We start from the raw sequence: 41,483 nt of genomic DNA, 5'->3' as shown, positions 1-41,483 counted from the left end.
CCCGCCTCCCGTGTCGGGCGGGGTCGGGGTGCCCCCCCCCACCCTCTCGGCGCTGCCGCGGTCCGCCCCCCCCCCCGGGGGGGGGGGGGGCCGGCCCCCCCCCCCCCCCCCCCCGGGGCGGTCGGATCAGGACGCCGTGCCGGCCATGGCCCGCACCAGGCCGAGCGGCCGCATGTCGGTCCAGTTCCGCTCCACGTACTCCAGGCAGGCGGCGCGTGTGGCCTCGCCGTGCACGGTCCGCCACCCGGCCGGGACCTCCGCGAACACCGGCCACAGGGAGTGCTGTCCCTCATCGTTGACGAGCACGTAGTAGGACGCCTCGTCGTTCTCGAACGGATTCGCCACGGTTCCACCTCGTACGTCGGCATCTGCGGTCCCTGCGATCCTCGGGGCACGCCCTATACGAATCCTGCGGCGGCAAGGAGCGTCCTGTGGCCGGGAGTTGCCAGCCACCGCTCCGTCCGCGCGAGCGGGAACGTGGAAGTGCCCTCCGCCGGACGACGGAGGGCACTTCGCACACGGTGCGGCCGGGCGCGGGGCCGGCTACCGGACCAGCGGCTCCCACCAGGCACGGTTGTCCCGGTACCACCGCACGGTCTCGGCGAGGCCCTCGCGGAAGTCCTTGCGGGGCGCGTACCCGAGTTCTCGGCGGATCTTGGTGCAGTCCACCGCGTACCGGCGGTCGTGGCCCTTGCGGTCGGCGACGTACTCGACACTGCTCTCCCAGTCGGCGCCGCAGGCGTCGAGGAGCAGGGCGCTGAGCTCCTTGTTGGAGAGCTCGGTACCGCCGCCGATGTTGTAGATCTCGCCCGCCCGGCCCCCGGTGCGCACGAGTTCGATGCCCTGGACGTGGTCGTCGATGTGCAGCCAGTCGCGCACGTTGCCGCCGTCGCCGTACAGCGGGACCTTCCTGCCGTCCAGCAGGTTCGTCACGAACAGCGGGATGAGCTTCTCGGGATAGTGGTGGTGCCCGTAGTTGTTGGAGCAGCGGGTGACCCGGACGTCCAGGCCGTGGGTGCGGTGGTAGGCCAGGGCGAGCAGATCGCTGGAGGCCTTGGCCGCGGAGTAGGGCGAGTTGGGGGACAGCGGCTGGGTCTCCGGCCAGGAGCCGGACTCGATCGAGCCGTAGACCTCGTCGGTGGAGACGTGCACGAATCTGCGGCCGCCCGCCCGGTGGGCCGCCTCCACCAGGGTGTGCGTACCGAGCACATTGGTCCGCACGAACGCGGCGCCGCCCTCGATCGACCGGTCCACATGCGATTCGGCCGCGAAGTGCACCACCTCGTCGTGCTCGGCCATGAGCTCGGCGACGAGCGGGGCGTCGCAGATGTCGCCCTCGACGAAGGCGAAGCCGGGGTGGGCGCGGACCTCGTCGAGGTTCGCCGGATTGCCCGCGTAGGTGAGCAGATCGAGCACGGTGACGGAGACGTCGCCCGGCCCCTCGGGGCCGAGCAGGGTGCGCACGTAGTGGGAGCCGATGAAGCCGGCGCCGCCGGTGACGAGAATTCTGCTGCTCATGACGAGATCTGCACCTTGCTGTGATCACCGAGCACGAGCCGGTGGGCGGAGGGGACGCGGGGAGCCGGTGTCACCTCGACGTCGCGGCCGATGAGGGAGGCCTCGACACGACGGACACCACGGACCGAGGAACCGCGCAGGACGATGGAGTACTCGATCTCGCTCTGTTCTATGCGGCAGTTGGCGGACACCGAGGTGTAGGGGCCGATGTAGGCGTCGCGCACCACCGTGTCCTCACCGATCACCACGGGCCCCACGATCCGGCTGCCGCTGACCTCCGCGCCCTCCTCGATCACCACCCGCCCGATGAGTTCCGACCGCTCGTCGACCCGGCCGTGCACGTACGGTTCGAGCGTGTCGAGGACCGAGCGGTTCACCTCCAGCATGGCGGCCGCGTTCCCGGTGTCCTTCCAGTAGCCGGAGATCGCGGTGGACCGCACGGTCCTGCCCCGGTCGATCAGCCACTGGATCGCGTCGGTGATCTCCAGCTCCCCGCGCCAGGAGGGCTCGATGGAGCGGACCGCCTCGTGGATCGCCGGGGTGAAGAGATAGATGCCGACCAGCGCCAGATCGCTCTTGGGCCGGATGGGCTTCTCCTCGAGGCCGACGACCTGGCCGCGGTCGTCGAGCTCCGCGACCCCGAAGGCGGACGGGTCGTCGACCCGGGTGAGCAGGATCTGGGCGGCGGGCCGCTCGGCGCGGAACGCGTCGACGAGATTCCTGATCCCGCCGACGACGAAGTTGTCACCGAGATACATCACGAAGTCGTCGCCGCCGAGGAACTCCTCGGCGATGCCCACCGCGTGGGCGAGCCCGAGCGGGGCCTCCTGCGCGATGTAGGTGACCTTCAGACCGAACTGGGCGCCGTCGCCGACGGCCTCCCGGATCTCCTCGGCCGTGTCGCCGACGATGATCCCCACCTCGATGATGTCGGCCTCGGCGATCGCCTCCAGACCGTAGAAGAGCACCGGCTTGTTGGCCACCGGCACCAACTGCTTGGCCGAGGTGTGGGTGATCGGACGCAGGCGGGTGCCCGCGCCGCCGGCCAGGACCAGAGCTTTCATTGAGCTCTCCCTATCTTGCTGTCGAGTCGCTCGGGGGCGGTGCATCGGTCCGGGGTCCGGGACCGCGTGGTGTCAGGCGCCGACGGTCCCGATGAGCCGGCGCACGATCGCGTGCCGCCCTGCGTCGTGACGGCGCAGGAACTCCCGGAGCCGCTCGGCGTGCCGGTCGCTGCTGCACTGGAGGGGGTGGACGACCGTGAAGCCCCCGTCCTCCGGCACGTACGAGAGTTCGCGCAGCATGGGCACGGCGGGGTCGGTGACGAACTCCGCCAGGCCGGTCAGGGCCTCGTCGGCGCTCATGCCGCGCGGAGTCACCAGCTCACCGGCGTCGGCGACCGCGCGGTAGAAGCGGAGCATCTCGCCCGCGAAGCAGGCGCGCAGCTCGTCCTGCACCGCGGGTGTCTCGATGGCCTCGGTGAGCTTGGTGCAGGCCGCCTCGTCGGGCAGGGTGCCCAGGTCGAGCCGGTGGCTGACGGTCATCGTCCGCCGGCGTGAGGTGTCGCGCAGCAGCATGCGGACCGTGCGGTCCAGCACCGTGGTGAAGCGCTCCCCGGCATCGGCGAGCCGCAGCCACAGGTCCCAGTCCTCCATCCCGATGTGGTCGGTGGTCCAGCCCCCGACGCTCTCCGGGAGCCCGCGCACGTGGCCGACGCGGGACGGCTCGTACAGCGGCCACAGGAGCTGCAGCTCCGGGTGCCACAGGCCGTTGAGCGGGTGCGAGCGGTACTCCTCCCCGCCCTGCTCGTTCATGCCGATGCTCGCCGTCGCCACGAGGCGCGCCCCCGCGTCGAACTCGCGCTGCAGCACGGCCAGATGGTCGGGCAGCCACTCGTCGTCGTAGTCGAGATAGGCGATGGCCGGGGCCGTGGAGGCGGCCAGGCCGATGTTGCGGGGGCCTCCGGGATGGCCGTGCCGTTCCGTGCGGATCAGCTGGACGCGCTCGTCCTCGTAGGACAGCACCACGTCGTCGGTGTCGTCGGTGCAGCCGTCGGACACCACGATCAGGCGCCAGTCCTCGAAGGTCTGGGCGAGCACACTGTCGATGGTCGTGCGGATGGCCTCGGACCGGTTCCAGGCCGGACAGATCACATCTATCGCTGCCGTGCTCAAGGGCTTCCTCGCAGACTCCTCAAGACGGCCGTCGTGCCGTCCCCGGTACCTTCGGAGCCCTGCCTACGCAGCGCCTATACGCACTGCGCCGGCCGGCCACCGGGCACGGCGGCGACGTCAGGCGAAGACGACGGTGCGGTGCCCGTTGGGCAGGACGCGGCGCGCGCTGTGCCACTGGACGGCCCGGGCCAGCGCCTGCGCCTCCACGTCGCGGCCGATGGCCACCAGCTGTTCCGGGGTGACGGCGTGGCTGACCCGGCGGACCTCCTGCTCGATGATCGGCCCCTCGTCGAGGTCGCCGGTCACGTAGTGCGCGGTGGCGCCGATCAGCTTCACCCCGCGGGCGTGCGCCTGGTGGTAGGGCTTGGCGCCCTTGAAGCTCGGCAGGAAGGAGTGGTGGATGTTGATGATCCGGTCGCTGAGCCGCTTGCAGAAGTCGTCCGAGAGGATCTGCATGTAGCGGGCCAGCACGACGAGTTCGACCTGCTCCGCCTCGACCAGATCGAGCACCTGCTGCTCCGCGAGGGCCTTGCCGTCCTTCGTCACGGGGATGTGGTGGAAGGGGACTCCGTACGAGGCGACGAGGTCGCCCAGGTCCGGGTGGTTGGAGACGACGGCGGCGATCTCCACCGGCAGCGCCCTGGTGCGCGAGCGGAACAACAGGTCGTTGAGGCAGTGCCCGAACTTGCTGACCATCAGCACGATCCGCATGCGGTCGTCGGCCCGGTGGATCTGCCAGTCCATCTGGAACGAGTCCCCGACGGCACCGAAGCTGGCGCGCAGCTTCTCGACGGTCACGGGCGCCTCGGCACAGAACGCGACCCGCATGAAGAACCGTTCCGTGTCGTGGTCGCTGAACTGCTGGCTGTCCTCGATGTTGCAGCCGGTCATGAACAGGTAGCTGGACACGGCGTGCACGATGCCTTGCTTGTCGGGGCAGGACAGCGTGAGGACGTACTGCTCGGCGGGCATGGGCGTCTCCGATACGTGGGGGCCGTCGCGTGGTGAGGCGGGGCCACCCAAGCCGCAGCGTCCATTTTTTTCATACGTGCGCACGGGAGGGGCGGCACCCTCGGGTGCCGCCCCTCCCGTGCCCGGTACCGGACACGGCTACCGGTAGTTCACGAACTGCAGAGCGAAGTCGAAGTCCTTGCCCTTCAGGAGCGCGATGATGGCCTGCAGGTCGTCACGGCTCTTGGAGCTGACCCGCAGCTCCTCGCCCTGCACCTGCGCCTTGACGCCCTTCGGGCCCTCGTCGCGGATGATCTTCGCGACCTTCTTGGCGTTCTCCTGGGAGATGCCCTCCTCGATGGAGGCGAAGATCTTGTACTCCTTGCCGGACAGCTGCGGCTCGCCGGCGTCCAGGGACTTCAGCGAGATGCCGCGCTTGATCAGCTTGGACTGGAAGACGTCGAGGATGGCCTTGACCCGCTCCTCGGAGTTGGCCTCCATCAGGATCTTCTCGCCGGACCAGGAGATGGAGGCGCCGACGTTCTTGAAGTCGTAGCGCTGCGAGATCTCCTTGCCGGCCTGGTTGAGGGCGTTGTCGACCTCCTGCCGCTCGACCTTCGAGACGATGTCGAAACTGGAGTCGGCCATGTCCTGTGGCTCCTTGTATCGGGGTTGTGGCGACGGCGGACCCGGCATCGGCCGGGCCCTGGGCGGGTGCGCACCGCTGAGCCGCACCCGGTGCAAAGCCTAGCCACCGCCCCGTCCCCGCCCGTCGATCAATCGGGTGGCGAAGCACCCCCGTCCATCGGGTATTGTTTACGTCGTTGCCAACGAGCACCGCCGAGAGGCGAGGCCCAGGCAGCAAACCCAAGGCGGTGTGCCCGAGCGGCCAAAGGGAGCAGACTGTAAATCTGCCGGCTCAGCCTTCCCAGGTTCGAATCCTGGCGCCGCCACACTTGGGGAGACCCCCTCGGGACTACGGAAGCGTAGTCCCGAGGGGGTCTCTGTTTGTCCGGAGCCCGGCCGGTGGAGCCGCGGCGGCACCCGCGCCCGGACCGCGGCGCCGGCACCGGTCCCCTTTCCCTCTTTTTCGAATTCCTTGAATGTGGAACGGTCGCTTTCGCGGTGAATGCCGAGCCGTCTCCATGTGGCCATGTTCCGTATTTCTCTGCTCCAGGCGAATGAATGAGCGCGAGGCGGACGTGACGTTTCTTCGGGTGATCGAGTTCAGTGCATTTCGACGGGCCGCACGCGGCTGCTCGTCGCTTCACTGTGCGTATGGGAGAAATGATGATCCGCAAGGTTCTGGCCGGCGTCGCGCTCACGACCGCCGCCGCGGCTGCCACCGTCGGTGCCGCCGGGGGCGCCTCCGCCACCACCGGTGGCCCGCAGGCCGAGACCATGACGAGCGCCGCCGACGCCAACGACGCCGCGCGCGCCGCCGGTGAGACCGGCTTCGCCACCGGCTCGACGGAGTTCGCCACCGACCACGGTGACGTCACCATCGCCGGCGACCCCGGCGGCGTGGCCAACGCCTACGGCGCCCCGTTCGTCAACGTCGACCTGCGCTGCGCCGTCCCCGCCACCCAGGGCGTCGGCGGCAACGTGCTCGGCGGCCCCGTCGCCGCGTGCGACACCGCTCCCGTCGACCAGTTCGACGCTCCCGAGCGCATCCTCTGACCCGCGGTCCAGGACCCTTCCCTTCCTGACCGGCAGGTGACCACGGCGGCGGGGTCCGCCGGGTCCGTGTCCCTCCTTGCACGGACCCGGTGGGCCCCGCCCACCCGTCGCCCTCGGTACGGAAACGCCGTCCACGGGGTGACGTCGAGTGAAGTCGTCGTCGCTCTCCAGTTATCGATGAGGACCCCAATCAGGAGGTCTTTCATGTCTGGCCTGCTTCCCAAGCACCTCAAGTCGCTCGGCACCGTCACCGGCGCCGCGCTGCTCCTGCTCGCCGCGCCCGCCGCGGTCGGCGCCGCCGAGCCGTCCGAGTCCGTCACCGTCGCCCCGACCGGCACGGTCGCCGACGACGGCACCGTGACGCTGTCCGGCACGTACCGCTGCACCGCCGGCCTCGCCCCCGTCCTCGTCTCGTCCTCCGTGCGCCAGACGCCGGACGGCCCACGGCACGGCATCGGCGGGAGCCTGGCCGACTGCGACGGCCGCGAACACACCTGGCGCAACACCGGCCAGGTCCCCGCCAGCACGTTCGAACCGGGCGCCGCGCAGGTCGAGGCGACGGTGATGGAACTGCGCCCGCAGGGCGGACTGCCCCTGCCGCACTTCCACGCCTCGCGCGACCAGGACGTGACGCTGACCGCCGCCACGGACTGACGGCGGCGACCACCGAAGAGCGCCGCCACCCCATTGCGCGCACCGATTCCCCGGACGCGGAATCGGCCGACGGGGAAGTGAATGCGGAGGCGCCGCCGCGCCTCGGTGCTTTACTCCCCACGCATTCGGTGTGCACCGAATTCGGAAGGCCGGACGGGCTCCGCGGTCCTCAATGTCGCGGAGCCCGAAAAACTGCGGCGACCGACCGCCTTTCTCAGCGGCGCAGCTGCACGTACCCCTCGCGCAGCGGCCCGCCGACCCGTTCCAGGACCTCGGCCACGGCCGCGGCAAGCGGCGCCGGATCTCCGCGTTCCGCGACGGTCCGGTGACCGTCGAGCAGGGCTTCCCCGAGCCGCGGATCGGCGGCGAGGAGCCGGCGGGGCAGCCAGCGGCCGATGCCCGTCCAGGCGCCGAGGTGCGCGGTGAGGAGATCCGACGCCTCCCAGAGCAGGAAGTCGGCCGTGGCGAGCTGCTCGTACCGCTCGGCGGGATCCGTGTCCACGAGGTCGTCCAGGAAACAGGTCGCCACATAGCGGCCGCGCTCCCACTCGGCCGGTGTCAGCGCGGGCGGCCCGGCGGCGAGCAGCTCGCGGGCCGTGTCCCGTACCCGCGCGACATGGCCGTGCGGGTCGAGGAGCGGCAGGCCCTGGCCGTAGACGAAGACCATCGTGCCGCGGCGCAGGGCCCGGTCCTGCCGCAGGACCATCGGAATGTCGGCGAGCGTGTGCAGGAACAGCTCGGCCAGGCGGCCCTCGTGGCGGATCAGCTCCCGGCGGCTGACCTCCGTGTCCGGTACCAGGATCGCCAGGTCCAGATCGCTGTGGGCGCGCGCCCGGCCGCGCGCGGCCGAACCGCCGAGCACGGCGCCGAGCGCGTCCGGGTGGAGCTCCGCGAGGAGCCGGTGCGCCTGGGCGATCAGGTCGGGCGGACCCGGTTGCGGCGATGCGTGATCATCCATGCCGCACGGGTCTACCGGGCCGCCCACGACCCCGTCCAGGCGTCGCCCGCTTCCCGCACGCGAAACCCCGTACGACTCCGTCGTCCGGGCGTCGCACGTCTCCCGCACGCGAAACCCCGCACGACTCCGTCCAGGGGTATCACCGTGTACCCGCGACGATCACCGCGCAGACTGAACCCATGCCGACCACAGCGCGCCGCCGAAACTGCCCCGAGTGCCGTCGCGACATCGCCGTCGTCGCCGGCCGCTTCGCCCGCCACGACCCGCCCGGCGCACGCGACGCGGGCGAGCTCGTCTCCTGCCCGGGCTCGCGCCGCCAGGCCCAGCTGGGGGCCGTGCAGGACGCCCTGGACGGGTACGTCGTCCCGCACGTGCCCGGGCAGATGCCGCTGTTCTGAGAACGGCGGTACGGGGATCAGTTCCCGGCGACCGACTTCACCGCCACCGAGACCGGCGCGGATCCGGAGACCAGCTCCAGGGTCAGCCCGGCCGTCGCGGGAGTGTCCACCAGCTCCGCCAGGACCGCGGCCACGTCGTCGCGCGGCACGGTCCCGCGCCCGGTCGACGCCTCCAGCCGTACGAGGCCTTTGCCCGCGTCGTTCGTCAGCGACCCGGGGCGCAGGATGGTCCAGTCCAGGCCGGTACGGCGGCGGACGTCGTCGTCGGCCGCGCCCTTGGCCCGCAGGTACGCGTCGAAGATGTCGTCGCCCTGGTGCGCCGCGTCCGCGCCCATCGACGACACGATCACGTACCGGCGCACCCCGGCCCGCTCCGCCGCGTCCGCGAACAGCACGGCGGCGTCCCGGTCCACGGTGTCCTTGCGGGCGACCGTGCTGCCCGGGCCCGCACCGGCGGCGAAGACGGCCGCGTCGGCGCCCTGCAGATGCGCCGCGACCTCCTCCACGGACGCGGACTCCAGGTCGCACAGCACCGGCTCCGCGCCGGCCGCCCGCAGGTCGTCGCCCTGCTCGGCCTTGCGGATGATGCCCGCGACCTCGATGCCGCGCGCGGCGAGCAGACGCTCCAGCCGCAACGCGATCTGACCATGACCACCAGCGATGACAATGCGCATGATTCCGACCGTACGCCGAGGTCGGGCGGTTGACCGCGCAACCATCTCGAACCCTGCGCGGGACGCGCGAAACAGGCGGCACGCGCGAGCAGTTGCCGAGCCGTCAGAACCGCCTACGCGGGCCCGCCGCCGTACTTGGCCGCACGCCCCTGCCGCGGCAGGTCCAGGGCCACCGCGGCCGCCGAGTCGCAGTACTCGCGCACCGCACTGGTCCGGGCCACCACCCGCCCCCGGTGCACCACGATCCGGCTGTACGCGAGCGACAGCGCCCCCGCGAGCCGGTCGCCCCGCACGGCGAGCAGCTCGGCCGGGAACCCGGCCTCCACCCGCACCTCCGGCAGCCCGAGCGCCGCCCGCGCCGCCGAACTCACCGCGTCGTACGCGTCGTCGGGCCGCAGCCCGTACCGCGAGGCCAGCAGATAGGCGGCCTCCAGCGGATCGCCCCGGCCCACCGGATTCGACACGTCCCGCATCGCCCCGCTGCCCGCGGCCACCCGCACCCCGGCCGCCCGCAGCAGCCGGACCGGCGCGACACCGCGCCCGTCCACCCCCGCGCAGCCGCCCTGCGGCAGGCAGGCGACCGTCACCCCGGCCGCCGCGAGCCCGTCGACGGCCCGCCGCACGGCCTGCGCGGGCATCCTCGCCAGACCGCCGAGCGGGCCCACGACGACCCCGGTGCGCAGCCCGCCCGCGGCGGCCGCGAGCCGCCCGAGCCGCGCCGGATCGGCGCCGTCCGTGTGCAGATCGACGGGGCAGCCGTGCTCGGCGGCGACGTCGAGCACCGCTTCCACGTAGCCGGTCGGATCGGGGTCCAGGTCGGGGCAGCCGCCCACCACGGAGGCGCCCATCTTCAGCGCGTCGCGCAGCATCGCGAGCCCGTCCGCCCCCGCGACCCCGGTCAGCAGCCGCGGCATCGCCACCGTCCGCAGATCCGCGAGCCCCACCAGCGAGCGGCGTGCCTGCAGCACGGCCTCCAGCGACCCGAGGCCCTCCATCTCGCCGAGTCGCACATGCGAGCGGACCGCGGTGGCCCCGTGCCCGAGTTGCAGCAGGGTGGCCTCGGTGGCCCGGCGCTGGACCTCCTCGGCGTCGTGGGACACCGGGCCGTCGCCGTCCGCCGACAGGGCGGTGTCACCGTGCGCGTGCGGCTCCGCGGGCGCGGGCAGCAGCAGGTAACCGCTCAGGTCCACGCGCGAGCCGTGCCCGGTGAGGCTGCCGGCCGTGCCGACCGCCTCGATGCGCCCGCCGCCCAGCCGCACGTCCACGGTCCTGCCGTCGGTGAGCCGGGCGCCGCACAGCAACAGGCCGGAGCCGTCGGGCGCGTCGTCGGGGGAGCCGGGGGAGCCGGGCGCGGGGGGCTGCTGCGGTGGACTGTCGGGCATCGCGCTCCAGAAGCTCGGGAAGCCGGATCTCGGAAAGCCGGATCTCGGGAACAAGATCATGCGGAACGGGTCGAGCCTAGGACGGCGACGGGCGCGCTTCGAGGAGCGCCGCAATAGTCGTACTGATGGGGTCTCAGGGGCCCCTGGGCCAGTCGGGACAGGGGCTCGCCCTTCCCGGTGGCCGGGCCCGCGAAACGGATTTGGGCGATCGGCGCGCAACCGTGTAATGTCTTCCTCGCTCGCCCCAATAGCTCAGTCGGTAGAGCGTCTCCATGGTAAGGAGAAGGTCTGCGGTTCGATTCCGCATTGGGGCTCTGGTACACACACCGCTCGCGGTGCGCGTATCAAAGCGGTGTAGCTCAGTCGGTAGAGCAAGCGGCTCATAATCGCTGTGTCACCGGTTCAAGTCCGGTCACCGCTACTGACAGTAGCCGATTGTGGGGTCGGTCCTTCGATCGGCTACTCTTTTATGCGTTAAACCCGTCCCATCCGTTCGTCAAGGAGCACTCACGTGGCTGCCACCGACGTCCGCCCGAAGATCACGCTGGCCTGCGTGGAGTGCAAGGAGCGGAACTACATCACCAAGAAGAACCGGCGTAACAACCCGGACCGTCTTGAGATGAAGAAGCACTGCCCGCGTTGCAATGCGCACACCGCGCACCGCGAAACGCGATAAATCAGGCTCGTACACGAGGCCGTCCCCGTCAGGGGGCGGCCTCGTGTCGTTGAATCCCCCAATACAGGAGGTGCCGAGTCCATGGCGCTCGACCAGTCCTTCGTGGGGCGGAGCTACCCGCCCACCGCTCCGTACGAGGTCGGCCGGGAGAAGATCCGCGAGTTCGCCGAGGCCGTGGGGGACACCAATCCCGCCTATGCCGACCGCGCGGCGGCCCGGGCGCTCGGCCATCCCGACGTGATCGCCCCGCCTACCTTTGTGTTTGCCATCACGTTCAAGGCCGCGGGTGACGTCGTTCACGATCCTGAGCTGGGGCTCGACTACAGCCGGGTGGTGCACGGTGACCAGAAGTTCGCCTACACGCGTCCGGTGCACGCCGGGGACCTACTCTCCGTGACATCGACCATCGAGGGCATCAAGTCGCTGGCGGGCAACGACATCATCGATGTGCGCGGTGAGGTGCACGACGAGAACGGTGAGCACGTCGTGACGGCGTGGACCAAGCTCGTCTCGCGTGCCGCAGAGGGGGCCTGACCATGGCTACGACCATCAAGTACGCGGACGTCGAGGTCGGTACCGAGCTGCCGGCGCAGACGTTTTCGGTGACGCGCGCCACGCTGGTGCAGTACGCGGGTGCCTCCGGTGACTTCAACCCGATCCACTGGAACGAGAAGTTCGCGGTCGAGGTCGGTCTGCCGGACGTGATCGCGCACGGCATGTTCACCATGGCCGAGGCGATCCGTGTGGTCACCGACTGGGCCGGCGATCCGGCCGCGGTCGTCGAGTACGGCGTGCGGTTCACCAAGCCGGTCGTCGTGCCGAACGACGACAAGGGTGCCGAGATCGAGGTCAGCGCCAAGGTCGCCGCCAAGCTCGACGACAGCCGCGTCCGGGTCGACCTGACCGCCCTGTGCGCCGGACAGAAGGTGCTCGGAATGTCGCGTGCGGTCGTCCAGCTGGTCTGATCGCCGCCTTCCTGTGCGTGAGTAAGGGGCGTCCTCCATGGGAGGGCGCCCCTTACCCGTGTCCGGAGGCGGGGGGGGAGGGGCTGACTCAGGGGTTGACTCAGGTAGTGATTGGCCACTAACTTCGTACCCATGGTCAGGATGAGTGCGGAGGAACGGCGCGAGAGCGTCATCCGTGCGGCGATCACCGAGTTCGCCCGGGGTGGGTACAACGGCACCTCGACCGAGGCGATCGCCAAGCGGGTGGGTGTCTCACAGCCGTACCTCTTCCGGCTCTTCCCGGGCAAGCAGGCCATCTTCCTCGCGGCGGCCCGGCGTTGCTGCGAGAACATCACCGAGGTGTTCCGCAGGACCGCCGAAGGGGTCGCGCCCGAGGAGATCAAGGAGGCCATGGGGGGCGCCTATCTCTCCCTCATCGCCGACGACCCGGACATGCTGCTCATGCAGATGCAGATCTACGTGGCCGTGGCCGCCGCCGAGGCTTCGGGCGAGGCGGCGTTCGGCGAAGAAGTGCGCCGCCTGTGGGCGGAGATGTACGACACGGTCCTGCTGGCCATGGGGGCGGACGTCGAGGGGACGACGCAGTTCCTCGCCCACGGAATGCTGATCAACGTCCTGGTGTCGATGGGCTTCCCGCCCGAGCACCGGGTCTGGGTCGGCTGCGGCGAACCGTCCTGACGTGACAGAGCGCGTGATGCGGCCGCTTTTTCACGGCCGTAAAAGTTAGTCATCAATAACTAACCATCTGGCAGCACACAGGGAACACGCAGAGGAACACTGGGGGAAGCGATGTCACAGCAGCAGGCACAACGCGGGGGAGCCGTCTGGGCCCTCGTCATCACCAGCGTCGCCGGGTTCATGGCGGCCCTGGACAATCTCGTCGTCACCACGGCCCTGCCGTCCATCCGCCAGGACCTCGGCGGTGCCCTCGACGATCTGGAGTGGACGGTCAGCGCGTACACGCTCACCTTCGCCGTCCTGCTGATGTTCGGCGCGGCACTCGGCGACCGGTTCGGGCGCCGCCGGCTCTTCCTGATCGGCATCACCGTCTTCACCGGGGCCTCCGCCGCCGCGGCGATGGCCACCGGGATCGACGCGCTGATCGCCGCCCGCGCGGTGCAGGGCGTCGGCGGCGCGATCATGATGCCGCTCACCCTGACCCTGCTCAGCGCCGCCGTACCGGCCGCCAAGCGCGGGATGGCGTTCGGCATCTGGGGCGCGGCGAACGGGCTCGCGGTCGCCTCCGGGCCGCTCATCGGCGGCACCCTCACCGAACACGTGTCCTGGCACTGGATCTTCTGGCTGAACGTCCCGGTGGGCCTCGCCCTGCTGCCCCTCGCCCGGCTCCGCCTCAAGGAGTCGTACGGCACCGGCGCCCCGCTCGACCTCACCGGCACCCTGCTCGCCAGCGGCGGCCTGTTCGGCATCGTCTACGGCCTGGTCCGCGCGCCCATCGTCGGCTGGAGCGACACCGTCGTCCTGACCGGGCTGTTCGCGGGAGCCGCCCTGCTCGCCGGGTTCGTGCTCCACGGCATCCGCGCCAAGAACCCGATGCTCCCCATGCGGCTCTTCCGCTCCCGCGCCTTCGCCGGGATCAATGCCGCGAGCATGCTGATGTTCCTCGGCATGTTCGGCTCGATCTTCCTGCTCAGCCAGTTCCTCCAGGGCGTCCTCGGCTACTCGCCCACCGAGGCGGGCCTGCGGATGCTGCCCTGGACGGGCATGCCGATGCTGGTCGCGCCGATCGCCGGATACCTCTCCGACCGGATCAGCGGCCGCACCATCGCCGCCGCCGGACTCTTCCTCCAGGCGCTCGGGCTCGCCTGGTTCGCCGTCGTGATCTCGGCCGACGTCTCCTACGCGGCCCAGCTGCCGGCCCTGATCGTCAGCGGCGTCGGCATGGCCCTGTACTTCGCCCCGGCCTCCAACCTGGTCATGGCCAGCGTCCGCCCCGAGGAGCAGGGCATCGCCTCCGGCTCCAACAACGCGCTGCGCGAGGTCGGCGGCGCGCTCGGCATCGCGATCATGGCGTCGATCTTCTCGGCGCAGGGCGGCTACGACTCCGCGCGGAGCTTCGTGGACGGCATCCGGCCCGCGCTCTGGGTGGGCGCCGCCCTGGTGGCCGTCGCGGGCGCCGCCGCCCTGGCCATCCCCGGCACCCGGCGCACGGCCGACGCGGCGCCGGAGCCGGTGGAGCCGGGACCGGTTCTCGAGAACGCCTGACAGCAGCACCTCGTACGGAACCGGTACTCGCCCGCAGCCCCCGCTCGCAGTCGAAGGAGCACGTCATGCCGACCCTGCCCTGGACCACGCCGAACCCGCCGCCCGCCGGAGCCGAGGTGCTCGTCTTCGCCTCGCGCTTCGAGACCCGCACCCTGTGGGGCGCCCTGAAGTTCTTCGCCCGTACGCCCGCCGTCTGGCGCCAGGTGGGGCGCGCCCCCGGCGCCTACGGAGCCACCCTGAAGGCGGCGCCCCTCAAGCGGACCTTCTGGACGCTCTCCGCCTGGGAGTCGCCCCGGGCACTGAAGGACTTCGCGGCCTCCGCGCCGCACGGGCCCGCCGCCGGGGGCCTGCGCGGACAGATGAAGGACTCCGAATTCCTCACCTGGAAGGCGCCCGCCGGCGACCTGCCCCTGGACTGGGAGGACGCCCTGCGGCGATTCCGGTGAGACCCGGCACGCAGGACACGGCCCCGTCGGCGCGGCGGGGCCGTTCTCGTACCCTGGAGCGCGTGCAGGAACTCCACGACGCCCCTCTCGCCCCCCTGACCACCTTCCGGCTCGGCGGGCCCGCCACCCGGCTGATCACCGCGACCACCGACGCCGAGGTGATCGACGCGGTGCGCGAGGCCGACGCCACCGGCACCCCGCTGCTGATCATCGGCGGCGGCAGCAACCTCGTCATCGGCGACGCCGGTTTCGCGGGCACCGCCCTGCGGATCGCCACCAAGGGCTTCGCACTCGACGGTACGAAGCTGGAGCTGGCCGCCGGAGAGGTGTGGACGGACGCCGTGGCGCGCACCGTCGAAGCCGGCCTCGCGGGCATCGAGTGCCTCGCCGGGATCCCGGGCTCCGCGGGCGCGACCCCGATCCAGAACGTCGGCGCGTACGGCCAGGAGGTCTCCGCCACGATCACCGAGGTGATCGCCTACGACCGCGCGGCGGGCGAGACCGTCACCGTCGCCAACGCCGAGTGCGCCTTCTCGTACCGGCACAGCCGCTTCAAGGCCGAACCCGACCGCTATGTGGTGCTGCGCGTGCGGTTCGAGCTGGAGGACGCGGGCGGTCTGAGCGCGCCCGTCAAGTACCCGGAGACCGCGCGCACCCTCGGCGTCGAGGCCGGCGACCGGGTCCCGGCCGCGACCGCCCGCGAGACCGTCCTGAAGCTGCGCGCGGGCAAGGGCATGGTGCTCGACCCCGAGGACCACGACACCTGGTCGGCCGGGTCGTTCTTCACCAACCCGATCCTCACGGACGAGGAGTTCGCGGCGTTCCACGCGCGCGTGGCCGAACGCCTGGGCCCCGACGCGAAGGCGCCCGCGTTCCCCGCCGGGGAAGGGCTGACGAAGACCTCCGCCGCCTGGCTCATCGACAAGGCCGGCTTCACCAAGGGCTACGGCACCGGCCCGGCCCGCATCTCGACCAAGCACACCCTCGCCCTCACCAACCGCGGCGAGGCCAGCACCGAGGACCTGCTGACGCTGGCCCGCGAGGTCGTGGCGGGCGTCAGGGAGGCCTTCGGCGTGACGCTCGTCAACGAACCCGTGACCGTCGGCGTCCGTCTCTGAGCAGCGGTTTTTCAGGGATTGACCGGATGAGGGTCCGCCCCTGATAGTGACGGCGTCGACGAGCTGTTCGACACGCACATCAGGGGTGGGGACCACAGATGCAGGACACCAGCGGGCAGATCGCGCTGCCCGCGTACGAGCGCGCCGAACGACTGTTGCGCGCGGGGGAGTTGAAGGCGGCCAGGGCCGAGGCGACGGCCGGCCTCGACGCGGACGCACCGCAGCCGGGCCTGTACCTCGTGCTCGCTCGCGCCCACGCCGCCGAGGACGACGACGACCACGACACCGCCGCGGAGCGCGCCTACCGGGCCGGGCTCGACGCCTTCCCGGACGACCTGGACCTGCTCGCCGGGTACGCCGAGTTCGCGCTGGCGGCCGACGGGCTGGAACACCCGGGGCGGCTGGCGCGCGGACGCGCGGCGGCCGAACGGCTGGCCGAACTGGCCCCCGACTCCCCGCAGGCACGGCAGGCCGGCAGCGCCCCCGGGCCCAAGCCGCCCTCCGAGGCGCGGATCCAGCGCCATGACGTGCGTACCGTGCTGCTCCGGGGCGTCGACCCGAAGGCCGCGGCCGAGGAGGCCGCGCAGGCCGCCGCCGCATGGCCGCACGACCGGCGCCTCGCCGTGCGCGCCGCGACGCTGGACGAGCTGGCCCGGCCGGTCGCGGCACCCGCGCGCGCGGTGCTGCGCCACCCGTACCCGGCGGCGCTGCTCCTGGCCGTCGCCGCCTCCGCGCTGATCCTCACGGTGACGGCGCTCGAACTGCCGTCCTGGCTGCTGCTCGCCGTCTTCCTGCTGACCGCTCCCGTGCGCCAGGAGCAGGCCCTGCTGCGCCGCGCCCGCCGCCGGGCACTGGCCGCTCTGCCGGTCGAGCACCGCGAGCCCGCGCCGGGCGCGCCCGGGATCCCGCCGGTGAGCCCGCGGCAGAAGGCGGTGGCGGCCTGCGCGGCGCTCATCCTGGTGGCGTCGGCGGGTGCGTCGGCCACGTGGGCCTACGCCCGCAGTGTGGCGTACCCGCACTACGAGGCCGTGGCGCCGCGGACGTTCCACGGTCTGGGCCAGGTCGGCGAGAGCCCCGCGCTGAGCGTCTACGCCGCGTTCATGTCCGACGACGCGATGGCCCCGCAGGGGAAGCGGCTGTTCGCGGCCTACGGGGAGGAGGGCGCCCGGCTGCCCGCCGTGGTGCTGTTCGGCGCCACGGGTGATCTGCACGATGTCGAGCCCGGGGACATCACCGGACTCTTCGGCGAGGGCATCGAGATGACCGGCGCGCAGGTGACCGGAACGTGGCACCCGGCGCCGGGACGCCTGGGCGGCCGCGTCGACTGCCTGACGTTCCAGCCGCTCCTCGCGGGTGAGGCGCAGGGCGCCTGCACCTGGGCGGACCACGGCAGCTTCGGCACGGTCCTGGTCAGCGCCGAGGGCATGAGCCACGCCGACATCGCGCGCACCGCCGCGGAGCTGCGCCGGCAGACCCTGACGCCGGGGGACGCGGGCGGGGCGTGAGCCTCAGTACGCCACCCCGACCCCCTGCTTCACCGTCGCCGGATCGTCCACCATCGCCAGCATCGCGTGCGCCACGTCTGCCCGCCCCGCGAAGCGGCCCGCGCGCGGGAAGCCGCCCACGACGGTGCGGTACACGCCGGTGAGCGGCTTGTTCTGGAGCCGGGGCGGCCGTACCGAGGTCCAGTCGGTCGCGCTGCTCGCCAGCTCGGCCTCCATGGCCGTCAGGTCGGTGTAGATGTCCTTCAGGAGCGCGCCGATGAGCTTGCCGCCGAGCCGGTCGACGAGCGGTGAGTCCTCCGGCGTCGGGCCCACCGGCGCCGCGCTCACCACGAGTAGCCGGCGCGTGTCCGCCGCCTCCATGGCCCGCAGGACCGACCGCGTGAGCGTCGCCGCGATGCCCGCGTCCGCGCGCCGGCGGGCGCCGAGCCCGGAGAGGACCGCGTCCCGTCCGGCCACCGCGGGCCGCAGCGACTCGGGGTCCGACAGGTCGCTGCGGACGACCGACAGGCGCTCACCGGTCACGGTGAGGCGGGCCGGATCGCGCACCACCGCCGTCACCTCGTGCCCGGCCGCCAGGGCCTGCTGGACGATCTCCTGTCCGATGCCACCGGTCGCGCCGAAGACCGTGAGCTTCATGGCGTACCTCCAGGTTCGCTCACCCGCAGAGGGTGGTGGGTGAGTACTCACTCACCCCTGTTCCACCCTTAGAGTGAGTGAGTACTCACCTCCGCGTCAAGGTTGGTTGGAACCCGCATGGACCAGAAGCCGGCCCGCGTCCGCATCGTCGAAGCGGCCCACGAACTCATGCTGAGCATCGGCCTCGCCCGCACCACCACCAAGGCGATCGCACAGGCGGCCGGGTGCTCAGAGGCGGCGCTCTACAAGTACTTCGCCAACAAGGAGGAGCTGTTCGTGACGGTGCTCAACGAGCGCCTTCCGAAGCTGGGTTCGCTCCTGGACCGCCTCCTCGCGGAAGGCGCGGGCGACTCCGGCCGCACCGTCGAGGAGAACCTCAGGGACATCGCCCTCGAAGCGGCCCTCTTCTACGAGCAGACCTTCCCGATGGCCGCGTCCCTGTACGCGGAGCCGAAGCTCAAGCGCCGCCACGAAGAGGTGATGCGCGAGCTGGGCAAGGGCCCGCACCGGCCGATCCAGGGCCTCGACGCCTACCTGCGGGCCGAACAGCGGGCGGGCCGCATCGGCGCGGGCGCCGACACGTACGCGGCCGCGTCCCTCCTCCTGGGCGCCTGCGCACAGCGCGCCTTCGCCTACGACATGTCGCCGGACGGCAAACCGCCGCAGCCCGTCGACGAGTTCGCTGCGCACATCGCGCGCACGCTGCTCACCGGGATCGCCTGACGGCGTCAGGCGGCCAGCCACTCCTCCACGCCGCTCAGGAGCTTCTCCTTGACCTCCTCCGGCGCCGCCGAACCGCGGACCGACTGCCGGGCCAGCTCGGCCAGTTCGGCGTCCGTGAAGCCGTGGTGGCGGCGCACCAGCTCGTACTGGGCGGCGAGCCGCGAGCCGAACAGCAGCGGGTCGTCGGCGCCGAGCGCCATCGGCACCCCCGCGTCGAAGAGCGTGCGCAGCGGCACGTCCGACGGCTTCTCGTAGACCCCGAGCGCGACGTTCGACGCCGGGCACACCTCGCAGGTGACACCGGACTCGGCGAGCCGCCGCAGCAGCCGCGGATCCTCGGCGGCGCGCACCCCGTGCCCGATCCGGTGGGCCTCCAGGTCGTCCAGGCAGTCGCGCACGGACGACGGGCCCGTCAGCTCGCCACCGTGCGGCGCGGAGAGCAGACCGCCCTCGCGCGCGATGGCGAACGCCCGGTCGAAGTCCCGCGCCATCCCGCGCCGTTCGTCGTTGGAGAGCCCGAAACCGACGATGCCCCGGTCCGCGTACCGCACCGCGAGCCGCGCCAGCGTACGGGCGTCCAGCGGGTGCTTCATCCGGTTCGCGGCCACCAGCACGCGCATCCCGAGCCCGGTCTCGCGGGAGGCGCTGTCCACGGCGTCCAGGATGATCTCGAGCGCGGGGATCAGCCCGCCCAGTCTGGGCGCGTACGACGTCGGGTCGACCTGGATCTCCAGCCATCCCGACCCGTCGGCGATGTCCTCCTCGGCGGCCTCCCGCACCAGCCGCTGGATGTCCTCGGGCTCCCGCAGGCAGGACCGCGCCGCGTCGTAGAGCCGCTGGAACCGGAACCAGCCGCGCTCGTCCGTGGCCCGCAGCTTCGGCGGCTCCGCCCCGGTCAGCGCCTCGGGCAGCCGCACCCCGTACTTGTCCGCGAGGTCCAGCAGGGTCGTGGGCCGCATCGACCCGGTGAAATGCAGATGCAGATGGGCCTTGGGCAACTGACGTACATCACGTCCTTCACGCTCCATCCCAAGATCCTGCCGTACGTACCTGTCGTACCGGTAGCGCCTTTCCACCTTCGGGGTCCCGCCCGAACGAAGAAACGGGCCGCCTCCTCGAAGAAGGAGACGGCCCGCCCGTGAAGATGTGACGCAGAGCACTCAGTCCTGGGCTTCGGCCAGCAGCTTCTGCATCCGGGAGACGCCCTCGACGAGGTCCTCGTCGCCCAGCGCGTACGAAAGCCGCAGGTAGCCCGGGGTACCGAAGGCCTCGCCGGGAACCACGGCGACCTCGGCCTCCTCCAGGATCAGCGCGGCCAGCTCGACCGAGGTCTGCGGGCGCTTGCCGCGGATCTCCTTGCCGAGCAGCCCCTTCACCGACGGGTACGCGTAGAAGGCACCCTCCGGCTCCGGGCAGAGCACGCCGTCGATCTCGTTGAGCATCCGCACGATCGTCTGGCGACGCCGGTCGAAGGCCTTCTTCATCTCCTCCACGGCGGTCAGGTCACCGGAGACGGCGGCGAGCGCGGCCGCCTGCGCCACGTTGGAGACGTTCGACGTGGCGTGCGACTGCAGGTTCGTCGCGGCCTTCACGACGTCCTTCGGGCCGATGATCCACCCCACGCGCCAGCCGGTCATCGCGTACGTCTTCGCGACACCGTTGACCACGATGCACTTGTCGCGCAGCTCGGGCAGGATCGCCGGCAGCGAGGTGAACTTCGCGTCCCCGTAGACGAGGTGCTCGTAGATCTCGTCCGTCATGACCCACAGCCCGTGCTCCACGGCCCAGCGGCCGATCGCCTCGGCGTCGGCCTCGCTGTACACGGCGCCCGTCGGGTTGGACGGCGACACGAAGAGCACGACCTTGGTGCGCTCGGTGCGCGCGGCCTCCAACTGCTCGACGGAGACGCGGTATCCGGTCGTCTCGTCGGCCACGACCTCCACCGGCACGCCGCCGGCGAGACGGATCGACTCCGGGTACGTGGTCCAGTACGGGGCCGGGACGATGACCTCGTCGCCCGGGTCGAGGATCGCGGCGAACGCCTCGTAGATGGCCTGCTTGCCGCCGTTGGTCACCAGGATCTGCGAGGCGTCGACCTCGTAGCCGGAGTCGCGCAGCGTCTTCGCGGCGATCGCCGACTTCAGCTCGGGCAGCCCGCCGGCCGGCGTGTAGCGGTGGAACTTCGGGTTCTTGCACGCCTCGATGGCCGCCTCGACCACGTAGTCCGGCGTCGGGAAGTCGGGTTCACCGGCGCCGAAGCCGATCACCGGACGCCCGGCGGCCTTGAGGGCCTTGGCCTTGGCGTCGACCGCGAGGGTCGCGGACTCGGAGATCGAGCCGACACGGGCGGAGACCCGGCGCTCGGTAGGAGAGGAACCACCAGCGGAAGGAGAAGGAGTTGCAGCGCTCATAACCCCATCGTTCCAGACCGGAAACCCGCCCGGCACACGGGTTTCGAAGACCACCGGATCCACCGTTGATCGACTTCCCGTCCTTGTTCGTTCGACGGAGGGCCGCGGAGCACGTACACTCACTGCTCGTTGGCCTTCACCGGCCGCACTTTCCGGCCGCACTCCGTGCGGATCGGCGGATGCGGTACGTTGGGGGAAACAAAGGGTCGTAGCTCAATTGGTAGAGCACTGGTCTCCAAAACCAGCGGTTGGGGGTTCAAGTCCCTCCGGCCCTGCTACACACACCTTCGCCAGGATGTGTGCGCATGTACGTACTGCATTGCACCGCCGTGCGGCTCAACCGGGCGCGGCACGGCCACGACCCGGAATCAGGTGAGGACGAGTGACGGACGCCGTGGGCTCCATCGACATGCCTGATGCTGAGGATGAGGCCCCCGAGTCGAAGAAGGCTCGAAAGAAGGGCGGCAAGCGCGGCAAGAAGGGCCCCTTCGGCCGTCTCGCGCTCTTCTACCGCCAGATCATCGCGGAGCTCCGCAAGGTCGTCTGGCCGACGCGCAGTCAGCTCTCGACGTACACGACCGTGGTGATCGTCTTCGTCGTCATCATGATCGGTCTCGTCACCGTGATTGACTATGGCTTCAGCCACCTCGTGAAGTACGTCTTCGGCTGAGCCGAAATGCGGAGGGCGCCTCTTCGGCGCCCCTTTCGCGTGTTCCACCCCCTTGTATCCAGGAAGAAGCAGCCACCGTGTCTGACCCGAACCTGAACGACGCCGTTGAGCCGCGCGCGGACAACGCGGAGTCCGTGGAGGACCAGCTCGACATCGTCGAGGCGGCGGACGCCGAGGACCCGGACCAGGCCGAGGCTGCCGACATCGCCGCCGGTGAGCCCGCCGAAGAAGCCGCTGTCGAGGTCGAGGCCGCCGACGCGGACGACGCCGAGGGCGACGACGACACCGAGACCGACGAGGCCGACGAGGTCGAGGCCGCCGACGAGGAGCCCGAGGAGGAGCAGGAGCCGGTCGACCCGGTGACCGCCCTCCGCGACGAGCTCCGCGGTCTGCCCGGCGAGTGGTACGTCATCCACACCTACGCGGGCTACGAGAAGCGCGTGAAGGCGAACCTGGAGCAGCGTGCCGTCTCGCTGAACGTCGAGGAGTTCATCTACCAGGCCGAGGTGCCCGAGGAAGAGATCGTCCAGATCAAGAACGGCGAGCGCAAGAACGTCCGGCAGAACAAGCTGCCCGGTTACGTTCTCGTCCGCATGGATCTGACGAACGAGTCCTGGGGCGTCGTCCGCAACACCCCCGGCGTCACCGGCTTCGTGGGCAACGCGTACGACCCGTACCCGCTGACCCTGGACGAGATCGTCAAGATGCTCGCCCCGGAGGCCGAGGAGAAGGCCGCCCGTGAGGCCGCCGAGGCCGAGGGCAAGCCGGCTCCGGCCCGCAAGGTCACCGTCGAGGTCCTGGACTTCGAGGTGGGCGACTCGGTCACCGTCACCGACGGCCCGTTCGCCACGCTCCAGGCCACGATCAACGAGATCAACGCCGACTCGAAGAAGGTCAAGGGCCTCGTCGAGATCTTCGGCCGCGAGACCCCGGTCGAGCTCAGCTTCGACCAGATCCAGAAGAACTAGCCGCAACCGGCACCTTCTGGGCACACCGCTTCCGAACAGGTCAGATGGGCTCCCAAAAGCCTGTCTGACCTGCTCGGTTTTTAGCCGCGCATGGATACCCGTTATCGTTGTGCGGTATGCCTCCATCCGGATGATCTGGACGATCATCGTGCACGGGTGGCGGCTGAACACTCTCACTAAGACCCGGAGAGAGAGCACATGCCTCCCAAGAAGAAGAAGGTCACGGGGCTCATCAAGCTCCAGATCCAGGCCGGCGCTGCCAACCCGGCCCCGCCGGTCGGCCCCGCGCTGGGCCAGCACGGCGTCAACATCATGGAGTTCTGCAAGGCCTACAACGCCGCGACCGAGTCGCAGCGTGGCTGGGTCATCCCGGTGGAGATCACGGTTTACGAGGACCGCTCGTTCACCTTCGTCACCAAGACCCCGCCGGCCGCGAAGATGATCCTCAAGGCCGCTGGTGTCGAGAAGGGCTCCGGCGAGCCCCACAAGACCAAGGTCGCCAAGATCACCGAGGCGCAGGTCCGCGAGATCGCCACCACCAAGATGGTCGACCTCAACGCCAACGACCTGGACGCCGCGTCGAAGATCATCGCCGGCACCGCCCGTTCCATGGGCATCACGGTCGAGGGCTGACGGCACCTCTCGTAGCCCCTCGTAGGCAGAACACCGTGGTAGGGCCTGCTCGGCCCGCACCACGACTCCTCAGACATACACAGGAGCAGTAGTGAGCAAGCGCAGCAAGACTCTCCGCGCTGCGGACGCCAAGATCGACCGGGACAAGTTCTACGCCCCGCTCGAGGCGATCCGTCTCGCCAAGGAGACCTCCGCGACGAAGTTCGACGGCACCGTCGAGGTCGCCTTCCGCCTGGGCGTTGACCCGCGCAAGGCCGACCAGATGGTCCGTGGCACCGTGAACCTCCCGCACGGCACCGGCAAGACCGCCCGGGTCCTGGTCTTCGCGACCGGTGACCGTGCTGCGGCCGCGGAGGCCGCCGGCGCCGACATCGTCGGCTCCGACGAGCTCATCGACGAGATCTCCAAGGGCCAGCGCCTGAACGAGTTCGACGCCGTTGTCGCCACCCCGGACCTCATGGGCAAGGTCGGCCGCCTCGGCCGCGTGCTCGGTCCGCGTGGCCTGATGCCGAACCCGAAGACCGGCACCGTGACCCCGGACGTGGCCAAGGCCGTGAACGAGATCAAGGGCGGCAAGATCGAGTTCCGCGTCGACAAGCACTCGAACCTGCACTTCATCATCGGCAAGGTGTCCTTCGACGACACCAAGCTGGTGGAGAACTACGGCGCGGCCCTCGACGAGATCCTTCGTCTGAAGCCGTCCGCCGCCAAGGGTCGCTACATCAAGAAGGCCGCCATCGCCACCACGATGGGCCCCGGCGTTCCGGTCGACCCGAACCGCACCCGCAACCTCCTCGTCGAGGAGGACCCGGCCGCGGTCTGAGCCAATCAGGCTCGCTGAAGTCGGCGACGGGCCCCGCACCTCCTTCGGGAGGAGCGGGGCCCGTTCCTCTTTTCCCGCCCTTCCCCGCGCGCGGCTGCGCTAGCGTCGCGGTGATCGACCCGGGGGAGCGGATGAGGCACGGACGACTGGTGGTGCTGGCCACCGTGGGCGCACTGCTCACGGGCTGCGGCGGCGCACGGCATCCCGGCGCGGACGAGGCGGCCGGCGCGCTGCGCATGGCCCGCCAGAAGGTCGCCGCGGCCGGCTCGGCCCGCGTCGACGCGACGATGCGCACCGGCGGCGCCCTCTCCTCGCGCTCCACCGGCGCCCTCAGCTGGTCACGCGGCGTCGAGGGCACGGTGACGGTGCGGGTCACCGGCGGCGAACTGGCGGCCTCCACGAGGAAGCTGGGCGGCGACCCGTCCCAGACCCGCTTCCTGCCCGACGCGTACTACACGCGGATGACGGACACGTTCGCCGCCGGGCAGGACGGCAGGCACTGGATCCGGCACCCGTACGACAGGACCAGCGACCTCAGCCCGGCCGACGCCCTGAAGACGCTCGGCGCGGCCGACGACGTCCACCGTGTGGGACGGGCGACCGTACGCGGCACCGCGACCACCCACTACCGGGGGACCGCCGGGAAGCAGCGCCTGGAGGTGTGGGTGGACGCCCGCCACCTCCTGGTCCAACGCGCCTACCGCGAGGGCGATTTCACCGTCACCGTCCACTACAGCGACTACGGTGCCGCCGCCACGGCCGAGCGGCCGCCCGCCCACGACACGGTCGACTTCGCCGACGTGGCCGCGGGCGGCTGAAACCGGACGGCTGTCCGAGGCGTCCCCTAAGGTGCGATGAGTACACGTGTTCTAAGGGGTGGTTCTGAGATGACTGTTGCCGTACGACGCACGGTCGGCGCCGTCGCCGCGACCGCACTGCTGTGCGCGGGAGCCGTGGCGTGCGGCGGCGGCTCCGGCGCGAGCGGCACGAAGTCCGCGTCCGGGACCGGCGGCCACCAGGCCGCGTCGCAGGCGGTCACGGCCGCGTACAAGAAGACCGCGGAGGCCGGGTCCGCCAAGGTCACGATGACGATGAGGACGCCGTCGTCGCTCGGCGCCGGCACCATGAAGCTCTCCGGCACCATGGGCTGGAACCCGACCGTCATGGATATGACCATGAAGGGCTCCGGCGCCGCCGCCGGCGGGATGGAACTGCCCGGCACCGTCCGCATGGTCATGCAGGACGACGTCATGTACGTGGACGGGGGCGCGGCCGCCGCCCGGGAGACGGACGGCAAGCGCTGGATGAAGCTGGACCTCGCCGGCCTCGGCGGGCAGGCCGGCGGCCTCGGCAGCATGGACCAGGACCCGGCGCGGCAGATCGCCGTCCTCCTCGACTCGCCCAACCTGAAGCACCTGGGCTCCGCCACCCTCGACGGCGAGCGGACCGAGCACTACAAGGGCAGGCTCACGGTCGAGGAGATGATGAAGTCGAACGACTCGCTGAAGGTCCTCGGCGCGGACGAGCGCGGCCGCCTCCTGAAGAGCGTCGAGCAGGCCGGCATCAAGGACTACGACACCGAGCTGTGGGTGAACAAGGACGACCTGCCGGTCCGGCTGGACGTCACGATGGGCAGCTCGCAGGGCCCCGTCGAGATGTCGGAGAGGTTCTCGGACTACGGGGCCGCGGTGCGGGCCGAGATCCCGCCCGCCGGTCAGACCTTCGACCTCATGAAGTCCTTCGGCAGGCTCGACAGGCTCGGCAAGGGCGGGCTCCAGGGCTGATTTGCTTGACGCGACCCCGGTCCCGTACTCTTCCACAGAAGCCAAAGACCGCTGGTCGTCGCTGTGTTCTCGCAAGAGGGTGCGGTGGCCGAAGGATCCGCTGAGACTGCGGACGACCCGCGCAGGTGACTGAGGAAGCGCTCCCGTACGGATTCGTTCGTACCGGTCGAGCCCACGCCCCAAGCGCCTGCGCTGGGGCGTTTTGTTTTGTCGGCCCCTTCTGAGCGGTCCTCATCACCCGGAAGGAGGCCGACGCTCTATGCCGACGCCCGACAAGGCTGCCGCGGTAGCCGAGCTCACGGACAAGTTCCGCAGCTCGAACGCCGCCGTGCTGACCGAGTACCGGGGTCTCACCGTGGCCCAGCTCAAGCAGCTGCGCCGTTCGCTCGGTGAGAACTCCGAGTACGCCGTGGTGAAGAACACGCTGACCAAGATCGCGGCCAACGCGGCCGGGATCGACACGCTCGACGACCTGTTCAACGGTCCGACGGCGGTTGCCTTCGTCACCGGTGACCCGGTGGAGTCGGCGAAGGGTCTTCGTGACTTCGCCAAGGACAACCCCAACCTCGTCATCAAGGGCGGTGTCCTTGACGGCAAGGCGCTGTCCGCCGACGAGATCAAGAAGCTCGCGGACCTCGAGTCCCGCGAGGTTCTGCTCAGCAAGCTGGCCGGCGCGTTCAAGGGCAAGCAGTCCCAGACTGCTCAGCTCTTCCAGGCGCTGCCCTCGAAGTTCGTCCGCACCGCGGAGGCGCTTCGTGCCAAGCAGGCCGAGCAGGGCGGTGCCGAGTAATTCGGCTCGCACCTTGACCGCCGCCTGAGGCGACGGTCGAAGCGGGCCGACAGTACGCCCGCCTACATGGACAACCGGCACCAGCCGATTTAGTGGAAGGATCGCCCATCATGGCGAAGCTCAGCCAGGAAGACCTGCTCGCCCAGTTCGAGGAGATGACCCTCATCGAGCTCTCCGAGTTCGTGAAGGCCTTCGAGGAGAAGTTCGACGTCACCGCCGCTGCCGCCGTCGCCGTTGCCGGCCCGGCCGCCGCCGGTGCCCCGGCCGAGGCCGAGGCCGAGCAGGACGAGTTCGACGTCATCCTCACGGGTGCCGGCGAGAAGAAGATCCAGGTCATCAAGGTCGTGCGTGAGCTGACCTCCCTGGGCCTGAAGGAGGCCAAGGACCTCGTCGACGGCACCCCGAAGCCGGTCCTCGAGAAGGTCGCCAAGGACGCCGCGGAGAAGGCCGCCGAGGCCCTCAAGGGCGCCGGCGCCTCCGTCGAGGTCAAGTAAGACCTCTGCGAGTCTGCTGACTCCTCTCCGGTGAAACTGCTCCCTCCGGAGCTGTAACACCGAGGTACCGAAGGGCGATCACCCAGTTGGGTGGTCGCCCTTCGGCGTTGGCTGGCTCGCAGGCCGAGGGTGCCTTGCACTGTCGGTCGCGCGGAGTATGGTGATCTTCGTTGTGCCTGGCGCCACCCCTGTTCGGCCAAGAGGGGGCCTTGACGAACAGCACGCAGCGCGCAATTCTCAGGACGCGTCGTCACAACAGGATCCGGTTCCGAGGCATGGATCGACGGCGAAGAGGGCAGTAAGGATGTGCGCTCCGCGTACAGGGCATGCCGCACACAGTGAACGGTTGAGAACAACGAGGGTGTCTAAAAACCCGCACTGGACATCAGTGGGCCTTCTGGCTACACTGTCCCTTTGCGCTGCCTGTTAGCTGCTCCCTGCCCGTCACCAGGGGCATGCCCTCGCTTGAGCACAGTGGACTGATTCGGCCCTGACCAGGGCTTGTCTTCCCTCTGCATGGCTTGGGACCGGTACGCGCGTAGTGAGTCCGAGCCCTCGGAAGGACCCCCTCTTGGCCGCCTCGCGCAACGCCTCGACCGCGAATACGAACAACGGCGCAAGCACCGCCCCGCTGCGCATCTCCTTTGCAAAGATCAAGGAGCCCCTCGAGGTTCCGAACCTGCTCGCGCTGCAGACCGAGAGCTTTGACTGGCTGCTCGGCAACACCGCCTGGCAGAGTCGGGTCGAGGCGGCTCTGGAGTCGGGTCAGGACGTCCCCACCAAGTCCGGTCTGGAGGAGATCTTCGAGGAGATCTCTCCGATCGAGGACTTCTCCGGGTCGATGTCGCTGACGTTCCGCGACCACCGTTTCGAGCCGCCGAAGAACAGCATCGACGAGTGCAAGGAGCGCGACTTCACGTTCGCCGCTCCGCTCTTCGTGACGGCCGAGTTCACCAACAACGAGACCGGCGAGATCAAGTCCCAGACGGTCTTCATGGGCGACTTCCCGCTCATGACCAACAAGGGCACCTTCGTCATCAACGGCACCGAGCGTGTCGTGGTGTCCCAGCTGGTCCGCTCGCCGGGTGTCTACTTCGACTCCTCCATCGACAAGACGTCCGACAAGGACATCTTCTCCGCCAAGATCATCCCGTCCCGGGGTGCCTGGCTGGAGATGGAGATCGACAAGCGCGACATGGTCGGTGTCCGCATCGACCGCAAGCGCAAGCAGTCCGTCACCGTCCTGCTCAAGGCTCTCGGTTGGACGACCGAGCAGATCCTGGAGGAGTTCGGCGAGTACGAGTCCATGCGCGCCACCCTGGAGAAGGACCACACCCAGGGCCAGGACGACGCGCTGCTCGACATCTACCGCAAGCTGCGCCCGGGCGAGCCGCCCACGCGTGAGGCTGCTCAGACGCTGCTCGAGAACCTCTACTTCAACCCGAAGCGCTACGACCTCGCGAAGGTCGGCCGCTACAAGGTGAACAAGAAGCTCGGCGCCGACGAGCCGCTGGACGCCGGCGTGCTCACCACCGACGACGTCATCGCGACCATCAAGTACCTGGTCAAGCTGCACGCCGGTGAGACCGAGACGGTCGCCGAGTCGGGTCGCGAGATCATCGTCGAGACCGACGACATCGACCACTTCGGCAACCGCCGTATCCGTAACGTCGGTGAGCTGATCCAGAACCAGGTCCGTACGGGTCTCGCCCGTATGGAGCGCGTCGTGCGCGAGCGCATGACGACCCAGGACGTCGAGGCGATCACCCCGCAGACCCTGATCAACATCCGCCCCGTGGTGGCGTCGATCAAGGAGTTCTTCGGTACGTCGCAGCTGTCCCAGTTCATGGACCAGAACAACCCGCTGTCGGGGCTGACGCACAAGCGTCGTCTGAACGCCCTGGGCCCGGGTGGTCTCTCCCGTGAGCGGGCCGGCTTCGAGGTCCGAGACGTGCACCCGTCGCACTACGGCCGCATGTGCCCGATCGAGACCCCCGAAGGCCCGAACATCGGTCTGATCGGTTCGCTCGCCTCGTACGGACGGATCAACCCGTTCGGCTTCATCGAGACGCCGTACCGCAAGGTCGTCGAGGGCGTCGTCGGCGACGACGTCGACTACCTGACCGCCGATGAAGAGGACCGCTTCGTCATCGCGCAGGCCAACGCGCCGCTGAACGACGACTTCCAGTTCGTCGAGAACCGCGTGCTGGTCCGCCGTCGTGGCGGAGAGGTCGACTACGTGCCGGGCACGGACGTCGACTACATGGACGTCTCGCCGCGCCAGATGGTGTCGGTCGCGACCGCCATGATCCCGTTCCTCGAGCACGACGACGCCAACCGTGCCCTCATGGGCGCGAACATGATGCGTCAGGCCGTGCCGCTCATCAAGTCCGAGGCGCCGCTCGTCGGTACCGGCATGGAGTACCGCTGCGCCACCGACGCCGGTGACGTGCTCAAGGCCGAGAAGGACGGTGTGGTCCAGGAGGTCTCCGCGGACTACATCACCATCACGAACGACGACGGCACGTACTCCACGTACCGCCTGCACAAGTTCTCCCGCTCCAACCAGGGCACCTCTGTGAACCAGAAGGTCGTCGTGGACGAGGGCGCGCGGATCATCGCCGGTCAGGTCCTGGCCGACGGTCCCGCGACCGAAGAGGGCGAGATGGCCCTCGGCAAGAACCTGCTCGTGGCGTTCATGCCGTGGGAGGGTCACAACTACGAGGACGCGATCATCCTGTCGCAGCGCCTCGTGCAGGACGACGTCCTCTCCTCGATCCACATCGAGGAGCACGAGGTCGACGCCCGTGACACCAAGCTCGGCCCGGAGGAGATCACCCGGGACATCCCGAACGTCTCCGAGGAGGTCCTCGCCGACCTCGACGAGCGCGGCATCATCCGCATCGGTGCGGACGTCGTCGCCGGCGACATCCTCGTCGGCAAGGTCACGCCCAAGGGTGAGACCGAGCTGACGCCGGAGGAGCGCCTGCTGCGCGCCATCTTCGGTGAGAAGGCCCGCGAGGTCCGTGACACCTCCCTGAAGGTCCCGCACGGCGAGATCGGCAAGGTCATCGGTGTCCGCGTCTTCGACCGTGAAGAGGGCGACGAGCTGCCGCCGGGCGTGAACCAGCTGGTTCGTGTCTACGTGGCGCAGAAGCGCAAGATCACGGACGGTGACAAGCTCGCCGGCCGCCACGGCAACAAGGGTGTCATCTCGAAGATCCTTCCGATCGAGGACATGCCGTTCCTCGAGGACGGAACGCCGGTCGACATCATCCTGAACCCGCTGGGTGTGCCGTCCCGAATGAACCCGGGACAGGTCCTGGAGATCCACCTCGGCTGGCTCGCCAGCCAGGGCTGGGACGTCTCCGGCCTCGGCGACGAGTGGGCCCAGCGCCTCCAGGCGATCGGTGCCGACCAGGTCCAGCCGCGTACGAACGTCGCGACCCCGGTCTTCGACGGTGCGCGTGAGGACGAGCTCGCGGGTCTGCTGGAGCACACCATCCCGAACCGCGACGGCGACCGCATGGTCCTCCCGTCCGGCAAGGCGCGGCTGTTCGACGGCCGCTCCGGTGAGCCGTTCCCGGACCCGATCTCCATCGGGTACATGTACATCCTCAAGCTGCACCACCTGGTCGACGACAAGCTCCACGCCCGTTCGACCGGTCCGTACTCGATGATCACCCAGCAGCCGCTGGGTGGTAAGGCTCAGTTCGGTGGCCAGCGCTTCGGTGAGATGGAGGTGTGGGCGCTGGAGGCGTACGGCGCCGCTTACGCCCTCCAGGAGCTGCTGACGATCAAGTCCGACGACGTCACCGGCCGCGTGAAGGTCTACGAGGCCATCGTCAAGGGCGAGAACATCCCCGAGCCCGGCATTCCCGAGTCCTTCAAGGTGCTCATCAAGGAAATGCAGTCCCTGTGCCTCAACGTGGAGGTGCTGTCCTCGGACGGCATGTCCATCGAGATGCGCGACACCGACGAGGACGTCTTCCGCGCGGCGGAGGAGCTCGGCATCGACCTGTCCCGGCGCGAGCCGAGCAGCGTCGAAGAGGTCTGACGGGAGTCCGGTGCGGGGGCTCAGGGATGAGCCCCCGCACCGACCCCGCGACCCCCGTTTCAGACCACAGACTTACAACCCTGAGAGGGATTGACGCATAGTGCTCGACGTCAACTTCTTCGATGAGCTCCGGATCGGTCTGGCCACCGCTGACGACATCCGTCAGTGGAGCCACGGCGAGGTCAAGAAGCCCGAGACCATCAACTACCGCACCCTCAAGCCCGAGAAGGACGGACTCTTCTGCGAGAAGATCTTCGGTCCGACCCGGGACTGGGAGTGCTACTGCGGCAAGTACAAGCGCGTTCGCTTCAAGGGCATCATCTGCGAGCGCTGTGGCGTCGAGGTCACGCGCGCCAAGGTGCGTCGTGAGCGGATGGGCCACATCGAGCTCGCCGCTCCCGTCACCCACATCTGGTACTTCAAGGGCGTTCCGTCGCGTCTGGGCTACCTGCTCGACCTCGCCCCGAAGGACCTCGAGAAGGTCATCTACTTCGCCGCGTACATGATCACGTACGTGGACGAGGAGCGCCGTACCCGCGACCTGCCCTCCCTCGAGGCGCACGTCCAGGTCGAGCGTCAGCAGGTCGAGAACCGCCGCGACTCCGACCTGGAGGCCCGCGCCAAGAAGCTCGAGACCGACCTGGCCGAGCTCGAGGCCGAGGGTGCCAAGGCCGACGTGCGCCGCAAGGTGCGCGAGGGTGCCGAGCGCGAGATGAAGCAGCTGCGCGACCGCGCCCAGCGCGAGATCGACCGTCTCGACGAGGTGTGGAACCGCTTCAAGAACCTCAAGGTCCAGGACCTCGAGGGCGACGAGCTGCTCTACCGCGAGCTGCGCGACCGCTTCGGCACGTACTTCGACGGTTCGATGGGTGCCGCGGCGCTGCAGAAGCGCCTGGAGACCTTCGACCTCGAGGAGGAGGCCGAGCGCCTCCGCGAGATCATCCGTACCGGCAAGGGCCAGAAGAAGACCCGTGCGCTCAAGCGCCTCAAGGTCGTCTCCGCGTTCCTGCAGACCAGCAACAGCCCCAAGGGCATGGTGCTCGACTGCGTGCCGGTCATCCCGCCGGACCTGCGTCCGATGGTGCAGCTGGACGGTGGCCGCTTCGCGACCTCCGACCTGAACGACCTGTACCGCCGCGTGATCAACCGCAACAACCGCCTGAAGCGCCTTCTCGACCTCGGTGCGCCCGAGATCATCGTGAACAACGAGAAGCGCATGCTCCAGGAGGCCGTGGACGCCCTCTTCGACAACGGTCGTCGTGGTCGCCCGGTGACCGGTCCCGGCAACCGCCCGCTGAAGTCCCTGAGCGACATGCTCAAGGGCAAGCAGGGTCGTTTCCGTCAGAACCTTCTCGGTAAGCGTGTGGACTACTCCGCGCGTTCCGTGATCGTCGTCGGTCCCCAGCTGAAGCTGCACCAGTGCGGTCTGCCGAAGGCCATGGCGCTGGAGCTCTTCAAGCCGTTCGTGATGAAGCGCCTGGTCGACCTGAACCACGCGCAGAACATCAAGAGCGCCAAGCGCATGGTGGAGCGCGGCCGCACGGTCGTGTACGACGTCCTCGAAGAGGTCATCGCCGAGCACCCGGTTCTGCTGAACCGTGCTCCCACCCTGCACCGCCTCGGCATCCAGGCCTTCGAGCCGCAGCTGGTCGAGGGCAAGGCCATCCAGATCCACCCGCTCGTCTGCACCGCGTTCAACGCGGACTTCGACGGTGACCAGATGGCCGTCCACCTGCCGCTCTCCGCGGAGGCGCAGGCCGAGGCCCGCATCCTGATGCTGTCCTCGAACAACATCCTCAAGCCCGCCGACGGCCGTCCGGTGACGATGCCGACCCAGGACATGGTCCTCGGTCTGTTCTTCCTCACCACCGACGGTGAGCTCCGTGACACCAAGGGCGAGGGCCGCGCGTTCGGCTCCACGGCCGAGGCGGTCATGGCGTTCGACGCCGGCGAGCTGGCGCTGCAGTCCGCGGTCGACATCCGCTTCCCGGTGGGCACCATCCCGCCGCGTGGCTGGACGCCGCCGGTCGCCGAGGAGGGCGAGCCGGAGTACCAGGCGGGCGACAGCTTCCGGCTGCGCACGACCCTGGGCCGCGCGCACTTCAACGAGCTGCTGCCCGAGGACTACCCGTTCGTCGACTACTCGGTGGGCAAGAAGCAGCTCGGCGAGATCGTCAACGACCTGGCGGAGCGCTACCCCAAGGTCATCGTGGCGCAGACGCTCGACAACCTGAAGTCGGCCGGCTTCTACTGGGGCACCCGCTCCGGTGTCACCGTGGCCATCTCCGACGTCGTCGTTCCCGAGGCGAAGAAGGAGATCGTCGCCGGGTACGAGGCGCAGGACGAGAAGGTCCAGAAGCAGTACGAGCGCGGTCTCATCACGAAGGAAGAGCGCACTCAGGAGCTCATCGCGATCTGGACCAAGGCGACCAACGAGGTTGCCGAGGCGATGAACGCGAACTTCCCGAAGACCAACCCCATCTTCATGATGGTTGACTCGGGTGCCCGAGGAAACATGATGCAGATGCGTCAGATCGCCGGTATGCGTGGTCTGGTGTCGAACGCCAAGAACGAGACGATCCCGCGTCCCATCAAGGCGTCGTTCCGTGAGGGCCTGTCCGTGCTGGAGTACTTCATCTCCACGCACGGTGCCCGTAAGGGTCTCGCCGACACCGCCCTGCGTACCGCCGACTCGGGTTACCTCACCCGTCGTCTGGTCGACGTCTCCCAGGACGTCATCATTCGCGAGGAGGACTGCGGCACCGACCGTGGTCTCAAGCTGGCCATCGCCGCGCGTGGCGAGGACGGCGTCCTGCGCAAGGCCGACGACGTCGAGACCAGCGTGTACGCCCGCATGCTCGCCGAGGACATCGTCGTCGACGGCAAGGTCATCGCGCCGGCCAACGTCGACCTGGGTGACGTGCTCATCGACCAGCTGGTCGCGCACGGCGTCGAGGTCGTCAAGACCCGCTCGGTCCTCACCTGCGAGTCCGCGGTCGGCACCTGTGCCTTCTGCTACGGCCGCTCGCTGGCGACCGGCAAGCTGGTGGACATCGGTGAGGCGGTCGGCATCATCGCCGCCCAGTCCATCGGTGAGCCCGGTACCCAGCTGACGATGCGTACCTTCCACACCGGTGGTGTGGCCGGTGACGACATCACCCAGGGTCTGCCCCGTGTCGTCGAGCTCTTCGAGGCTCGTACGCCGAAGGGTGTCGCCCCGATCTCCGAGGCCGCGGGCCGCGTCCGCATCGAGGAGACCGAGAAGACCAAGAAGCTCGTCGTCACCCCGGACGACGGCAGCGACGAGACGGCGTTCCCGATCTCGAAGCGTGCCCGTCTGCTCGTGGGCGAGGGCGACCACGTCGAGGTCGGCCAGAAGCTGACCGTGGGTGCCACCAACCCGCACGACGTGCTGCGCATCCTGGGTCAGCGTGCCGTCCAGGTCCACCTGGTCGGCGAGGTCCAGAAGGTCTACAACTCGCAGGGTGTGTCGATCCACGACAAGCACATCGAGATCATCATCCGGCAGATGCTGCGCCGTGTGACGATCATCGAGTCCGGCGACGCGGAGCTGCTGCCGGGCGAGCTCGTCGAGCGCTCGAAGTTCGAGACCGAGAACCGTCGTGTGGTCACCGAGGGCGGTCACCCCGCCTCCGGCCGTCCGCAGCTGATGGGTATCACCAAGGCCTCGCTGGCGACGGAGTCCTGGCTGTCGGCCGCCTCCTTCCAGGAGACGACCCGAGTGCTGACGGACGCGGCGATCAACGCCAAGTCCGACAGCCTCATCGGCCTCAAGGAGAACGTCATCATCGGTAAGCTCATCCCGGCCGGTACGGGTCTGTCCCGCTACCGCAACATCCGGGTGGAGCCCACCGAGGAGGCCAAGGCCGCGATGTACTCGGCCGTCGGCTACGACGACATCGACTACTCGCCGTTCGGCACCGGCTCCGGCCAGGCCGTTCCGCTGGAGGACTACGACTACGGTCCGTACAACCAGTAAGCGAGCAGGTGTGTGAACCGCAGGGCGGTCATTCCGACAGGAGTTCGGAGTGGCCGCCCTGCGGCGCGTTGCCGCATGATGGAGGGCACAACAGCTCAGCTCCGGGGGAAGTGGTCTCGTGTCGAATCCGCAATGGCAGCCGGCTCCCTGGCCGCCGCAGCAGAACCAGCAGAGCGCGATGCTGGCCGCGCACTCCGACCGGGAGCGGGCCGTCGATGTGCTGCGGGCCGGGTTCGCCGAGGGGCGGCTGCCGCAGCCGGAGTACGAGAAGCGGATCGAGCGGGCCTATCAGGCGCGCACCCTGGGGGAGCTGAGCACCCTCGTCGCGGATCTGCCGCAGGGGCCCGTGGGGCTGCAGCAGGCGCCCATGCCGGGGCCCATGGGGCAGGTCCCGCGGACCTTCCTGCCGGCCCCGGCGCCGCCCACCAACGCCAAGGCGATCGGCGCGCTGGCCTGTGGCGTGGGGACGTTCTTCTGCGGAGGCCTCACCGCGATTCCCGCGGTGATCCTCGGACACATGGCACGGGGTGAGATCCGTCGCACTCAGGAGCAGGGCGACGGGATGGCCGTCGGCGGCATCGTGCTCGGCTGGCTGTGGATCGCCGGGTGGGCGTTTCTCCTGGTCATCATCATGATCGCGGCCGCGAGCTCGAGCTCCGGCTGAGGAGGGCCGGGGGTGCGTTCCGGCCACGCTCCGGAAACCCCCGACTACCGGGACGAATACCGCACGCGGGGGCGAGAAGTCCGGCGTGTCGGAGTGGGCTGCATTTGTTTTGACCGAAGTCCGTGAGGTAGGTACGCTCAGACCTTGTGCCTGGGGTGTGCCTGGGCTCCTGTGCGTGTCATCTGCCGCACGGCGAGTCCGGATCAGTCCGCTCAGTCTGATCACGGCCACCGCAATCTGCCGCCTCCCGCTCTTGAGCGGGGGTCTGCAGTATTCGACACACCCGACCGCGTGGGTCGGCAAAGTTCCAGGTTAGCTTTACTACTCGGCACACAGAAACCGGAGAAGTAGTGCCTACGATCCAGCAGCTGGTCCGGAAGGGCCGGCAGGACAAGGTCGAGAAGAACAAGACGCCCGCACTCGAGGGTTCGCCCCAGCGTCGTGGCGTCTGCACGCGTGTGTTCACGACCACCCCGAAGAAGCCGAACTCGGCCCTCCGTAAGGTCGCGCGTGTGCGTCTGACCAGCGGCATCGAGGTCACGGCCTACATCCCGGGTGAGGGACACAACCTGCAGGAGCACTCCATCGTGCTCGTGCGCGGTGGCCGTGTGAAGGACCTGCCCGGTGTTCGTTACAAGATCATCCGCGGTTCGCTCGACACCCAGGGTGTCAAGAACCGCAAGCAGGCCCGCAGCCGCTACGGCGCCAAGAAGGAGAAGTAAGAATGCCTCGTAAGGGCCCCGCCCCGAAGCGCCCGGTCATCATCGACCCGGTCTACGGTTCTCCTCTGGTGACCTCCCTCATCAACAAGGTGCTGCTGAACGGCAAGCGCTCCACCGCCGAGCGCATCGTGTACGGCGCCATGGAGGGCCTGCGTGAGAAGTCGGGCAACGACCCGGTCATCACGCTGAAGCGCGCGCTCGAGAACATCAAGCCGACCCTCGAGGTCAAGTCCCGCCGTGTCGGTGGCGCGACCTACCAGGTTCCGGTTGAGGTCAAGCCCGGCCGCGCCAACACCCTCGCGCTCCGCTGGCTCGTCGGTTACTCCCGCGCCCGTCGCGAGAAGACGATGACCGAGCGTCTGATGAACGAGCTGCTCGACGCCTCCAACGGCCTCGGCGCTGCCGTCAAGAAGCGCGAGGACACGCACAAGATGGCCGAGTCCAACAAGGCCTTCGCGCACTACCGCTGGTAGTCGCTACCCACATCGAGACCGAGAGAAGACTGAAGCCTTATGGCTACCACTTCACTTGACCTGGCCAAGGTGCGCAACATCGGCATCATGGCTCACATCGACGCGGGCAAGACGACGACGACCGAGCGGATCCTGTTCTACACCGGCGTCTCGTACAAGATCGGTGAGGTCCACGACGGCGCTGCCACGATGGACTGGATGGAGCAGGAGCAGGAGCGTGGCATCACGATCACCTCTGCTGCCACCACCTGTCACTGGCCGCTCGAGAACGACGACTACACGATCAACATCATCGACACCCCCGGGCACGTCGACTTCACCGTTGAGGTGGAGCGCTCCCTGCGTGTGCTCGATGGTGCTGTGACGGTGTTCGACGGCGTCGCCGGCGTTGAGCCGCAGTCCGAGACGGTGTGGCGTCAGGCCGACCGTTACGGCGTGCCGCGCATCTGCTTCGTGAACAAGCTGGACCGTACCGGTGCCGAGTTCCACCGCTGCGTCGACATGATCGTCGACCGCCTCGGTGCGACCCCGCTGGTCATGCAGCTCCCGATCGGTGCCGAGGCCGACTTCCAGGGTGTCGTCGACCTCGTCACGATGAAGGCGTTCGTCTGGTCCGCCGAGGCCGCGAAGGGCGAGGCGTACGACATCGTCGACATCCCCGCCACGCACACCGAGGCTGCCGAGGAGTACCGCGGCAAGCTGCTCGAGGCCGTCGCGGAGAACGACGAAGAGATGATGGAGCTGTTCCTGGAGGGCACCGAGCCCACCGTCGAGCAGCTGCACGCCGCCGTGCGTCGCATCACCATCGCCTCCGGCAAGGGCGGCGACACCACCGTCACCCCCGTCTTCTGTGGCACCGCGTTCAAGAACAAGGGCGTTCAGCCCCTGCTCGACGCCGTCGTGCGCTACCTGCCGACCCCGCTCGACGTCGAGGCCATCGAGGGCCACGACGTCAAGGACCCCGAGGTCGTCGTCAAGCGCAAGCCGTCGGACGACGAGCCGCTGGCTGCCCTCGCGTTCAAGATCATGAGCGACCCGCACCTGGGCAAGCTCACCTTCGTCCGGGTTTACTCGGGCCGCCTGGAGTCCGGCACCGCGGTGCTGAACCCCGTCAAGGGCAAGAAGGAGCGCATCGGCAAGATCTACCGCATGCACGCGAACAAGCGTGAGGAGATCGAGTCGGTGGGCGCCGGTGACATCGTCGCCGTCATGGGTCTGAAGCAGACCACCACGGGCGAGACGCTCTGTGACGACAAGCAGCAGGTGATCCTGGAGTCCATGGACTTCCCGGCGCCTGTCATCCAGGTCGCCATCGAGCCGAAGTCCAAGGGTGACCAGGAGAAGCTGGGTGTCGCCATCCAGCGTCTCTCGGAGGAGGACCCCTCCTTCCAGGTGCACTCGGACGAGGAGACCGGCCAGACCATCATCGGTGGTATGGGTGAGCTTCACCTCGAGGTGCTCGTCGACCGCATGAAGCGCGAGTTCCGCGTCGAGGCGAACGTCGGCAAGCCGCAGGTCGCGTACCGCGAGACGATCCGCAAGGCCGTCGAGCGCGTGGACTACACCCACAAGAAGCAGACCGGTGGTACCGGTCAGTTCGCCAAGGTGCAGATCGCGATCGAGCCCATCGAGGGCGGCGAGGCGTCGTACGAGTTCGTGAACAAGGTCACCGGTGGCCGTATCCCGCGGGAGTACATCCCGTCGGTGGACGCCGGTGCGCAGGAGGCCATGCAGTTCGGCATCCTCGCCGGTTACGAGATGACGGGCGTCCGCGTCACGCTTCTCGACGGTGCCTACCACGAGGTCGACTCCTCCGAGCTGGCCTTCAAGATCGCCGGTTCGCAGGCCTTCAAGGAGGCCGCGCGCAAGGCGTCCCCCGTGCTCCTCGAGCCGATGATGGCCGTCGAGGTCACCACGCCCGAGGACTACATGGGCGATGTCATCGGTGACATCAACTCCCGCCGTGGCCAGATCCAGGCCATGGAGGAGCGCAGCGGCGCTCGCGTCGTGAAGGGCCTCGTGCCCCTCTCGGAGATGTTCGGCTACGTCGGAGACCTCCGCAGCAAGACGTCGGGTCGCGCGAGCTACTCGATGCAGTTCGACTCCTACGCCGAGGTTCCGCGGAACGTCGCCGAGGAGATCATCGCGAAGGCCAAGGGCGAGTAACTCACTCGAGTTCACGCTTTAGGCTTGACTCCGGAGCCCGACCGGGCATTCAGGGGCTCACGTCCCTGAATGCCCTCGGGCCCGGGCTTTCCAGCAAAGATCACCTGGCGCCGATGAAGCAAGGCGTACAGAACCACTCCACAGGAGGACCCAGTGGCGAAGGCGAAGTTCGAGCGGACTAAGCCGCACGTCAACATCGGCACCATCGGTCACATCGACCACGGTAAGACGACCCTCACGGCCGCCATTACCAAGGTGCTGCACGACGCGTACCCGGACATCAACGAGGCGTCGGCGTTCGACCAGATCGACAAGGCTCCTGAGGAGCGCCAGCGCGGTATCACCATCTCCATCGCGCACGTCGAGTACCAGACCGAGGCGCGTCACTACGCCCACGTCGACTGCCCGGGTCACGCGGACTACATCAAGAACATGATCACCGGTGCCGCGCAGATGGACGGCGCCATCCTCGTGGTCGCCGCCACCGACGGCCCGATGCCGCAGACCAAGGAGCACGTGCTCCTGGCCCGCCAGGTCGGCGTTCCGTACATCGTTGTCGCCCTCAACAAGGCCGACATGGTGGACGACGAGGAGATCCTGGAGCTCGTCGAGCTCGAGGTTCGTGAGCTCCTCTCCGAGTACGAGTTCCCGGGCGACGACGTTCCCGTCGTCAAGGTCTCCGCTCTGAAGGCGCTCGAGGGCGACAAGGAGTGGGGCAACTCGGTCCTGGAGCTCATGAAGGCCGTCGACGAGTCGATCCCGGAGCCGGAGCGCGACGTCGACAAGCCGTTCCTCATGCCGATCGAGGACGTCTTCACGATCACCGGTCGCGGTACGGTCGTCACCGGCCGTATCGAGCGTGGTGTCCTGAAGGTCAACGAGACCGTCGACATCATCGGCATCAAGACCGAGAAGACCACCACCACGGTCACCGGCATCGAGATGTTCCGCAAGCTGCTCGACGAGGGCCAGGCCGGTGAGAACGTCGGTCTGCTCCTCCGTGGCATCAAGCGCGAGGACGTCGAGCGCGGCCAGGTCATCATCAAGCCGGGTTCGGTCACGCCGCACACCGAGTTCGAGGCGCAGGCGTACATCCTGTCGAAGGACGAGGGTGGCCGTCACACCCCGTTCTTCAACAACTACCGCCCGCAGTTCTACTTCCGTACGACGGACGTGACCGGCGTCGTGACCCTCCCCGAGGGCACCGAGATGGTCATGCCGGGTGACAACACCGAGATGAAGGTGGAGCTCATCCAGCCCGTCGCCATGGAGGAGGGCCTCAAGTTCGCCATCCGTGAGGGTGGCCGGACCGTCGGCGCCGGCCAGGTCACCAAGATCAACAAGTAAGTCCGCTTACTTGCTGGGCTTGATGCCTGGTAGCTCCCGCGAGCTCTGAAAGGGCCCGTACGACTTCGGTCGTACGGGCCCTTTTGCGTGCCGCGACGGTGTTCAGGGAGCGATCGCCCAGCGCGCCGCGGCCACAGCGGCGAGGACGACACCCGGGGCGATCCAGGTCCAGCCGACGAGCCGGCGCAGCGGCCGGGGCAGCCACAGGCCGAGCAGGGCGACGCCGAACGCGACCGTGAGGAAGCAGGACAGCGCGACGCCCCGGTGGGCGGGCTCGTCCCACTCGCCCTGCGGCCGGATGGTCACGGCCCACCAGCAGAAGTAGCAGGACAGCAGCGTCAGGATGACGACCGGCACGGCGAGGATCAGCCGCAGGCGGCCGCGGTCGTCCCCGTGCGGTTCGTGGTCGCGTGGCATCGGGCCAGTGTGCGGGTCCGGCCCGGGGTGCGTCAGGCCTTTGCCCGGGACGGCCGCCACAACCACGGCCGGGCGTCCGGGGAGAGGCCCGCGGCGGTCGGTCCGTACCGGTCCGCCGTCAGGGACGGGCCGTCCAGGGTGACGGGGTCGGTGGCCGGGCGGAGCACGCGGCCGTTCTCCAGGAGCTGGACCCGGCCGTCGGTGCCGAGCCCGAGCAGATGCCCGCCCGCGGCCGCCACGGGCCCGTACCCGGGGAAGTCCACGGCCGGGCCGCCCGGGCTCAGCAGCCGCGCGGAGGCGGGCCCGCGGTAGTAGAGCCGGCCGTCCGCGACCGCCACCGGGTCGGCGGGGACGGGCAGGCCGGTGAGCGGGGCGGGGCCGTC

General features: G+C 69.2%; 41 protein-coding genes and 4 tRNA genes (1 of these 45 running past the window's edge). 31 read left to right on the top strand and 14 right to left on the bottom strand.

What is annotated here, in order from left to right; genetic code table 11:
- Positions 1 to 126 precede the first annotated feature (126 nt).
- The 6 genes from ABT127_RS33390 to ABT127_RS33365 all read right to left on the bottom strand — a co-directional run bounded on the left by ABT127_RS33390 (position 127) and on the right by ABT127_RS33365 (position 5,291).
- The gene (locus ABT127_RS33390; protein WP_351458339.1) at positions 127 to 345 is read right to left on the bottom strand and encodes an MbtH family protein; all 219 of its coding nucleotides are present in this window, start codon (positions 343 to 345) and stop codon (positions 127 to 129) included.
- 198 nt (positions 346 to 543) lie between these two features.
- A complete protein-coding gene (gene rfbB, locus ABT127_RS33385) occupies positions 544 to 1,518 on the bottom strand; it encodes a dTDP-glucose 4,6-dehydratase (protein ID WP_351458336.1) in 975 nt (324 codons plus the stop codon).
- A complete protein-coding gene (locus tag ABT127_RS33380) occupies positions 1,515 to 2,582 on the bottom strand; it encodes a glucose-1-phosphate thymidylyltransferase (RefSeq protein WP_351458333.1) in 1,068 nt (355 codons plus the stop codon). Before ABT127_RS33380 ends, rfbB begins: the two co-directional genes overlap by 4 nt.
- Before the next feature lie 72 nt (positions 2,583 to 2,654).
- A complete protein-coding gene (locus tag ABT127_RS33375; RefSeq protein WP_351458330.1) occupies positions 2,655 to 3,692 on the bottom strand; it encodes a glycosyltransferase family 2 protein in 1,038 nt (345 codons plus the stop codon).
- Positions 3,693 to 3,809: 117 nt separating this feature from the next.
- Entirely contained in the window at positions 3,810 to 4,664 is an 855-nt protein-coding gene (gene purU / locus ABT127_RS33370; RefSeq protein ID WP_351458328.1) for a formyltetrahydrofolate deformylase, read from the bottom strand.
- Between the two features lie 138 nt (positions 4,665 to 4,802).
- Positions 4,803 to 5,291, bottom strand: a complete 489-nt coding sequence (locus ABT127_RS33365) for a YajQ family cyclic di-GMP-binding protein (protein WP_111663810.1) — start codon at positions 5,289 to 5,291, stop codon at positions 4,803 to 4,805.
- Positions 5,292 to 5,514: 223 nt separating this feature from the next.
- On the opposite strand from ABT127_RS33365, the gene ABT127_RS33360 reads away from it, so the two are divergent.
- The 3 genes from ABT127_RS33360 (at position 5,515) to ABT127_RS33350 (ending at position 6,977) form a co-directional block, all read left to right on the top strand.
- Positions 5,515 to 5,596 (top strand) — tRNA-Tyr (locus ABT127_RS33360).
- Between the two features lie 325 nt (positions 5,597 to 5,921).
- Positions 5,922 to 6,323, top strand: coding sequence for a hypothetical protein (locus ABT127_RS33355; protein WP_351458324.1), 402 nt, complete (start codon positions 5,922 to 5,924; stop codon positions 6,321 to 6,323).
- 204 nt (positions 6,324 to 6,527) lie between these two features.
- Positions 6,528 to 6,977, top strand: coding sequence for a DUF6299 family protein (locus ABT127_RS33350; protein WP_351458321.1), 450 nt, complete (start codon positions 6,528 to 6,530; stop codon positions 6,975 to 6,977).
- Between the two features lie 214 nt (positions 6,978 to 7,191).
- Here ABT127_RS33350 and ABT127_RS33345 read toward each other — a convergent pair whose 3' ends face one another.
- The gene (locus tag ABT127_RS33345; protein ID WP_351458318.1) at positions 7,192 to 7,935 is read right to left on the bottom strand and encodes a nucleotidyltransferase domain-containing protein; all 744 of its coding nucleotides are present in this window, start codon (positions 7,933 to 7,935) and stop codon (positions 7,192 to 7,194) included.
- Between the two features lie 179 nt (positions 7,936 to 8,114).
- Here ABT127_RS33345 and ABT127_RS33340 point away from each other — a divergent pair, with 179 nt between their 5' ends.
- Complete coding sequence (locus ABT127_RS33340; protein ID WP_351458315.1) at positions 8,115 to 8,333, top strand: hypothetical protein; 219 nt, start codon at positions 8,115 to 8,117, stop codon at positions 8,331 to 8,333.
- Between the two features lie 17 nt (positions 8,334 to 8,350).
- Here ABT127_RS33340 and ABT127_RS33335 read toward each other — a convergent pair whose 3' ends face one another.
- Together ABT127_RS33335 and ABT127_RS33330 are read right to left on the bottom strand one after the other, a co-directional pair.
- Entirely contained in the window at positions 8,351 to 9,007 is a 657-nt protein-coding gene (locus ABT127_RS33335) for an SDR family oxidoreductase (RefSeq protein WP_351458312.1), read from the bottom strand.
- 113 nt (positions 9,008 to 9,120) lie between these two features.
- The gene (locus ABT127_RS33330) at positions 9,121 to 10,389 is read right to left on the bottom strand and encodes an amidohydrolase family protein (protein ID WP_351458309.1); all 1,269 of its coding nucleotides are present in this window, start codon (positions 10,387 to 10,389) and stop codon (positions 9,121 to 9,123) included.
- 241 nt (positions 10,390 to 10,630) lie between these two features.
- On the opposite strand from ABT127_RS33330, the gene ABT127_RS33325 reads away from it, so the two are divergent.
- The 10 genes from ABT127_RS33325 to ABT127_RS33280 all read left to right on the top strand — a co-directional run bounded on the left by ABT127_RS33325 (position 10,631) and on the right by ABT127_RS33280 (position 17,322).
- Positions 10,631 to 10,703: transfer RNA gene (locus ABT127_RS33325), tRNA-Thr, on the top strand.
- A 34-nt stretch (positions 10,704 to 10,737) separates the two neighbouring features.
- Positions 10,738 to 10,810, top strand: a tRNA-Met gene (locus ABT127_RS33320).
- Between the two features lie 90 nt (positions 10,811 to 10,900).
- Positions 10,901 to 11,065, top strand: a complete 165-nt coding sequence (gene rpmG / locus ABT127_RS33315; protein ID WP_003948671.1) for a 50S ribosomal protein L33 — start codon at positions 10,901 to 10,903, stop codon at positions 11,063 to 11,065.
- A gap of 81 nt (positions 11,066 to 11,146) precedes the next feature.
- Entirely contained in the window at positions 11,147 to 11,599 is a 453-nt protein-coding gene (locus tag ABT127_RS33310) for an FAS1-like dehydratase domain-containing protein (RefSeq protein ID WP_351458306.1), read from the top strand.
- A 2-nt stretch (positions 11,600 to 11,601) separates the two neighbouring features.
- Positions 11,602 to 12,030, top strand: a complete 429-nt coding sequence (locus ABT127_RS33305) for a MaoC family dehydratase (RefSeq protein ID WP_351458303.1) — start codon at positions 11,602 to 11,604, stop codon at positions 12,028 to 12,030.
- A gap of 132 nt (positions 12,031 to 12,162) precedes the next feature.
- On the top strand, positions 12,163 to 12,708 hold the full coding sequence (locus ABT127_RS33300; protein WP_351458300.1) for a TetR/AcrR family transcriptional regulator: 546 nt from the start codon (positions 12,163 to 12,165) through the stop codon (positions 12,706 to 12,708).
- Positions 12,709 to 12,819: 111 nt separating this feature from the next.
- The gene (locus tag ABT127_RS33295; protein WP_351458297.1) at positions 12,820 to 14,253 is read left to right on the top strand and encodes a DHA2 family efflux MFS transporter permease subunit; all 1,434 of its coding nucleotides are present in this window, start codon (positions 12,820 to 12,822) and stop codon (positions 14,251 to 14,253) included.
- Between the two features lie 65 nt (positions 14,254 to 14,318).
- Positions 14,319 to 14,699 (top strand): DUF3291 domain-containing protein, encoded by a 381-nt coding sequence (locus ABT127_RS33290; RefSeq protein ID WP_351458294.1) that lies wholly within the window; start codon positions 14,319 to 14,321, stop codon positions 14,697 to 14,699.
- Between the two features lie 62 nt (positions 14,700 to 14,761).
- Positions 14,762 to 15,817 (top strand): UDP-N-acetylmuramate dehydrogenase, encoded by a 1,056-nt coding sequence (locus ABT127_RS33285; protein WP_502971823.1) that lies wholly within the window; start codon positions 14,762 to 14,764, stop codon positions 15,815 to 15,817.
- Between the two features lie 98 nt (positions 15,818 to 15,915).
- The gene (locus tag ABT127_RS33280; protein WP_351458291.1) at positions 15,916 to 17,322 is read left to right on the top strand and encodes a hypothetical protein; all 1,407 of its coding nucleotides are present in this window, start codon (positions 15,916 to 15,918) and stop codon (positions 17,320 to 17,322) included.
- A gap of 3 nt (positions 17,323 to 17,325) precedes the next feature.
- Here the strand turns inward: ABT127_RS33280 and ABT127_RS33275 are convergent, their stop codons facing one another.
- Entirely contained in the window at positions 17,326 to 17,958 is a 633-nt protein-coding gene (locus tag ABT127_RS33275; protein ID WP_351458288.1) for an NAD(P)-dependent oxidoreductase, read from the bottom strand.
- Positions 17,959 to 18,075: 117 nt separating this feature from the next.
- On the opposite strand from ABT127_RS33275, the gene ABT127_RS33270 reads away from it, so the two are divergent.
- On the top strand, positions 18,076 to 18,681 hold the full coding sequence (locus ABT127_RS33270; protein WP_351458286.1) for a TetR/AcrR family transcriptional regulator: 606 nt from the start codon (positions 18,076 to 18,078) through the stop codon (positions 18,679 to 18,681).
- 5 nt (positions 18,682 to 18,686) lie between these two features.
- Here the strand turns inward: ABT127_RS33270 and ABT127_RS33265 are convergent, their stop codons facing one another.
- Together ABT127_RS33265 and ABT127_RS33260 are read right to left on the bottom strand one after the other, a co-directional pair.
- Entirely contained in the window at positions 18,687 to 19,709 is a 1,023-nt protein-coding gene (locus tag ABT127_RS33265) for an adenosine deaminase (protein WP_351458283.1), read from the bottom strand.
- A 132-nt stretch (positions 19,710 to 19,841) separates the two neighbouring features.
- Complete coding sequence (locus tag ABT127_RS33260) at positions 19,842 to 21,092, bottom strand: pyridoxal phosphate-dependent aminotransferase (RefSeq protein WP_351458280.1); 1,251 nt, start codon at positions 21,090 to 21,092, stop codon at positions 19,842 to 19,844.
- A gap of 202 nt (positions 21,093 to 21,294) precedes the next feature.
- On the opposite strand from ABT127_RS33260, the gene ABT127_RS33255 reads away from it, so the two are divergent.
- From ABT127_RS33255 to tuf, 16 genes are all read left to right on the top strand, one after another.
- Positions 21,295 to 21,367 (top strand) — tRNA-Trp (locus ABT127_RS33255).
- Between the two features lie 107 nt (positions 21,368 to 21,474).
- Positions 21,475 to 21,762 (top strand): preprotein translocase subunit SecE, encoded by a 288-nt coding sequence (secE, locus tag ABT127_RS33250; RefSeq protein ID WP_351458277.1) that lies wholly within the window; start codon positions 21,475 to 21,477, stop codon positions 21,760 to 21,762.
- 77 nt (positions 21,763 to 21,839) lie between these two features.
- Positions 21,840 to 22,730, top strand: a complete 891-nt coding sequence (gene nusG, locus ABT127_RS33245) for a transcription termination/antitermination protein NusG (protein WP_351458274.1) — start codon at positions 21,840 to 21,842, stop codon at positions 22,728 to 22,730.
- 198 nt (positions 22,731 to 22,928) lie between these two features.
- Positions 22,929 to 23,363: a 50S ribosomal protein L11 gene (gene rplK, locus ABT127_RS33240; RefSeq protein ID WP_351458272.1), complete on the top strand. Its 435-nt coding sequence runs from the start codon at positions 22,929 to 22,931 to the stop codon at positions 23,361 to 23,363.
- A 91-nt stretch (positions 23,364 to 23,454) separates the two neighbouring features.
- Positions 23,455 to 24,186, top strand: a complete 732-nt coding sequence (gene rplA, locus ABT127_RS33235; RefSeq protein WP_111663831.1) for a 50S ribosomal protein L1 — start codon at positions 23,455 to 23,457, stop codon at positions 24,184 to 24,186.
- Positions 24,187 to 24,317: 131 nt separating this feature from the next.
- On the top strand, positions 24,318 to 25,004 hold the full coding sequence (locus ABT127_RS33230) for an SCO4651 family lipoprotein (RefSeq protein ID WP_351458269.1): 687 nt from the start codon (positions 24,318 to 24,320) through the stop codon (positions 25,002 to 25,004).
- 69 nt (positions 25,005 to 25,073) lie between these two features.
- A complete protein-coding gene (locus ABT127_RS33225) occupies positions 25,074 to 25,970 on the top strand; it encodes an SCO4651 family lipoprotein (protein ID WP_351458267.1) in 897 nt (298 codons plus the stop codon).
- Between the two features lie 259 nt (positions 25,971 to 26,229).
- Complete coding sequence (gene rplJ, locus ABT127_RS33220) at positions 26,230 to 26,760, top strand: 50S ribosomal protein L10 (protein ID WP_351458264.1); 531 nt, start codon at positions 26,230 to 26,232, stop codon at positions 26,758 to 26,760.
- A 110-nt stretch (positions 26,761 to 26,870) separates the two neighbouring features.
- Positions 26,871 to 27,254, top strand: coding sequence for a 50S ribosomal protein L7/L12 (gene rplL, locus ABT127_RS33215; protein WP_351458261.1), 384 nt, complete (start codon positions 26,871 to 26,873; stop codon positions 27,252 to 27,254).
- Between the two features lie 571 nt (positions 27,255 to 27,825).
- Entirely contained in the window at positions 27,826 to 31,311 is a 3,486-nt protein-coding gene (gene rpoB, locus ABT127_RS33210; protein WP_351458258.1) for a DNA-directed RNA polymerase subunit beta, read from the top strand.
- A 100-nt stretch (positions 31,312 to 31,411) separates the two neighbouring features.
- The gene (locus ABT127_RS33205; RefSeq protein ID WP_351458255.1) at positions 31,412 to 35,311 is read left to right on the top strand and encodes a DNA-directed RNA polymerase subunit beta'; all 3,900 of its coding nucleotides are present in this window, start codon (positions 31,412 to 31,414) and stop codon (positions 35,309 to 35,311) included.
- Positions 35,312 to 35,429: 118 nt separating this feature from the next.
- Positions 35,430 to 35,975: a DUF1707 and DUF4190 domain-containing protein gene (locus ABT127_RS33200; RefSeq protein WP_502971822.1), complete on the top strand. Its 546-nt coding sequence runs from the start codon at positions 35,430 to 35,432 to the stop codon at positions 35,973 to 35,975.
- A 350-nt stretch (positions 35,976 to 36,325) separates the two neighbouring features.
- Positions 36,326 to 36,697, top strand: coding sequence for a 30S ribosomal protein S12 (gene rpsL, locus ABT127_RS33195; RefSeq protein ID WP_003948652.1), 372 nt, complete (start codon positions 36,326 to 36,328; stop codon positions 36,695 to 36,697).
- Between the two features lie 2 nt (positions 36,698 to 36,699).
- Entirely contained in the window at positions 36,700 to 37,170 is a 471-nt protein-coding gene (gene rpsG, locus ABT127_RS33190) for a 30S ribosomal protein S7 (RefSeq protein ID WP_111663838.1), read from the top strand.
- A 39-nt stretch (positions 37,171 to 37,209) separates the two neighbouring features.
- The gene (fusA, locus tag ABT127_RS33185; RefSeq protein WP_351458251.1) at positions 37,210 to 39,336 is read left to right on the top strand and encodes an elongation factor G; all 2,127 of its coding nucleotides are present in this window, start codon (positions 37,210 to 37,212) and stop codon (positions 39,334 to 39,336) included.
- Positions 39,337 to 39,489: 153 nt separating this feature from the next.
- Positions 39,490 to 40,683 carry an elongation factor Tu gene (gene tuf / locus ABT127_RS33180; RefSeq protein WP_111663840.1) on the top strand — a complete coding sequence of 398 codons (1,194 nt, stop codon included), beginning with the start codon at positions 39,490 to 39,492 and terminating at the stop codon, positions 40,681 to 40,683.
- A 102-nt stretch (positions 40,684 to 40,785) separates the two neighbouring features.
- Here the strand turns inward: tuf and ABT127_RS33175 are convergent, their stop codons facing one another.
- Complete coding sequence (locus ABT127_RS33175; protein ID WP_351458248.1) at positions 40,786 to 41,100, bottom strand: hypothetical protein; 315 nt, start codon at positions 41,098 to 41,100, stop codon at positions 40,786 to 40,788.
- A gap of 32 nt (positions 41,101 to 41,132) precedes the next feature.
- Positions 41,133 to 41,483, bottom strand: partial view of a PIG-L family deacetylase gene (locus ABT127_RS33170; protein ID WP_351458245.1) — the final stretch only. It continues 1,620 nt past the right edge of the window; 351 of the gene's 1,971 nt are visible here — the last part of the coding sequence; its start codon lies beyond the right edge, outside the window; the stop codon is at positions 41,133 to 41,135.

This window comes from Streptomyces sp. NPDC001904 (genome assembly GCF_040297005.1).
GTDB lineage: Bacteria > Actinomycetota > Actinomycetes > Streptomycetales > Streptomycetaceae > Streptomyces.
The sequence above is the reverse complement of the archived record's forward strand: the minus strand, read 5'-3'. Positions and strand labels throughout refer to the sequence as shown.

Coding starts and splice junctions, on each gene's coding strand:
- rfbB (WP_351458336.1), bottom strand. CDS start 1,518: ATGAGCAGCAGAATTCTCGTCACCGGCGGCGCCGGCTTCATCGGCTCC.
- ABT127_RS33380 (WP_351458333.1), bottom strand. CDS start 2,582: ATGAAAGCTCTGGTCCTGGCCGGCGGCGCGGGCACCCGCCTGCGTCCG.
- purU (WP_351458328.1), bottom strand. CDS start 4,664: ATGCCCGCCGAGCAGTACGTCCTCACGCTGTCCTGCCCCGACAAGCAA.
- ABT127_RS33365 (WP_111663810.1), bottom strand. CDS start 5,291: ATGGCCGACTCCAGTTTCGACATCGTCTCGAAGGTCGAGCGGCAGGAG.
- ABT127_RS33355 (WP_351458324.1), top strand. CDS start 5,922: ATGGGAGAAATGATGATCCGCAAGGTTCTGGCCGGCGTCGCGCTCACG.
- ABT127_RS33350 (WP_351458321.1), top strand. CDS start 6,528: ATGTCTGGCCTGCTTCCCAAGCACCTCAAGTCGCTCGGCACCGTCACC.
- ABT127_RS33345 (WP_351458318.1), bottom strand. CDS start 7,935: ATGGATGATCACGCATCGCCGCAACCGGGTCCGCCCGACCTGATCGCC.
- ABT127_RS33340 (WP_351458315.1), top strand. CDS start 8,115: ATGCCGACCACAGCGCGCCGCCGAAACTGCCCCGAGTGCCGTCGCGAC.
- ABT127_RS33335 (WP_351458312.1), bottom strand. CDS start 9,007: ATGCGCATTGTCATCGCTGGTGGTCATGGTCAGATCGCGTTGCGGCTG.
- ABT127_RS33330 (WP_351458309.1), bottom strand. CDS start 10,389: ATGCCCGACAGTCCACCGCAGCAGCCCCCCGCGCCCGGCTCCCCCGGC.
- ABT127_RS33310 (WP_351458306.1), top strand. CDS start 11,147: ATGGCGCTCGACCAGTCCTTCGTGGGGCGGAGCTACCCGCCCACCGCT.
- ABT127_RS33305 (WP_351458303.1), top strand. CDS start 11,602: ATGGCTACGACCATCAAGTACGCGGACGTCGAGGTCGGTACCGAGCTG.
- ABT127_RS33300 (WP_351458300.1), top strand. CDS start 12,163: ATGGTCAGGATGAGTGCGGAGGAACGGCGCGAGAGCGTCATCCGTGCG.
- ABT127_RS33295 (WP_351458297.1), top strand. CDS start 12,820: ATGTCACAGCAGCAGGCACAACGCGGGGGAGCCGTCTGGGCCCTCGTC.
- ABT127_RS33290 (WP_351458294.1), top strand. CDS start 14,319: ATGCCGACCCTGCCCTGGACCACGCCGAACCCGCCGCCCGCCGGAGCC.
- ABT127_RS33280 (WP_351458291.1), top strand. CDS start 15,916: ATGCAGGACACCAGCGGGCAGATCGCGCTGCCCGCGTACGAGCGCGCC.
- ABT127_RS33275 (WP_351458288.1), bottom strand. CDS start 17,958: ATGAAGCTCACGGTCTTCGGCGCGACCGGTGGCATCGGACAGGAGATC.
- ABT127_RS33270 (WP_351458286.1), top strand. CDS start 18,076: ATGGACCAGAAGCCGGCCCGCGTCCGCATCGTCGAAGCGGCCCACGAA.
- ABT127_RS33265 (WP_351458283.1), bottom strand. CDS start 19,709: ATGGAGCGTGAAGGACGTGATGTACGTCAGTTGCCCAAGGCCCATCTG.
- ABT127_RS33260 (WP_351458280.1), bottom strand. CDS start 21,092: ATGAGCGCTGCAACTCCTTCTCCTTCCGCTGGTGGTTCCTCTCCTACC.
- rplK (WP_351458272.1), top strand. CDS start 22,929: ATGCCTCCCAAGAAGAAGAAGGTCACGGGGCTCATCAAGCTCCAGATC.
- ABT127_RS33230 (WP_351458269.1), top strand. CDS start 24,318: ATGAGGCACGGACGACTGGTGGTGCTGGCCACCGTGGGCGCACTGCTC.
- ABT127_RS33225 (WP_351458267.1), top strand. CDS start 25,074: ATGACTGTTGCCGTACGACGCACGGTCGGCGCCGTCGCCGCGACCGCA.
- rplJ (WP_351458264.1), top strand. CDS start 26,230: ATGCCGACGCCCGACAAGGCTGCCGCGGTAGCCGAGCTCACGGACAAG.
- rplL (WP_351458261.1), top strand. CDS start 26,871: ATGGCGAAGCTCAGCCAGGAAGACCTGCTCGCCCAGTTCGAGGAGATG.
- rpsG (WP_111663838.1), top strand. CDS start 36,700: ATGCCTCGTAAGGGCCCCGCCCCGAAGCGCCCGGTCATCATCGACCCG.
- fusA (WP_351458251.1), top strand. CDS start 37,210: ATGGCTACCACTTCACTTGACCTGGCCAAGGTGCGCAACATCGGCATC.
- ABT127_RS33175 (WP_351458248.1), bottom strand. CDS start 41,100: ATGCCACGCGACCACGAACCGCACGGGGACGACCGCGGCCGCCTGCGG.